59 protein-coding genes, 2 tRNA genes, 1 other RNA gene, 2 pseudogenes and 2 riboswitches are annotated in these 57671 nt (G+C 39.1%); of the genes and pseudogenes, 61 read left to right on the forward strand and 3 right to left on the reverse strand.

Translation table 11 applies throughout. From position 1 onward, the window contains the following. The coding region (locus tag BMY14_RS11965; RefSeq protein WP_483878440.1) for a transposase at positions 1-219 on the reverse strand (219 nt) is incomplete at its 3' end. A 232-nt stretch (positions 220-451) separates the two neighbouring features. Further along, positions 452-931: an LptA/OstA family protein gene (locus BMY14_RS11970; protein ID WP_019553227.1), complete on the reverse strand. Its 480-nt coding sequence runs from the start codon at positions 929-931 to the stop codon at positions 452-454. Between the two features lie 133 nt (positions 932-1064). Here BMY14_RS11970 and BMY14_RS11975 point away from each other — a divergent pair, with 133 nt between their 5' ends. The 14 genes from BMY14_RS11975 (at position 1065) to BMY14_RS12040 (ending at position 12620) form a co-directional block, all read left to right on the forward strand. Next, positions 1065-2060: a deoxyguanosinetriphosphate triphosphohydrolase gene (locus BMY14_RS11975; protein WP_019553226.1), complete on the forward strand. Its 996-nt coding sequence runs from the start codon at positions 1065-1067 to the stop codon at positions 2058-2060. A gap of 337 nt (positions 2061-2397) precedes the next feature. Beyond that, on the forward strand, positions 2398-4188 hold the full coding sequence (gene dnaG / locus BMY14_RS11980) for a DNA primase (protein ID WP_091832076.1): 1791 nt from the start codon (positions 2398-2400) through the stop codon (positions 4186-4188). 55 nt (positions 4189-4243) lie between these two features. Next, positions 4244-5368 (forward strand): RNA polymerase sigma factor RpoD, encoded by a 1125-nt coding sequence (rpoD, locus tag BMY14_RS11985; protein WP_019553224.1) that lies wholly within the window; start codon positions 4244-4246, stop codon positions 5366-5368. A gap of 61 nt (positions 5369-5429) precedes the next feature. Continuing rightward, positions 5430-5505, forward strand: a tRNA-Asn gene (locus BMY14_RS11990). 9 nt (positions 5506-5514) lie between these two features. Continuing rightward, a tRNA-Ile gene (locus tag BMY14_RS11995) sits at positions 5515-5589 on the forward strand. Positions 5590-5749: 160 nt separating this feature from the next. After that, positions 5750-6439 carry a tRNA (adenine(22)-N(1))-methyltransferase gene (locus BMY14_RS12000; RefSeq protein ID WP_091832079.1) on the forward strand — a complete coding sequence of 230 codons (690 nt, stop codon included), beginning with the start codon at positions 5750-5752 and terminating at the stop codon, positions 6437-6439. Then, positions 6430-7548: a Nif3-like dinuclear metal center hexameric protein gene (locus BMY14_RS12005; protein ID WP_091832082.1), complete on the forward strand. Its 1119-nt coding sequence runs from the start codon at positions 6430-6432 to the stop codon at positions 7546-7548. The genes BMY14_RS12000 and BMY14_RS12005 overlap by 10 nt, the downstream gene beginning before the upstream one ends. 61 nt (positions 7549-7609) lie before the next feature. Then, a riboswitch (TPP riboswitch) is annotated at positions 7610-7719 on the forward strand. Positions 7720-7801: 82 nt separating this feature from the next. Then, entirely contained in the window at positions 7802-8002 is a 201-nt protein-coding gene (gene thiS / locus BMY14_RS12010) for a sulfur carrier protein ThiS (protein ID WP_177177581.1), read from the forward strand. 1 nt (position 8003) lies between these two features. Further along, positions 8004-8789: a thiazole synthase gene (locus BMY14_RS12015; protein ID WP_091832089.1), complete on the forward strand. Its 786-nt coding sequence runs from the start codon at positions 8004-8006 to the stop codon at positions 8787-8789. A 1-nt stretch (position 8790) separates the two neighbouring features. Further along, positions 8791-9894 (forward strand): 2-iminoacetate synthase ThiH, encoded by a 1104-nt coding sequence (thiH, locus tag BMY14_RS12020; RefSeq protein ID WP_091832092.1) that lies wholly within the window; start codon positions 8791-8793, stop codon positions 9892-9894. Next, positions 9891-10493 (forward strand): sulfur carrier protein ThiS adenylyltransferase ThiF, encoded by a 603-nt coding sequence (thiF, locus tag BMY14_RS12025; protein ID WP_091832095.1) that lies wholly within the window; start codon positions 9891-9893, stop codon positions 10491-10493. The genes thiH and thiF overlap by 4 nt, the downstream gene beginning before the upstream one ends. Before the next feature lie 26 nt (positions 10494-10519). Further along, positions 10520-11173, forward strand: a complete 654-nt coding sequence (gene thiE / locus BMY14_RS12030; RefSeq protein ID WP_091832363.1) for a thiamine phosphate synthase — start codon at positions 10520-10522, stop codon at positions 11171-11173. Between the two features lie 66 nt (positions 11174-11239). Further along, positions 11240-11593, forward strand: an RNA gene (rnpB, locus tag BMY14_RS12035) — RNase P RNA component class A. A gap of 197 nt (positions 11594-11790) precedes the next feature. Next, positions 11791-11952: riboswitch (cyclic di-AMP (ydaO/yuaA leader) on the forward strand. Between the two features lie 5 nt (positions 11953-11957). After that, on the forward strand, positions 11958-12620 hold the full coding sequence (locus tag BMY14_RS12040; RefSeq protein ID WP_091832098.1) for a C40 family peptidase: 663 nt from the start codon (positions 11958-11960) through the stop codon (positions 12618-12620). 204 nt (positions 12621-12824) lie between these two features. Here BMY14_RS12040 and BMY14_RS12045 read toward each other — a convergent pair whose 3' ends face one another. Continuing rightward, positions 12825-13877, reverse strand: coding sequence for a nicotinate phosphoribosyltransferase (locus tag BMY14_RS12045; RefSeq protein ID WP_091832100.1), 1053 nt, complete (start codon positions 13875-13877; stop codon positions 12825-12827). A gap of 119 nt (positions 13878-13996) precedes the next feature. Here BMY14_RS12045 and folP point away from each other — a divergent pair, with 119 nt between their 5' ends. The 47 genes and pseudogenes from folP to BMY14_RS12280 all read left to right on the forward strand — a co-directional run bounded on the left by folP (position 13997) and on the right by BMY14_RS12280 (position 57398). Continuing rightward, the gene (folP, locus tag BMY14_RS12050; protein WP_342741767.1) at positions 13997-15202 is read left to right on the forward strand and encodes a dihydropteroate synthase; all 1206 of its coding nucleotides are present in this window, start codon (positions 13997-13999) and stop codon (positions 15200-15202) included. After that, positions 15202-15564 (forward strand): dihydroneopterin aldolase, encoded by a 363-nt coding sequence (folB, locus tag BMY14_RS12055; protein WP_091832106.1) that lies wholly within the window; start codon positions 15202-15204, stop codon positions 15562-15564. The genes folP and folB overlap by 1 nt, the downstream gene beginning before the upstream one ends. Beyond that, positions 15565-16050, forward strand: a complete 486-nt coding sequence (folK, locus tag BMY14_RS12060) for a 2-amino-4-hydroxy-6-hydroxymethyldihydropteridine diphosphokinase (protein ID WP_091832109.1) — start codon at positions 15565-15567, stop codon at positions 16048-16050. 295 nt (positions 16051-16345) lie between these two features. Next, complete coding sequence (gene dprA / locus BMY14_RS12065) at positions 16346-17440, forward strand: DNA-processing protein DprA (protein ID WP_091832112.1); 1095 nt, start codon at positions 16346-16348, stop codon at positions 17438-17440. Next, complete coding sequence (gene topA, locus BMY14_RS12070) at positions 17437-19716, forward strand: type I DNA topoisomerase (protein WP_091832115.1); 2280 nt, start codon at positions 17437-17439, stop codon at positions 19714-19716. The genes dprA and topA overlap by 4 nt, the downstream gene beginning before the upstream one ends. 25 nt (positions 19717-19741) lie before the next feature. Continuing rightward, positions 19742-21052 carry a methylenetetrahydrofolate--tRNA-(uracil(54)-C(5))-methyltransferase (FADH(2)-oxidizing) TrmFO gene (gene trmFO / locus BMY14_RS12075; protein ID WP_091832118.1) on the forward strand — a complete coding sequence of 437 codons (1311 nt, stop codon included), beginning with the start codon at positions 19742-19744 and terminating at the stop codon, positions 21050-21052. A gap of 46 nt (positions 21053-21098) precedes the next feature. Further along, positions 21099-21632 carry an ATP-dependent protease subunit HslV gene (gene hslV, locus BMY14_RS12080; RefSeq protein ID WP_091832121.1) on the forward strand — a complete coding sequence of 178 codons (534 nt, stop codon included), beginning with the start codon at positions 21099-21101 and terminating at the stop codon, positions 21630-21632. 13 nt (positions 21633-21645) lie between these two features. Continuing rightward, positions 21646-23031, forward strand: coding sequence for an ATP-dependent protease ATPase subunit HslU (hslU, locus tag BMY14_RS12085; RefSeq protein WP_091832124.1), 1386 nt, complete (start codon positions 21646-21648; stop codon positions 23029-23031). Between the two features lie 158 nt (positions 23032-23189). Continuing rightward, entirely contained in the window at positions 23190-23969 is a 780-nt protein-coding gene (gene codY, locus BMY14_RS12090; RefSeq protein WP_091832127.1) for a GTP-sensing pleiotropic transcriptional regulator CodY, read from the forward strand. Positions 23970-24262: 293 nt separating this feature from the next. Next, a complete protein-coding gene (flgB, locus tag BMY14_RS12095) occupies positions 24263-24679 on the forward strand; it encodes a flagellar basal body rod protein FlgB (RefSeq protein ID WP_091832130.1) in 417 nt (138 codons plus the stop codon). Positions 24680-24699: 20 nt separating this feature from the next. Next, positions 24700-25143: a flagellar basal body rod protein FlgC gene (gene flgC / locus BMY14_RS12100; RefSeq protein WP_091832133.1), complete on the forward strand. Its 444-nt coding sequence runs from the start codon at positions 24700-24702 to the stop codon at positions 25141-25143. Between the two features lie 15 nt (positions 25144-25158). Continuing rightward, complete coding sequence (gene fliE, locus BMY14_RS12105) at positions 25159-25458, forward strand: flagellar hook-basal body complex protein FliE (RefSeq protein ID WP_019553202.1); 300 nt, start codon at positions 25159-25161, stop codon at positions 25456-25458. 34 nt (positions 25459-25492) lie between these two features. Continuing rightward, positions 25493-27076 carry a flagellar basal-body MS-ring/collar protein FliF gene (gene fliF, locus BMY14_RS12110; protein WP_091832135.1) on the forward strand — a complete coding sequence of 528 codons (1584 nt, stop codon included), beginning with the start codon at positions 25493-25495 and terminating at the stop codon, positions 27074-27076. Between the two features lie 25 nt (positions 27077-27101). Next, positions 27102-28118: a flagellar motor switch protein FliG gene (fliG, locus tag BMY14_RS12115; RefSeq protein WP_091832138.1), complete on the forward strand. Its 1017-nt coding sequence runs from the start codon at positions 27102-27104 to the stop codon at positions 28116-28118. Beyond that, complete coding sequence (locus tag BMY14_RS12120) at positions 28111-28887, forward strand: FliH/SctL family protein (protein ID WP_091832141.1); 777 nt, start codon at positions 28111-28113, stop codon at positions 28885-28887. The genes fliG and BMY14_RS12120 overlap by 8 nt, the downstream gene beginning before the upstream one ends. Continuing rightward, positions 28884-30194, forward strand: coding sequence for a flagellar protein export ATPase FliI (gene fliI, locus BMY14_RS12125; protein WP_091832144.1), 1311 nt, complete (start codon positions 28884-28886; stop codon positions 30192-30194). Before BMY14_RS12120 ends, fliI begins: the two co-directional genes overlap by 4 nt. A 25-nt stretch (positions 30195-30219) precedes the next feature. Next, positions 30220-30669 (forward strand): flagellar export protein FliJ, encoded by a 450-nt coding sequence (locus tag BMY14_RS12130; protein ID WP_091832147.1) that lies wholly within the window; start codon positions 30220-30222, stop codon positions 30667-30669. Positions 30670-30686: 17 nt separating this feature from the next. Next, positions 30687-31259, forward strand: coding sequence for a lytic transglycosylase domain-containing protein (locus BMY14_RS12135; RefSeq protein WP_091832366.1), 573 nt, complete (start codon positions 30687-30689; stop codon positions 31257-31259). A 28-nt stretch (positions 31260-31287) separates the two neighbouring features. Continuing rightward, complete coding sequence (locus BMY14_RS12140; RefSeq protein ID WP_091832149.1) at positions 31288-31944, forward strand: MotE family protein; 657 nt, start codon at positions 31288-31290, stop codon at positions 31942-31944. 37 nt (positions 31945-31981) lie between these two features. Beyond that, entirely contained in the window at positions 31982-33772 is a 1791-nt protein-coding gene (locus BMY14_RS12145; RefSeq protein WP_143063171.1) for a flagellar hook-length control protein FliK, read from the forward strand. Positions 33773-33787: 15 nt separating this feature from the next. Further along, complete coding sequence (locus tag BMY14_RS12150; protein ID WP_091832152.1) at positions 33788-34261, forward strand: flagellar hook capping FlgD N-terminal domain-containing protein; 474 nt, start codon at positions 33788-33790, stop codon at positions 34259-34261. A 52-nt stretch (positions 34262-34313) separates the two neighbouring features. Continuing rightward, positions 34314-34712, forward strand: coding sequence for a TIGR02530 family flagellar biosynthesis protein (locus BMY14_RS12155; RefSeq protein ID WP_091832155.1), 399 nt, complete (start codon positions 34314-34316; stop codon positions 34710-34712). Positions 34713-34792: 80 nt separating this feature from the next. Beyond that, on the forward strand, positions 34793-36583 hold the full coding sequence (locus tag BMY14_RS12160) for a flagellar hook-basal body complex protein (protein ID WP_091832158.1): 1791 nt from the start codon (positions 34793-34795) through the stop codon (positions 36581-36583). Positions 36584-36651: 68 nt separating this feature from the next. Next, positions 36652-36849 carry a flagellar FlbD family protein gene (locus BMY14_RS12165; RefSeq protein WP_091832161.1) on the forward strand — a complete coding sequence of 66 codons (198 nt, stop codon included), beginning with the start codon at positions 36652-36654 and terminating at the stop codon, positions 36847-36849. Between the two features lie 90 nt (positions 36850-36939). After that, positions 36940-37419, forward strand: a complete 480-nt coding sequence (locus BMY14_RS12170; protein WP_091832164.1) for a flagellar basal body-associated FliL family protein — start codon at positions 36940-36942, stop codon at positions 37417-37419. Between the two features lie 42 nt (positions 37420-37461). Then, positions 37462-38487: pseudogene (fliM, locus tag BMY14_RS12175) on the forward strand (flagellar motor switch protein FliM). Further along, on the forward strand, positions 38480-39661 hold the full coding sequence (gene fliY / locus BMY14_RS12180; RefSeq protein ID WP_091832167.1) for a flagellar motor switch phosphatase FliY: 1182 nt from the start codon (positions 38480-38482) through the stop codon (positions 39659-39661). Before fliM ends, fliY begins: the two are co-directional and overlap by 8 nt. Before the next feature lie 106 nt (positions 39662-39767). Then, complete coding sequence (locus BMY14_RS12185) at positions 39768-40130, forward strand: response regulator (protein WP_019553185.1); 363 nt, start codon at positions 39768-39770, stop codon at positions 40128-40130. Further along, on the forward strand, positions 40130-40690 hold the full coding sequence (gene fliO / locus BMY14_RS12190; protein ID WP_091832170.1) for a flagellar biosynthetic protein FliO: 561 nt from the start codon (positions 40130-40132) through the stop codon (positions 40688-40690). Before BMY14_RS12185 ends, fliO begins: the two co-directional genes overlap by 1 nt. A gap of 44 nt (positions 40691-40734) precedes the next feature. Further along, on the forward strand, positions 40735-41466 hold the full coding sequence (gene fliP / locus BMY14_RS12195) for a flagellar type III secretion system pore protein FliP (RefSeq protein ID WP_245741401.1): 732 nt from the start codon (positions 40735-40737) through the stop codon (positions 41464-41466). Positions 41467-41477: 11 nt separating this feature from the next. Next, entirely contained in the window at positions 41478-41747 is a 270-nt protein-coding gene (fliQ, locus tag BMY14_RS12200; protein ID WP_019553182.1) for a flagellar biosynthesis protein FliQ, read from the forward strand. Between the two features lie 15 nt (positions 41748-41762). Continuing rightward, on the forward strand, positions 41763-42545 hold the full coding sequence (gene fliR, locus BMY14_RS12205) for a flagellar biosynthetic protein FliR (RefSeq protein ID WP_091832174.1): 783 nt from the start codon (positions 41763-41765) through the stop codon (positions 42543-42545). Next, entirely contained in the window at positions 42499-43650 is a 1152-nt protein-coding gene (gene flhB / locus BMY14_RS12210; protein ID WP_177177582.1) for a flagellar biosynthesis protein FlhB, read from the forward strand. The genes fliR and flhB overlap by 47 nt, the downstream gene beginning before the upstream one ends. A 37-nt stretch (positions 43651-43687) precedes the next feature. Then, positions 43688-45754 (forward strand): flagellar biosynthesis protein FlhA, encoded by a 2067-nt coding sequence (gene flhA, locus BMY14_RS12215; RefSeq protein WP_091832177.1) that lies wholly within the window; start codon positions 43688-43690, stop codon positions 45752-45754. Beyond that, positions 45755-47014 carry a flagellar biosynthesis GTPase FlhF gene (gene flhF, locus BMY14_RS12220; protein WP_091832180.1) on the forward strand — a complete coding sequence of 420 codons (1260 nt, stop codon included), beginning with the start codon at positions 45755-45757 and terminating at the stop codon, positions 47012-47014. A 4-nt stretch (positions 47015-47018) separates the two neighbouring features. Continuing rightward, positions 47019-47924, forward strand: a complete 906-nt coding sequence (locus BMY14_RS12225) for a MinD/ParA family protein (RefSeq protein WP_091832183.1) — start codon at positions 47019-47021, stop codon at positions 47922-47924. 40 nt (positions 47925-47964) lie between these two features. Beyond that, positions 47965-48642, forward strand: coding sequence for a flagellar brake protein (locus tag BMY14_RS12230; RefSeq protein WP_091832186.1), 678 nt, complete (start codon positions 47965-47967; stop codon positions 48640-48642). Positions 48643-48655: 13 nt separating this feature from the next. Next, complete coding sequence (locus BMY14_RS12235; RefSeq protein WP_091832189.1) at positions 48656-49750, forward strand: protein-glutamate methylesterase/protein-glutamine glutaminase; 1095 nt, start codon at positions 48656-48658, stop codon at positions 49748-49750. 26 nt (positions 49751-49776) lie between these two features. After that, positions 49777-51860 (forward strand): annotated as a pseudogene (locus tag BMY14_RS12240) (chemotaxis protein CheW). 19 nt (positions 51861-51879) lie between these two features. Then, positions 51880-52359, forward strand: coding sequence for a chemotaxis protein CheW (locus tag BMY14_RS12245; protein WP_019553173.1), 480 nt, complete (start codon positions 51880-51882; stop codon positions 52357-52359). Positions 52360-52383: 24 nt separating this feature from the next. Beyond that, a complete protein-coding gene (locus BMY14_RS12250; RefSeq protein ID WP_019553172.1) occupies positions 52384-53001 on the forward strand; it encodes a chemotaxis protein CheC in 618 nt (205 codons plus the stop codon). 2 nt (positions 53002-53003) lie between these two features. Then, positions 53004-53489 carry a chemotaxis protein CheD gene (locus BMY14_RS12255; protein WP_019553171.1) on the forward strand — a complete coding sequence of 162 codons (486 nt, stop codon included), beginning with the start codon at positions 53004-53006 and terminating at the stop codon, positions 53487-53489. A gap of 10 nt (positions 53490-53499) precedes the next feature. Then, on the forward strand, positions 53500-53871 hold the full coding sequence (locus BMY14_RS12260; protein ID WP_091832192.1) for a hypothetical protein: 372 nt from the start codon (positions 53500-53502) through the stop codon (positions 53869-53871). Positions 53872-53893: 22 nt separating this feature from the next. Then, positions 53894-54655 carry a FliA/WhiG family RNA polymerase sigma factor gene (locus tag BMY14_RS12265; RefSeq protein ID WP_019553169.1) on the forward strand — a complete coding sequence of 254 codons (762 nt, stop codon included), beginning with the start codon at positions 53894-53896 and terminating at the stop codon, positions 54653-54655. Between the two features lie 108 nt (positions 54656-54763). Next, on the forward strand, positions 54764-56470 hold the full coding sequence (locus BMY14_RS12270; RefSeq protein ID WP_091832195.1) for a flagellar assembly protein A: 1707 nt from the start codon (positions 54764-54766) through the stop codon (positions 56468-56470). 22 nt (positions 56471-56492) lie between these two features. Then, positions 56493-56834 (forward strand): hypothetical protein, encoded by a 342-nt coding sequence (locus BMY14_RS12275; RefSeq protein WP_177177583.1) that lies wholly within the window; start codon positions 56493-56495, stop codon positions 56832-56834. Positions 56835-56861: 27 nt separating this feature from the next. Next, entirely contained in the window at positions 56862-57398 is a 537-nt protein-coding gene (locus BMY14_RS12280) for a DUF6115 domain-containing protein (protein ID WP_091832202.1), read from the forward strand. Positions 57399-57671 lie beyond the last annotated feature (273 nt).

Here is a 57671-nt window from a genome sequence, read left to right on the forward strand (position 1 = left end):
CATAAATCCGAATAAGATTGTTTTCAACATGCTGGTCGGGTTATACCTGATACGTCCAGCAAAGTGAGCTGGAACATTTTTCAGGTATTTCTCCAAGTCGATTTCCTCCATAAATCGGTCAAAAACCAGCACGGGATCACAGATATTCAGATAATCTGAAATAAACAGTGGCAAAACTGCCTGTTTTGTTTTAAAATAATGTATGTTTGAATTTTTCATGTGCTATGTAAAATTTTAACACAAAAAGAGGATCAGCGGCTCTTTCGAGCTAGTGATCCTCTTTTGTTTTTATAGGGGCATTATTTCACAGCCCCTTTTTTGCTGTTATATTAAGTTGCATTAAATATCGTCATGAATGGGGTATTATAGGGCTCCGTGGCGTTATGTAGGAATCAAACGATGCCCTATACCCCATTCATGGCAGTCTAATAGGCTAGAGGCAACTTATATATTATAAAATAGCATTGTCTTTTACGTTATAGCTTATATACGTAGCTGAAGATTGTTGACCATTGTTATTTACGTTGACGTTATTATAAAACTCAGCAATTTTTGTATCCCAGTTATATGTTACAGAATCGGCTGTGATCGATAAACCACTTCGTTCGAGATCAACATTTCCTTTAATGGAAGCTTCTTTTTTACTGCCGTTGACGTAAACGCTATCGCCGGTAAAGGTAATATCATCTTGCAAAACGGTAATGTTTCCCTGCCCCCATACTTCAAAAGAAGAAATATTCACTTGTGCTTTGTCGGCTGTAATGATACGAGAATCTGTGGCGATGCGGACATTGCCTTCAAGAATATATCTGCCTGTATTAATATCAAGATAATTTGAATCAGACGTGATGGTCGGTTTGCTGGCAAAAGCTGCCGCCGTCATCAATGTTAGGATTGTAAAGGTAAGAAAAAACAGTTTAATTGATTTCATGTATTGACTCCTTTCTATCTCAGATTATATTATAACAGATCTAGGTTTCAAAAATATAGGTACAGTGAACTAAAAATTTTCTTTCTTAGAATAGATGTTATATAATGAAAGAAAGACATTGGAGGTGTAAAGGTTGAATATACGTGAACGAACGGAGCAGCTTGAATATGATATTTTATCGCCCTATGCCAGTAAGAGTAAAGAAGCAAAGCGAGTGACTCTGGAGATTGACTGTCAGTTTCGAACGAAATATCAACGAGATCGTGATCGTATTTTACATGCGAAGTCTTTTCGACGTTTGAAACATAAAACCCAAGTTTACATAGCTTCAGGTGACCATTATCGTACACGAATGACTCACAGCTTAGAGGTATCACAAATTTCTCGAACCATTGCCAGAGGTTTACAGCTTAACGAAGATTTAGTGGAAGCGATTGCTTTAGCTCATGATGTAGGGCATACACCATTTGGTCATGCCGGCGAAGAAACGATGCAGCGTTTAGTGGGCCATTTTTCGCATAATGAACAAAGTTTGCGTGTGATTGAATATTTAGAGAGAGATGGTAAAGGTCTTAATCTTACCGTCCAGGTTAAAGATGGGGTTGTGAATCACACAGGGAAAATAACACCGAAAACATTGGAAGGCCGTATTGTTAAAACAGCGGATCGTATTGCCTATCTATGCCATGATTATGATGATGGGATGCGGGCTGGAATGTTGAAAAGTGGAGATTTGCCGGCCGTTGTGAAAAAAACGTTAGGGATCGATCCGTCTAAGATGATAACAGCAATGGTATCGGATATGATTGTTTCATCGATTGACCAAGCTGATATTTTTATGTCACCGGAATTCGTTGAGGTCATGAATACCTTTCGAGCTTTTATGTTTGAAAATATTTATCATTCGAATATTCTGGCCAAAGAGCGTGCTCAGGCTGGTTTTGTCATTGAACAGCTTTATCTTTATTTTATGAAGCATTTTGATCGTTTGCCCAAAGAATTTTTACATCGCGAAGAGAATTGGGGTAAACAAATTGTAGTTGTTGATTATATAGCAGGCCTTACAGATAGTTATTCGGTGCAGTTATTTAATGAAATTTTTATGCCGCCAATCTCGATTCGTTTATAAAAAACAACAGATTGTTTTGAAAGATCGTGGGGAATGATTTTGCTAAAAAATCGTTCTTTTTTTTTGCTGAGAACAAAATTATAAAAGAATGTCAATAGGGAAAAAGGATATTGATGATTTATATTGAATATATTTAACAAAGAGTAAGATGAAATCGCAAGATATTGGGTTAAAAAATATAGACTCACAGATATGCAGTTGTGAAAGTTGTTTGAAAAAAGCAGGAAAATATAAAATCTTAGCGAATTTAGGTTTAAGTATTTATATTTTGTTTGAAATAGAAGAATGTTTTCACAGCATATAAGTAAATCGAAGAGCGCAATGAAAGGTGAATTTAATGGAAGGCAATATGATTTATGATGACTTTGTTGAACGTGTGCGCTCAGAATCTGATATCGTAGCAGCAATTTCTGAATATGTGGCTTTGAAGAAAAAGGGAAATCGATATTGGGGCTGTTGTCCTTTTCATAGTGAAAAGACACCATCTTTTTCTGTACTGCCGGAGAAAGGCTTTTTTTATTGCTTTGGCTGCCATGCAGGCGGAAATGTTTTTAAATTTATTTCGATGATTGAGAATTTATCTTATTTTGATGCAATCAAATTCCAAGCAAATAAGCTGAATATACCATTGCCGCAACGGGAAAAAACCGAGCAGGAAGTAATCAGAGAACGTGAAATAGCAAAACTATATAAAGTTCATGAAATGGCTCGAGATTTTTTCCATGCCTGCCTGACAAAAACGAAATATGGTATACAGGCCAAGACATATTTTTTACAGCGTGGAATCAATGAGAAAATTATTGCAGATTTCAAATTGGGGTTTGCCCCGCAGTCTTGGAGCAAATTGTCTGAGGCATTTCAAAAAAGAGGTATCAGCGATGAACTGCTAATTGAATCCGGCTTGGCAGCAGAACGATCATCAGGCGGTGTCTATGATCGCTTCCGCAACAGGGTTATCATTCCTATCTGCGATGAACGCAGTCGGGTTGTGGGGTTTGGCGGCAGAGTATTAGATGATAGTCAGCCTAAATATTTAAATTCGTCGGAAACGCTTATTTTTAATAAAAGGCGTCTTTTATTTGGTCTTGACCAAGCAGCAAAATCAATTAAAGAAAGCGGTTTTGTTATTGTAGTTGAAGGGTATATGGATGCTATAACAGCACATAATAGTGGGATTAAAAATGTAGTTGCTTCCTTGGGTACAGCATTTACATTGGAGCAATGTAAAAAAATACTTCGTTATGCACCAGAAATTCGTTTTGCTTATGATAGTGATAGTGCTGGACAAAATGCAACGATTCGGGCTCTTTCTATTATTCGTGGCAGTGGTGCAAATGTAAGGATTATTTCAATTCCTGATGGAAAAGATCCAGATGAATATATCCGTAAACATGGATCAGCACAGTTTCGTAAGTTGATTCAAGATGCATTGCCGTTGGTTGAATATCAAATGAAACGAGCTTTTAGTGAACATGACTATTCTACACTGGAAGGAAAAGTAGCGGTGGTTGAAAAACTCACACCGATATTGGCGGAGATGAATAATGCAGTTGAATTGAATGCATATATTACCCGTATATCACAAGTTATAGGTGTTGATGAAGGAGCCATTCGCAGTGAAATACACAAATCTTCAGGATTGGCTCGTACGCGAATGGTAAAGCCATTAAATTCGAGTATGCGTACGATTGCTAAAAAAGTAGATAATGCCGTAATTCAAGCTGGTCGTCATGTTATCAATACGGTATGGATGGATACTAGCATTCTGCCTTATTTGGATGCACAGCTAAGGGTGAATGAGTTTCAAACAGATATGCATCGCGAAATTATACAATTTTTATCAGACAGCTACAAAAATAAGAAGACAATCAATGATCTTACAGCATCTTCGCATTTGAGTGAAAAAGCCAATGCGGAACTATCACATTGTCTGCTGGATGAATTGGAGTCTGAGGACAGACTGCAGTTACTGGATGATTGCATAAAAACAATTCATTTAGCATATTTAAGGAAATTATATGAAGAACATCGCTTGAAGGCAGATGAATTAGAACGTATGGGGGATGAGGGCTTTGTGCAGGAGCTTGCAGAAAGTCAGCGAATAAAAAATGAAATTGACAAAATATGATTTAAAGCAGTGGGAAAATTTAATAAGTGTAAGTATACGGAAAGGAGGTATGTAAATGGCTGAAAAGAAACAACATTTGTCGGCGCACAGTGCAGAAATAATTGAAAAGCTATTGAATAAAGCTAAAAAACGCGGTGCCGTTCTTACGTATACGGAAATTGTTGACGCTTTTCAAAGTGAAGAGCTGTCGCCAGAAGAAATCGATGATATGTATGAGATCTTTACGGGAAAAGGTATCGATATTGTCGATGAAATTGCTGATTCAGATCACACGGATGATACGGATGTTCAGGGACTTGACAAAACTGACGGCGATGAAAATGAAATTGATTTAAGCATTCCGGAAGGTATCAGTATTGATGATCCGGTTCGTATGTATTTAAAGGAAATTGGTCGTGTACCTTTATTGACCGCAGAAGAAGAAGTCTTTTTAGCGAAACGCATGGAAGAGGGCGACGAAGAAGCAAAACGCAGGCTGGCCGAAGCAAATCTTCGTTTGGTTGTCAGCATTGCAAAACGGTATGTTGGTCGTGGAATGTTGTTTCTTGATTTAATTCAAGAAGGAAATCTTGGACTGATTAAGGCTGTAGAAAAATTCGACTATAATAAAGGCTATAAATTCAGTACGTATGCAACTTGGTGGATTCGTCAGGCCATTACCAGGGCTATTGCCGATCAAGCGCGAACGATTCGAATCCCTGTGCATATGGTTGAAACAATCAATAAATTGATTCGGGTATCCCGCCAGCTTTTACAAGAACTTGGCCGAGAACCCGCTCCAGAAGAAATTGCCAAAGAAATGGAAATTACAGTAGAACGGGTTCGCGAAATTATGAAAATTGCGCAAGAACCAGTATCGCTGGAAACGCCAATTGGTGAAGAAGAAGATTCCCATCTTGGTGATTTTATTGAAGATCAGGATGCACCGGCTCCAGCTGAAGCTGCCTCCTTTATGTTACTGAAGGAACAATTGGAAGAGGTTTTAGAAACCTTGACGCCGCGCGAGGAAAAAGTGCTTCGCCTGCGCTTTGGTCTTGATGATGGTCGGGCAAGAACGCTTGAAGAGGTTGGACAAAATTTTGGTGTGACGAGAGAACGTATTCGCCAGATCGAAGCGAAAGCCTTGCGAAAGCTTCGCCACCCAAGTCGTAGTAAGAAATTAAAGGATTTTCTTGAATAAATTTACAAATTTTTCTTGACATGATAAATGTCATTTTGTATAATAGCTGATGTTGGCATATTCCTTGATAGCTCAGTTGGTAGAGCAATCGGCTGTTAACCGATCGGTCGTAGGTTCGAGTCCTACTCAAGGAGCCATTTTTTTAAGGGCCTATAGCTCAGCGGTAGAGCAACCGGCTCATAACCGGTCGGTCCCTGGTTCAATCCCAGGTGGGCCCACCATTTTATAAAGAATTTGGGTAATAGATTCGCTACGTGTATTTCTGCTTATTAAGCGGTTTCATAGCAGTTTTATTTTGGTATTACCCATCAATGTAATACATTTGATGCAAAGCAGAGTCTGCTTTGCATTTTTTTATATTTGAAAAATGGAGGAAGTATAATGAATTTAGGACCGCGTTTATTATCGGTGGCAAAGTTTGTTCCCAAAGGTTCAGTGGTGGCAGATATTGGCACAGATCACGCTTATTTGCCTATTTCGTTGGTAGAAAATAAAATTGTGGATAAAGCCTTTGCTTGTGATATACATGCGGGACCTTATCAGGTGGCTCAAAAAACAATTTTAGCGGCGGGAGTATCGTCACAGATTGATGTTCGTTTTGGTGATGGTATTACTGTTTTGTCGCCAGGTGAAGTTGATGTGTTGACGATTGCGGGCATGGGGGGAGCTTTGATGGTTGATATTTTAAGCAAATGTCCCCGTGTTACAGCTGATTTAAAAGGAGTGGTTTTGCAGCCGATGAATGGAGCAGCACTTCTGCGTTCCTGGCTCTACCAAAATGGCTGGAAAATCGATGAGGAAGATCTTGTTTTTGATGAAGGCCGCTTGTATGAAGTGATGCATGCTGTTCATGGGCATACCGCAATGCCAGAAGATATTTTAATGGAAATTGGTCCAATGCTATGGCAAAGCCATCATACTTTATTGCGTCAGCATATTGAAAATTTGCTTTTTCAAAGCAAACGTGTTTTAACGGGAATGGCAAGCAGTGAACAGGCAAAACAAAGTGAAAAATATTCCTTTGTTTTAGAAAAAATAAAAGAATTGGAGGCTCGAATGCAATGTCTGTAAAATGTCAGGTTGTAATGGATATCATGGATAAGGTTGCACCACGTATTCTTGCTGAAAGCTGGGATAATGTTGGGCTATTAATTGGCAGTCCGGCACAAAATATTGAGAGAATATTGGTTTGTCTCGATGTAAGTGAAGCGGTTATTGAGCGGGCTGTGCAGGAAAACTATGATTTAATTATCGCGCATCATCCACTAATCTTTAAACCAATAAAAAATCTGCGAACGGATCTTCCCTTGGGCCGCATGATTGGCAGACTTTTGAAACATGACATTGCTGTATATGCGGCACATACGAATCTTGATACTGTCCGTGGTGGTGTGAATGATGTTTTGGCTGAACTTTTGCTTTTGAAGAATGTGAAGCCATTAGACATTAGCTATGAAGAAGAACTTGTCAAGCTAGCGGTATTTGTTCCTATGGAGTATAAGGATGTTGTACAGACGGCAATTGGCAATGCTGGGGCAGGTCAGATTGGCAATTATTCACATTGTAGTTTTTCGGTGATTGGTGTGGGGCAATTTTTGCCGCTTTCGGAGGCAAAGCCGTTTAAGGGGAACTGTGGTATTTTGGAAACCGTAAATGAAATTCGTCTGGAGACGATTTTGCCAGCTAAAATTTTAAATAAAGTTGTTAAGGCTATGCTGAAGGTACATCCTTATGAATCGGTGGGGTATGATGTATATTCACTTAAAAATAAAGGCAACTTGGAAGGTATGGGACGAATTGGTGAACTAAACGAACCCACTACCATTGATGAGTTTGCTAAAATTGTAAAAAATGCTTTGTCGACAAATCAATTACGCGTTGTAAAAAGTGGCAATAAAGTCGTTCGGAAAGTAGCTCTGTGCAGCGGCAGCGGGGCTGAATTTATCGGGAAAGCAGCCTATGCTGGTGCGGATGTATTTGTTACCGGTGATGTTAAATATCATGAAGCACAAAAAGCGGTTGAACAGGGAATTCACCTTATTGATGCTGGACATTTTGGCACAGAGATGCCCGTGGTACAAGTTTTGGCGGAACGATTGCGTTCTTGTATGGAAAAGCAAGGCCGTCAGGTCGAAATTATTGCCGATGATACGAGTCGGGATTTTTTTACTGTAATTTGATGATTGACGTAGCTGAAAAAAAGAGTTAAACTAAATTTGTTACAGAGAATTTGTGTAACACAATAGATTGCTAGGGAGCTCATGTTATGGGCTGAGAAAGGGCTATTAAGCACCTGACCTGTTACCTGATCGGGATAATGCCCGCGTAGGAAGTGCAAATGTGTATTATATACGCCTATCCTATATGGATAGGCGTTATTTTTTGCTCACTATGTTCAGGCGGCATGAAAATACGAAGAGAGCTGGTGTTGACATGGAGATTGTAGTAAATGGGAAAGAAAATATCATTCAGGAAAATATGAGTTTAGGTGATTTTTTGCTGGGAAAAGGTTTTTTGCCTAAAAAAGTCGTGGTTGAACATAATGGTACAATTATTGCAAACAAACATTGGTATGAAATTATCTTAAGCCCACAAGATCGCTTGGAAATTGTTACCTTTGTAGGGGGTGGCTGAAATGGAAGATCTATTTACGATTGGCAATACACAACTACAGAGTCGGTTATTAATTGGTACAGGAAAATTTTCTTCCAATAAAGATATGCCAGGGGCAATAGAAGCAGCGGCTGCCAAGATTGTTACCGTGGCGCTGCGTCGGGCGGATAGTGCTTATGAAGCAGAAAATATTTTAAATTACATTCCGAAAACTTGTATTTTGATGCCAAATACTTCAGGTGCCAGAACGGCAGAGGAAGCGGTTCGGATTGCTCATATGGCACGAGCTATGGGGTGTGGAGATTGGATTAAAATCGAAGTTATTTCCGATAATCGCTATCTTTTACCGGATAATCAAGAAACAATTAAAGCAACAGAGATCTTGGCAAACGAGGGTTTTATTGTTTTGCCATATATGAGCCCAGATCTAATGAGTGCGAAACGTTTGGTAGATGCTGGGGCGGCAGCGGTAATGCCGCTGGGCGCACCGATTGGCAGTAACCGTGGCTTGCAAACAATTGAACTGCTTCGAATCTTGATTGATGAAATTGATCTGCCGATTATTGTAGATGCCGGAATTGGCAGACCGTCAGAGGCTGCTGCTGCTATGGAAATGGGAGCTGCAGGCGTTTTAGTCAATACGGCAATTGCTACAGCTACAGATCCGGCAACGATGGCTCATGCCTTTAATCTGGCTGTACAGGCGGGACGTAGCGCTTATTTGGCTGGCTTGGGGAGAGTTATGCCAAGTGGAGCGGCCGCATCTTCACCGCTTACTGGTTTTTTGCGTGATGGGGAGGTTCTTTGAAATGAGCTTTTTGCAAGAAATGGAAAAGTATAAGGATCTGGATTTGCCGGAGTTTTTTTCGAAAATCAAAGATCAGGATGTTTTGTCTGCTTTAAGGAAAGAAAAATTGAATTGTTATGATTATTTAACGCTATTGTCACCAGCAGCAGAAAGTCATTTAGAGGCGATGGCGCAGCGTGCTCGGAGAATGACAATCCAAAATTTTGGTAAAGTAATGCAGCTTTTTACACCGATGTATATTGCGAATTATTGTGACAATCTTTGCGTTTATTGTGGCTTTAACCATGATAATGTGCTGGAACGAAAACAACTTACCATGGCGGAAGTCGAAGCAGAAGCTCAAAAAATTTCGGAAACGGGACTCAAGCATATCCTGATTCTTACGGGAGAGTCACAAAAATACAGTTCCATAGAGTATATTTTAGCAGCAGTACAGATCCTTAAAAAATTTTTTACAAGCATTAGTGTAGAAATCTATTCCTTGACGGAAGAAGAATATGTAAGAGCCGTTCAATCTGGTGTGGATGGCATGACAATGTTCCAAGAAGTTTACGACAGCTCGATATACAAAGAACTTCATTTGGCTGGTCCGAAAAGTATTTACGAATTTCGCCTGGATGCACCGGAACGGGCTTGCCGGGCCGGAATGCGCAATGTCAATATCGGAGCACTTTTGGGGCTGAATGACTGGCGTAAAGAGGCTTTTTTTACAGGTGTTCACGCCGATTATTTGCAACATGCTTATAAAGATGTGGAAGTTGCAGTGTCGACACCGCGCATGCGTCCTTGTGCAGCCGGATTTTCACCGCGTGTTATTGTTAATGATGTAAATCTTGTTCAGTATATTACGGCTTATCGTATATTTATGCCACGTAGCGGTATTACTTTGTCATCCAGAGAAAGTCGCATGATGCGGGATCATTTGGTGAAGCTTGGTGTGACAAAAATTTCCGGTGGTGTGACCACTGCTGTTGGCGGACATACAAAAGGTGAAGATTCAAGCCAGTTTGATATTTCCGATACGCGGTCGATTGAGGATATGGCGCAGATGCTCTACAGCGAAGGCTATCAACCAGTTTATAAAGATTGGCAGGGATTGTATTGAATGCATTTGAAGCAGGCCTAAAAAAATATTTATCGACTGAACAAATTGTTAAAATTCAAAGGACTACGGTTGGTGTTGCCGGAGCTGGCGGACTTGGTTCAAATTGCGCTAATATGCTTGTTCGATCGGGTTTTAAAAAAATAACGATCGTTGATATGGATGAAATTGAAGCTAGTAATTTAAACAGGCAGAATTATTTTTTTAAACAAGTCGGAACAGCAAAGGTGGAAGCTTTGGCAGAACTTTTGTATAAGATTAATCCAGATCTTGAACTTAATATTATCAATAAAAAAGTGGGTGAAGCAAATATTAACGAGCTATTTCATGGTTGTAGTATTTTAATAGAAGCATTTGATAAACCGGCATATAAAACTCTATTTGTCGAAACGTTTGTGGGTAAAAAAGACTTTGTCGTAGCGGTATCAGGATTAGCAGGTTTTGGCAATAGTGATCGAATTAAAACTCATAAAATCCGCAATGATTTTTATATAGTGGGAGACCTTACCAGCGGCATTGATCATTTTCCGCCGCTGGCACCCGGCGTAACGATTGCAGCTGCGAAACAGGTGGATTTGGTGTTGGAACATGTTATTGGATAATGTTATTGGATAATGGGGGAATACGTATGCGCTCTTTAGGAATGGAAAATTTCAAAAAAACAAAGATTTATGCTTTAACGGATGAAGCTTTGTCAAAAGGTCGCAGTAATTTAGAGGTTGTAGATCAACTAATTCAAGCAGGTATTACGTTTTTGCAATATCGTGAAAAAGAAAAAACAGCTAGAGAAATGTATGAACAGTGCACTGCCATACGTAAAATGACACGTGCCGCCAACGTTACCTTTGTTATTGATGATTTTGTTGATTTGGCATTGGCCGTCGATGCGGATGGTGTTCATATTGGACAAGATGATCTACCCGTACAGAGCGTGCGCAAACTGATTGGACCAGATAAAATATTGGGGCTGTCGACGCATTGCCTCGCACAGCTTCATCTGGCTGAAAAATCAGGTTTTGTTGATTATATAGGTGTAGGTCCTGTTTTTGCCACACAAACAAAAAAGAATGTCAGTGCACCAGTGGGCTTGGATTTTGTTAAATATGCAGCGACTCAGGGGAAACTTCCTTTTGTTGCAATTGGGGGCATAAAAGAGCATAATATTGCAGAGGTATGTGGTGCGGGTGCTCAAACTATGGCAGTTGTTTCAGCGATTGTTGGTGCAGAAGATATTGGAGCAAAAGTCAAGAGTTTGCAAAGCCTTATGAATATTTCATGTTAGCAGTATGAAACTTAGTTTGACATCTATTTAGCCGAGTGATATAATCACATAGTTATCAAACGACTGTGAGTATGAAAAATAATCGCGAGTGCCTCGAGGCATTTGAGGAAAGTCCGGGCTCCATAGGGCAATGTGCTGGATAACGTCCAGCGAGGGTGACCTTAGGGAAAGTGCTATAGAAATTTAAACCGCCTGATTTTATCAGGTAAGGATGGAAAGGTGCGGTAAGAGCGCACCAGCAGTTAGGTGACTAACTGGCTAGGTAAACCCCACACGGAGCAAGACCGAATAGGGAAGGGATGATGCTGCCCGCGGAACCTTCCGGGTTGTGTCGCTTGAATCAGTTGGCAACGGCTGATCTAGATAAATGATTATTGCCGCGTAAGCGGAACAAAACTCGGCTTAATGATTGCTCATAGTTTGCTTAACAAAAATTAAACTGTCGGATTTTCCGGCAGTTTTTTTATGCAGTTTTGCTAAGATAAAGCCGGAAACGTAAGCAAAAGTGCTTTTATAAAAAACAGAATATTTTTAATACGTAAGAAAAAAGTTGAAGAAATACAAAAAATATCCTTAAAAGAAGGATAAATGTATTTATTGTCGAATTGAGTAGGCTGAGGATAAATAAGCCGAATCTAACTCAGGAACGGGGAAACCAATTTGTGTTTTGGGGTGAATTTTGTTGCTTTCATAAGGAGTTATGAATATAACAGCAAGGGTGGTCTTCTTCTCTACCCTAACCCGTCAGCTAACCTCGTAGGCTAATTAAGAGAGGAGTGACCTTTTGAGTAAAGTGTTACGTATTTTAATGCTGTCTTTAGTGATGGTGTGCTGGTTTTCGATTGCAAATGCATCCGCATTTCGCATTGGTGACCAGGGCGATGAGGTAGCAGGAATCCAAGGGGAATTAGCAAATTTAGGTTATGATGTAGTAGCGGATGGTGCTTTTGGACCAGCTACAGCAGCCGCGATCAAAGAATTTCAGCGATCTAGAGGTTTGTCTGTGGATGGACTTGTCGGAGATTCAACATATCGTGCGTTGATGGGGCGTTCCATTCCAGAAGTCAGCCGTGGATCAAACTACATTTCACGTCGCGTGATTCAATCATCACTGCAATATGTGGGGGTTCCTTATGTTTTTGGAGGAACTTCACCAAATGGTTTTGATTGTTCGGGCTATGTGAGTTATGTTTTTGCTAATGCCGGTATTTCTTTACCACGCACAGCAGACGCACAATATGAAGTTGGCAGTCCAGTTTCGTATGGTGATCTGATACCAGGAGATTTGGTGTTTTTTTCTACATATGACTACGGGGTTTCCCATGTTGGCATATATCTTGGGAATGGAAATTTCATCAATGCATCTTCCAGTCGTGGTGTTGCGGTTGATTCTTTGTCGAGTTCCTATTGGAGTTCATGTTATGTTGGGGCACGTCGAGTGCTTTGATTGTTGTGAGGAGACAGATGTCTCCTCTTTTTTTATGCAAAAAAACACCGTAGCCATAAATGGTGCGGTGCTTTTTGAGGCACATTGTTCTTAATTTGTAAAAATTGTATCCCAAAAAGAATAGGTAAATACAAGTACAATTAAAAAAAACAGAAATATATCACCAAGAGAAATTTCCATCTATAAGAGCCTCCTTTAGAAAATTTACTCCACAAATTCCAATCGTGGATTTAAAATAAAATGACGACCAGCTTTAGCACATGGCTTGCCATCGACTAAAACAATATCAGCGGTAAAGTCAACGCTGGTAGCAAAGATACTGCTGCCGACAGCATAGACATCAACTGGTACATTTTTTTCTTCAAACATACGAATCCGTTCGGGGTTAAACCCACCGGAAACCATGATTTTCACGTGTTGAAATCCTTCTTTATCAAGTGCTTCACGAACATTACGTACAAGTTGTTCGTTCACGCCAGTTGGTTTAAAGTGTCCCATTTGTCCGATCAAGGAAACATCGACCATTTTATCGGATGTATCTAAACGCACGCCATAAAGTTTATTGCCTAGTTCTCTGGCGACAGCAAGGCTTGTATTGACACAGTCATTATTAAAGTCAACAAGTGCAACGCGGCTGATATTTGGATCCATATATTTATCAAAAGCACGTGTTGCTTTTAAGGTATCGCCGCCACAGGCAGCAATGAGAGAATGTGGAATCGTTCCGGCTGCTTCGATACCCCAGGAAACGGCGTTGGCAGGTGTGGAAATGCCGCTCATGCCACCAATTTTAGCAGCATAGCCATCTGATTCTTGGACTGCATAATGATCGAATCTTGATGGAAAAAATAAAACTGGTTTTCCGTTAGCTGCCTCGACGGTACGTCTGGTATTGGTTGCTACCTTTGTTTGCCTGGCTAGTGTGCCCAGGTAAACTGTTTCGAGATGGGAGAAATCAGCAAGATCACCTTCAATGGTCATAACTGTTTCCCAGGGAACGATTTGATCGCCGTCATGCAGGGCTTTGATTGTGAGCTTTTCAGGGTGATACGCACAACGTTTAATGATAGCGATTGCCTCATCTATACCGCACAAGGTGGCATAATCACGCTGGAAAATCTGCACCGTAACACGAGGGTGATGATCGGCTTGATTTAAGATTTCCTGTGTTCGTAAAAAATAAATATCGCTGTAGAATCCACTGCGGATTTTTTCGACAGGAAAATCGAATGAGTTTGGATCTAATCTTTTTTTCATTTTAAAATTCCTCCTGGAAATGATATGCGTAAATATATTTGATTTGCAAAGATTTAATTATGTATCCTAGTTATGATACAATAAAAGTGTATTGAGTAGCAATAGGGGGAGCGAAATTGGTGGAAAATATACAAATTAATATTTTAGAAATATGTAGTTTGAAACAGGCCGTTACTGAGCTGAAAAAGATTGACTGTGACCCTGCGGGAGTAAAACTTATGCAGGATAAAGCCGTTTTTAAAATAATTAAGATTGAAAAAATGAAATGCAAGGCGGCTAATATATTAAAGCAGACTTTTTTGGGAAAAGGCGGCGATGTGGCAGTGTCTGGTCATTCTGCGGATTTAAGCAAGGAGTATACATCCGTGCTGATTATGGCAACTTTAAAGCAGTATAAGCAGGCACTTATTCAATTGAAAATGCAGCCATGGGGTCTTAAACAGATTGGTGAAAAAATAGAAAACATTTTAAAAAATGTCAATACCTTACCAAAACGTATTTATTCATGGAAAGATCGGCAGCTGGTTTTAGACGGTGAGATAAGTCTCGTCATGGGTATTTTGAATCTTACGCCAGATTCTTTTTCGGATGGTGGTTCATATAATGAACTAGATACAGCGATTCGTCATGTCGAAAAAATGCAAGCAGATGGAGCTGATATAATTGATATTGGTGCTGAATCAACGCGTCCTTACGATGGTGGACAAAAAATTTCAGCAGCAGAAGAAATGGACCGTCTTTTGCCTTTTTTGCAAAAAATTTTGCCGCATTGTAGTGTACCTGTGTCGATTGATACCTACAAAGCAGAAGTAGCAGAAGCAGCTCTTGCCATGGGGGCGCATATAATCAATGATATTTGGGGACTGCAACAAGATGTTTTAATGTCTTCTGTTGTGGCAAAATATGATGTTCCGGTTATTGTTATGCATAATAAAACGGAAATTTCTTATCCAATGGGTGTAATGGCTGATATCCAGCAATTTTTAAGCAGGAGTATTGCAATTGGTATAGAAAAAGGAATTAAGGGCGAAAATATAATCATTGATCCTGGTATTGGTTTTGCTAAAACAGTTGAAGACAATATTGAAATCATGGGTCATCTGGATCAATTCCAAAATTTAGGCTGTCCAATATTACTGGGAGCTTCGCGAAAAAAATTTATTGGACATGTTTTGGAGTTACCTGTCAATGAACGCCTTGAGGGAACGATTGCTGCTTCGGCGCTTGGTAAAATCAAGGGTGTGCAAATCCATAGAGTTCACGATGTCAAAGCTGTGAAACGTACTTTGATGATGATGGATGCAATGATAAGGAGTGAAATATAATGACAAAAATATTAATGAGTAATCTTATGTTTTATGGGTTCCATGGGGTATATGAATATGAAAGAGAACAAGGACAAAAATTTTATTTTGATGTGGAAATGACGACAGAAAACGATAAAGCTTCGTTAACTGATGATTTAAAAGATGCCGTAGATTATGCGTCGGTATATCAGTTTGTCAAAGAAATAGTTGAAAATAAACGATTTCAATTATTGGAAGCATTAACAGGGCATATTGATGATGAAATATTAAAAGTCTATTCGGTGGTTCGTTCGGTGACAACACGTGTGCGAAAACCATCTGTTCCAATATCAGGCCCAATTGATTTTGTTCAAGTAGAAACGACGCGGAGCCGTAAATAAATGATTTTTTTAGGATTGGGTTCTAACATTGGAAATCGAGAAGAAAATATTAAGCTGGCAATTCGCAGTTTGTCTCAAAATCCCAATGTTACAGTTGTACACAGTTCATCCTTGTACGAGACGGAACCGGTTGGTTATGTTGAACAGGCATCTTTTTTGAATGCGGTTGTTCAAATTGACAGTTGTTTATCACCGCGGAAAATTTTGACCATTTGCCAGAAAATAGAAGCACAAATGGGGCGTGAGCGAATAATCCATTGGGGTCCCAGAAACATTGATATAGATTTACTGAGTTACGACGGTATTATACTAAATACAGCAGATTTGATTTTACCGCATCCTTTTTTAGCCGAGCGCCGCTTTGTCTTGGTCCCCTTGGCTGAAATTAGTGAAAGTGTAATTTTAGATACTTTTACAGCGAAAGATTTACTTCTGAGGTGCAAAGATCCTGGAGAAGTGAGAATCTATAAGACGGAAAATTTCTAAATTTTTCTATGAATTTACAAAAGCACTCTTTTTCTTCTGAGTAATTAAGTATCACTAGAGAAAAAAGAGTGCTTTTGTTTTATCTGTGATTTTATTTTCGGCAGGCTAATTTTAGTAAAAAAATATTAACAAAAGATTCAGAATAGACAATAATGCAATTATAATATGAAAATTAATGAAAAAATATCCATTCGTGTGTTGCAAATTATGCAAGTTCTTTGTATTATAAGATAATGCCATAAATTTTAGTGGGTAAATAAATGTAGTGGAAAAATATTGCTGGGCGGCGATGAGCTTGGAAAAAATGTTTTTGGCGATGTTACAGATGATACCCGGGATAGGTAATGCGCGTTTACGCAAACTGGTTTCTTATTTTGGCAATGGAGAAAAGATTTGGAAAAGTTCGGTGCAAGATGTATGGCAGAGCAAATGTTTGGATCGTGGCAGTTATGAAAATTTTTGCGAGTTTAAGAAAAATCCAATCGATATAGATCTGCTGGCGGAAAAATGGTACAAGAAAAAAATAAAATTGTGTACATACCTAGATGCAGAATATCCAGAACTATTAAAAAATATATTTAATCCACCTTCTGTTTTATTTTATCGAGGCATATTGTCTGGAGAAAAACAAAGAGTCGCAATTGTTGGCTCACGAAAAACTTCTGCATATGGCAAAGCTGCCGCAGAAAATCTAGCTGGTGATCTGGCTGAGACGGGTATAGAAATAATAAGTGGTGCAGCGCGCGGTATTGATACGGCAGCGCATACAGGTGCATTGAAAAAAGGGCGGACAATTGCCGTATTAGGTTGTGGTGTTGATGTCGCTTATCCAATAGAAAATAAACATTTATTAGAAGAAATTGTGGAAGCGGGTCTGGTTGTATCTGAATATCCACCAGGAACGACCCCGAATGCTAAGTTTTTTCCGGCTAGAAATCGTATTATCAGCGGCTTGTCCAGGGGTGTTATCGTCGTTGAAGCGGCAATTAAAAGTGGGTCACTGATTACAGCTGAAATGGCGCTTAGTGAAGGCCGGGATGTATTTGCCGTGCCAGGGAGTATTTATTCTGAGCAAAGCAAAGGCTGTCACAAGCTGATTCAACAAGGGGCGAAACTTGTTTCTTGTGCGAAAGATGTTTTGGAAGAATATTCATGGAATGAATCGAAATGTAATATAGATAAGAATGTGATAAATTTATCAAATGAAGAAAAAGCTGTTTATGAAAATTTATCATATGATCAGCCATTGTCAATTGATGAAATTATTTTAAAATCAAGAAGTGATGCATCTAATATCACTTGTATATTATTACAAATGGAATTGCGTGGTTTAGTGGTAGAGCACGCCCCGCATTGTTATGTTCGTGCTGTTAAGGAGGGCGTTTTGTGAGTAAATCACAGGAAAAAACACTGGTTGTTGTTGAATCACCAGCAAAGGCCAAAACTATAGAAAAATATTTAGGAAAAAATTATATTGTAAGGGCATCCATGGGACATTTGCGTGATTTGCCGAAAAGTCAGTTCGGCATTGATGTCGAAAATGATTTTATGCCTAAATATATTAATATTCGTGGCAAAGGTGATTTAATTAAGTCATTAAAGAAAGAAGCCAAACATGCCGATAAAGTATATCTGGCATCCGATCCGGATCGTGAAGGTGAAGCGATTGCCTGGCATTTGGCACATATATTGAATATAGAAGAACATGAAGCCTGCCGAATTGTGTTTAATGAAATTACAAAACCAGCGATTCAAGAAGCTATAAAAAGCCCGCATCCGATTAATTTAGATCGTGTTGATGCGCAGCAGGCAAGAAGAATGCTGGACCGAATTGTTGGCTATAAGCTTAGCCCATTGCTTTGGCGTAAGATAAGAAAAGGTCTTAGCGCGGGGCGTGTACAATCTGTAACGGTTAAGTTAATCTGCGACCGCGAAAAAGAAGTACAAAACTTTATATCAGAAGAATATTGGACAATTGGTGTTCAGCTTCGCGAAAAACCTAAATCTATTCTATTTGATGCGGAATTGATTACGGCTCAGGGTGAAAAACTGGCAATTGGCAATGAAGAACAAGCAGCAATTGTTACAGATGCTTTGGAAAAAGAAATATTTTGTGTTCAGGAAATAAAAAAACGGCAGCGACAGCGTAAAGCGGCACCACCGTTTATTACGAGCAGTCTGCAGCAGGATGCATCGCGTAAACTTGGTTTTACATCTAGAAAAACGATGATGCTGGCGCAGCAGCTTTATGAAGGCATTGATCTTGGTCGTAAAGGTCCGGTTGGTTTAATTACTTATATGCGTACAGATTCAACACGGGTTTCTGAAATTGCGCAAAAAGAAGCTAGAGACTATATTGAACAGGAATTTGGTATAGACTATGTGCCTGAAAAGCCACCAGTTTATGCGGTGGGGAAAAAGTCGCAGGATGCACATGAGGCTATCAGGCCAACAAGTATCGAATTTATACCGGCTGAAATCAGCAAATATTTAGCTAAAGATCAACTGAAAATTTATACATTAATTTGGGAACGTTTCATTGCCAGTCAAATGAATCCGGCTATTTATGATACATTGACAATTGCAATCAAGGCAGGAGAATATGGACTAAGGGCAGCGGGGTCGCAGCTTATATTCCCAGGTTTTACGGCAGTTTATACAGAAGGTAAAGAAAAGAAAGATAAGGATGTATTTTTACCAGAACTGAAAATTGATCAGAAGCTTATGCTGCAAGAAGTTTTGCCAAAACAGCATTTTACTGAACCACCACCACGTTATAATGAAGCTTCTCTGGTTAAAATTCTGGAAGAAAAAGAGATTGGCCGCCCAAGTACGTATTCGCCGATTATCGAAACGATTTTGGCACGTGGTTATGTTGTACGTGTGGAAAAGAAATTTGAACCGACAGAACTAGGTTTTGTTGTGATTGATATGTTGGAAGAATATTTCAAGTCTATTGTTGATGCAAAATTTACGGCAACGCTAGAGAATGAATTGGATGAAATTGCTGAAGGAAAAGTGGAAAAAAACCATTTATTAAGGGAATTTTATGGCCCATTTGCCAAAACATTAGAACATGCTGAAGAAGCCATTGGTCATGTTGAGCTTCCTGTTGAAGTATCGGATATACCTTGTGAATTATGTGGTCGTATGTTGGTTGTAAAACAAGGCCGTTATGGCAAGTTTTTAGCGTGTCCGGGTTTTCCAGAGTGCCGTAATACAAAACCACTATTAAAGGAAATGGGCGTATCTTGCCCGAAATGTGGTGGGAATATTGTGGAACGTCGTACAAAACGAGGTCGTGTATTCTTTGGCTGCAAAAATTATCCTGATTGTGATTATGTTACCTGGGATACGCCGCTGAAAGAGAATTGTCCCACTTGTACGTCATTTATGTTGAAACATCATTACAAAAATGGCAGGGCATTGCTGTATTGCAGTAATGAAGCTTGTGAAACCCGCGTGGATCATCCAATTAATAAAGAACTTGAAAAACTTCGTGAAAAAGCAACGGCAAAAGAGGCAGCTAAGAGAGAGCCTGAGTCCGCTACTGTGCCTGTAAAGGCAGCCCCCAAAAAAACGAGAAGTAAAGCAAAAAAAACAACTGCGAAAAAACCAGTTAGTAAGAAGCCGATACTAAAGAAAAAAATTGAAATAAAAGAATAACATTTATGCAGATGGAGGAAACTGAGTGAAGAAAGTAATTGTGATTGGTGCTGGCCTCGCCGGCAGCGAGGCTTCCTGGCAGATTGCCAATAGCGGTACACAAGTTGATTTATATGAAATGCGTCCTGAAAAATCTACACCGGCCCATAAAACAGCTGGTTTTGCTGAGCTTGTTTGCAGTAATTCTCTTCGTGGGGCCGGGCTTGAAAATGCAGTGGGTTTGCTAAAAGAAGAAATGCGCCAAATGGACTCATTGATTATAGAAGCAGCGGATGCTACGAAAGTTCCGGCTGGCGGCGCTTTAGCGGTCGACCGTGAAGGGTTTAGTACGTATGTTACCGACAAATTGATGAATCATCCATTGGTTAATGTCATTCACCAAGAAATAAATGATATTCCACAGACCGATGAGGCAATTGTTTTGATTGCCTCAGGTCCGCTTACAGCACCAACGCTTTCGGAAAAAATTGCTGCGTTTTTAGGGCAGGAATATCTTTATTTTTATGATGCAGCAGCACCAATTGTTATGAAGGATTCTTTGAATATGGATAAAGCTTATAAAGCGTCGCGCTATGGCAAAGGTGATGATGATTATATAAATTGTCCAATGAATAAAGAAGAATATGAATATTTTTGGCAGGAATTGGTGAATTCAGAAAAAACACAGACGAAAAACTTTGAAAAAGAAATTTTCTTTGAGGGCTGTATGCCGGTAGAAGAAATGGCTAGTCGTGGCATTGATACTCTTTTATATGGCCCCTTAAAGCCGGTTGGCCTTGAACATCCGGTAACGGGTGTTCGTCCTCATGCTGTCGTGCAGCTTCGACAGGATAACTCTGCAGCCAGTCTTTACAATATTGTTGGTTTTCAGACACATTTGAAATGGCCTGAACAAAAAAGAGTTTTTGGTTTGATCCCGGGACTCGATACAGCAGAGTTTGTTCGTTATGGTGTCATGCATCGTAATACGTTTATAAATTCACCACAAGTCTTGTTGCCAACGATGCAAAGTAAGACCAATCCAATGCTTTTTTTTGCCGGGCAGATGACAGGTGTTGAAGGATATGTTGAATCAGCAGCCTCTGGACTTGTAGCTGGGCTAAATGCCTGCCGCTTGATACAAGGGAAGCCAACGGTTGTTTTTCCTCAGGAAACAGCACATGGAGCTCTTTGTCATTACATTACAAGTGCAGATATGAAGCATTTTCAACCGATGAACGTCAATTTTGGCTTGCTGCCGGAATTGGGCGAGCGGATGAAAGATAAAAAACTTAAAAAACAGGCGATATCTGAACGAGCTTTGCAATCTATCGCTGCCTTTAAAACACGGTTATAAAGCGGAGCTCATTTTACTTGTGTCTTGAAATAGGAGGAATGATTTTATGTTTCATGCTACAACGATTGTTGCTGTAAAACATAAGGGGAAGACAGCAATAGCTGGTGACGGGCAAGTTACCTTTGGTCAAAATACTATTATGAAAGCCAATGCAAGAAAGGTTCGCCGACTTTATCACGGCACTGTTCTGGCAGGTTTTGCCGGATCGGTGGCCGATGCATTTACCTTGTTTGAAAAGTTTGAAACAAAATTGGAAGAATTTAATGGAAATCTGATGCGAGCTGCGGTTGAACTGGCGAAAGACTGGCGTACGGATCGTGTGCTGCGTAAATTGGAAGCTCTTTTGATTGTTGTTAATAATGAAACGATGCTTATTTTATCAGGTAATGGGGAAGTAATTGAACCTGATGGAGGTGTGACTGCAATTGGTTCCGGCGGATTTTATGCATTGGCGGCAGCAAGAGCAATGGTAAAACATTCACAGCTTTCAGCAGCTGAAATTGCACAAGAAGCATTAGAAATTGCTGCTGATATATGTGTGTATACAAATCATAATATCAAAGTTGAAGAATTGGATTAGGGGGTTATTCAGCTTGAATGAACAGACACCAAGAGAAATTGTGAAAGAACTCGATAAATATATTGTCGGGCAGATACAGGCAAAACGGGCAGTTGCTGTTGCACTGCGTAATCGCTGGCGTAGTAAACGGCTGCCAGAATCAATGAAGGAAGATATAATTCCTAAAAATATTCTGATGATTGGCTCGACTGGTGTGGGGAAAACAGAAATTGCCAGGCGATTGGCTAAGCTGGTTAAAGCACCTTTTGTAAAAGTTGAAGCGACCAAGTTTACCGAAGTTGGCTATGTTGGACGTGACGTGGAATCCATGGTACGCGATTTAGCTGAAGTGGCAGTCCGAATGCTCAAAAAAGAAAGAATGGCCGCTGTTGATGATAAAGCGCAAGAATTAGCTGAAGTACGAATCTTAGATTACTTTGTTCCAGATCAGACAACAAAAAACAAAAATCCATTAGCCCAGTTATTCAACAAAGAAACCGCAGATGCTCAGCCGGATCCGCAGCAGGAAGAGAAACCAAAATATCAGGCTGGTCGTGACTGGTGCAAAAAACGTCTGGCTGCCGGCGACATGGAGAAAGAAATCATCGAAATTGATGTAGAAGATACTGCTCCGATGGTGGGGATGTTTGCCGGATCCGGTATTGAAGACATGGGCAGCAATATTCAAGATATGCTGGGCAGTATATTACCAAAAAAGAAAAAAACGCGTAAGGTGACCGTCGAAAACGCACGCAAGGTTTTCATTCAGGAAGAAGCGCAAAAGTTGATTGATATGGATGAGATTACAACAGATGCGATTCAAATGGCAGAAAACAGCGGGATTATTTTTCTCGATGAAATTGATAAGGTAGCAGGCCGAGGCAACTCTTCTGGCCCGGATGTATCTAGAGAAGGTGTCCAGCGCGATATTTTGCCAATTGTCGAGGGGTCGACCGTTGTTACGAAATATGGTCCGCTTAAAACAGATCATGTACTGTTTATTGCAGCTGGTGCATTCCATACAACTAAGCCGTCGGATTTGATTCCTGAATTACAGGGGCGTTTTCCAATTCGAGTTGAACTTACGGCATTGTCGAAAGACGATTTTAAGCGGATTTTGACGGAACCGGCTAATGCGTTACTTAAGCAATATGCTGCTTTACTTGAAACAGAAGGTCTGACGATTGAGTTTACGGCTGAGGCCATTGACGAATTGGCTGATATAGCCTGTAAGGTCAATGAACAGACAGAAAACATCGGCGCGAGACGTCTGCATACGATTTTAGAAAAGCTGCTGGAAGATTTAGCGTTTGATGCACCAGAACTTGAAGAAAAACATATCGAAATTGATGTGGATTATGTGCAGAGTAAATTGGGTCATATTGTGGTGGATCAAGACTTGAGTCATTTCATTTTATAAAACGGGGTAAATTGTATAGTTTGCACGAATTTTCAAAAAATTTATAAATAATAACACTACTTATCTATAATTGTATAGAAAAGTATGATAAAATAGAAAATAATAAGTATGAATTGAGCGTATCTATTGACGTTGAAGTTTGAAAGGAAGATTTATTTATGTCAAGTGCATTATTAGAAAGAACAAGAAAAATTAATAAATTATTACAAAAATCCGAGAGCGTGGAATATGATGGGATTTCTCGTGTGCTCAGCAATGTTATAGGGGCGAATGTCTATATTGCCAGCAAAAAAGGTAAAATTTTTGGCTATGCATTTATTGATGATTTTGAATGTGATCTTATGATCGATAAAGTCATTACACCGGGAGAATTTCCGAAGCATTATGTAAATTGGTTGTTAAAGGTGGATGAAACATCACCGAATCTTCGAACTAAAAGTGGTATGTGTGCTTTTAGCGAAGAAACACAATGCATATGTAATGGAAAAAATACAACGATTGTACCGATTTATGGTGTTGGGGAACGTATTGGAACGTTGATTGTAGCGAAGTACAATGAGGTGTTTACCGATGAAGATTTGATTTTGGCTGAATATGGCGCAACTGTCGTCGGCATGGAGATGCTTAGGGACCATACACAAAAAATTGAAGTGGAAGCTCGCAAAAAAGCTACAGTACAAATTGCTTTGGCGACATTGTCATATTCCGAAGTCGAAGCGGCTATTAACATCCTTGGTGAGCTTGATGGGACTGAAGGCCTACTTGTGGCATCGAAAATTGCCGATCGTGTAGGGATTACGAGATCGGTTATTGTAAATGCGCTTAGAAAGTTTGAATCGGCGGGAGTTATTGAATCCAAATCTCTTGGCATGAAAGGCACCTATATCAAAGTTTTGAATGAACATCTTTTGGAAGAAGTTCAAAAATTAAAACGATAAATTTTAAAATACCAGAAAGAGAGTACCATGAAATTGATGGTGCTCTCTTTCTGTTTTTCTTGAAAAAGTAGTCTTTTTGATTTGAATCTGGAAAAACTTAGGACGAATTAACTATGGAGTTTTACTCTGAATTTAGCGACAATATAAATAGGAAAAAATTTGCGAATTTTAAAGGTATTTTAGCTAAAAATAGGGAAAGGTAGAAACTTATATAGATAAATTTGTTTTTTGGACTATTATCGCTATGCACTTATATGTTATGTAAATCAATATGTTGGAGATGGAGGAAAAACATGATAAATGAAGTCGTTGGTTCATCAACCATCAATATATTAGCACAAGGGCTGCATGCCGCCAATATGAGACACCAGGTTATCAGTAATAATATTGCCAATGTCAATACGCCTGGTTTTAAAAAGAGCGAAGTCACATTTGAAAGTTTATTGGCAAAACAGCTTGATCCGGGTAGTGGAGATTTAGATGTAGTGCGGACAAATGATAAGCATTTACCGATGGGTTCATTAAATGGTGAGATTGCTCCGCAAATTAAAGAAATAGGAACAACTACGATGCGTACGGATGGCAATAATGTCGATGTTGATATAGAAATGGCAGATCTTGCTAAAAATAATATTTATTATAATGCGATGGTCAGGCAGATTGGCGATTACATGTCTAGTTTGAAGTCAGTCATTGCTGGACAAAAATAAATCAAGGAGGAGGGTATTATATGAGTATGTTTGGAGCAATTGACGCTTCTGCGTCTGGTATGACTGCTGAACGTTTACGAATGGATGTTATATCGAATAATATTGCAAATGCGAATACAACACGAACAACCGAGGGTGGTGCATACCGTCGGAAATTTGTCGTGTTCGAACCGCGAACTGGTAATGAAGACTCATTTGCTAATATTCTGTCAAGTACGGCCGATAGCCAAAAAGGTGATGGCGTAAGAGCAGTTGGGATTGAAGCGGATACAACGCCTGGACGTCTCGTTTACGATCCTTCAAATCCGGATGCAAAAGCAAATGGATATGTTGAAATGCCAAATTTGAACATTGTTTCAGAAATGGTCGATATGATTACGGCTTCCCGAGCTTATGAGGCCAATGTTACGGCTGTTAATGCAGCGAAAAGTATGGCAATGAAAGCGCTTGATATTGGAAAATGATGAGGTGTGAAAAACATGCAGATTGAGGCGTTAAAGTTAACACCGGTAGCGATGAGCGCAGTAAGTCATCTCGGTGAAAATCAGCAGGTTGTACAGAAAAGTTTTGGACAGTTTTTAGGCGATGCGCTACAAAAGACAAATGATCTGCAGCATCAGGCTATTGCTGCAGATAAAGCTTTAGCGGCTGGACAGGTTCAGGATATTTCACAAGTTGTTATAGCTACGGAAAAAGCTAATATTGCTTTACAACTTACAATGCAGGTACGTAACAAAGCAGTAGAGGCTTATCAAGAAATTATGCGTATGCAGGTTTAATTGATACTTTTTATTGGGCGAAAGGATTGAGACGATGGCAGACTGGAAGGAACAGTATCTGCAACTTTGGAATAAACTAAGTAAACGACAACGTTATACGATTATCGGCGTGGCAGCACTTTTAATGATATCACTCTTGGGATGGAGTTATTGGTATGGCAGCAAGCCAGATATGGTTCCGCTGTTTACTGGTATGGAAACCAAAGACGCAGGTGAAGTAGCAGCTAAACTTAAAGAGTCAAAGGTTGCTTATGAAGTACAGGAAAGTCCAAATGGTACAGCAATTTTAGTTTCGTCGAAAGACGTTCATAATGCTAGGTTGAACTTAGCAACGCAGGGTCTTCCTCGAGGTCAAAAAGGTTTTGAGATTTTTGAGGATACGAAGCTTGGGGTTACAGAATTTCAAAATAAAGTAAATTATTTACAGGCCTTACAGGGTGAATTGACCAGGACGATTGAGCAGCTTGAAGAAGTTGATAAAGTAAGAGTCCATATTGTTTTGCAGGAAGACAGTTTATATAAAAAAAATGAAAAACCAGCAACGGCTTCCATTATGTTAAAATTGAAACCAAATGCACAGTTATCCAAAAGTCAGGTAAAGGGGATTGTTAATTTAGTCGCTCATAGTGTTCAAGGGTTACAGGCAGAAAATATTACGATTGTTGATAATATGGGGAAAATCTTGAATGACCCGGATGAAAGTGATGAGAAAAATGTAGGCAATACTACATTGACGCAAATTGATATGGCTAAAAAAGTGCAGGATCAATTGCAAAAAAATGTGCAAACCTTACTTGATCAGGCATTAGGTGAAGGAAAAGCAGTTGTTCGTTTGAATGTAGAACTGGATTTTGATCAAAAAACAACAGATAAGCAGACGTTTACACCAGTCGTAGATGATTCGGGTATTATTCGCAGCTCGCAAGAAACAGCAGAAACATATAATGGCACTTCCGGGGCCCCTGGTGGACCTGCGGGTACTACTTCTAATATACCAGGTTATGTTGCAGCTAATAATGCGCAGTCTCAGTATGAAAAAAAAGAAGCGACAAAAAATTATGAAATAAATGAAGAAAAACAAAAAATCATTGCATCGCCCGGGACTGTAAAGCGTCTGACGATTGCTGTTCTTGTTGACGATCAGGTTACTGGAGCGCAGCAAGATAGTATTTCACGGGTTGTATCTTCGGCTGTAGGTTTAAATACAGTGCGCGGTGATACAATTTCGGTCGAAACATTGCCATTTAGCACTGAAATGATGGATAAAAGAGCCAAAGAAGAACAAGATCAGCGTGATAAAGAACAGCGGATATTCTACTTACAGATTGCGGCTGTTGTCTTAGTTTTAGCACTTATCGCTACAGCAATATATCTGTATCGTCGTAAAAAACGTCTTGAATTGGAAGCTGTTGAAGAAGCAGCTCGACAAGAAGCGGAGGCGATCAGAATCTCTGAAGAAAAACGTGCTGCAGCAATTGCCGCTGGCAAGGTTACTGATAGTGATTTGACTGAAGAAGAACAGACACAAATGACAGAACGTCAGGCGCTCGAAGAATTGATCAGGAACAAACCGGATGAAATGGCTCAATTGGTCAAGACCTGGTTGTCGGAAGACTAATTTGATAATATGGGTGTGAGCAAATATGTATGAAGCTAGTTCCAAAGAAATGACAAATCAACAAAAGGCGGCAATACTTTTTATTGCATTAGGATCTGAAAATTCAGCCGTTTTGTTTCAACATCTCAGTGAAGATGAAATAGAAAAACTTACGTTGGAAATAGCCAACCAAAGAAAAGTGACGCAAGAGCAAAAAACACAAGTTATAAGCGAATTTTATCAATTAGCAATGGCTAGAAGTTATATTTCAGCTGGTGGTCTGGATTACGCTCGAAGTGTACTCGAAAAAGCTTTGGGGGCAGAAAAAGCGTTAAATATTATCAATCGTTTGACAAGTAGTTTGCAAATCAGACCTTTCGATTTTGTACGTAAGACAGATCCAAGTCAATTGCTGAATTTTATTCAAAATGAACATCCACAAACGATTGCTTTAATCATGGCTTATCTCGATCCAGACCAAGCGGCCACTATTATAGCCTCTTTATCCCCGGAACGCCAAGTTGAAGTGGCACGACGGATTGCTACCATGGATCGAACATCACCGGATGTTTTGCGTGATGTGGAACGCGTTTTGGAAAAGAAACTTTCTTCACTGGTTAATCAAGACTTTACAACAGCTGGTGGTATTGGCTCGATCGTTGAAGTATTGAATCGTGTGGATAGAACAACCGAACGCACAATTATTGAAAGTCTCGAAGTTGATAATCCGGAACTTGCTGAAGAAATCAAACGTCTTATGTTTGTATTTGAAGATATTGTAATGATTGATGATCGTTCACTGCAAATGGTTTTGCGAGAAGTCGATACCAAAGACTTATCACTGGCACTCAAAGCAACTGCTCCGGAAGTTGGCGAAAAAGTTTATAAAAATATGTCAAAACGTGGAGCCGATATGCTGAGAGAAGAAATTGAATTTATGGGACCTGTCAAGATTCGCGATGTAGAAGAAGCACAGCAAAAAGTGGTAAATGTCATCCGGAGTCTTGAAGAAAAAGGTGAAATTGTTGTAGCACGCGGCAAGGGAGACGAAATGATTGTCTAGGGTAATTAAAGGTGCTGTATGGCATGAAGAACCACGACTTGTAAAAAACCCGGCTGTAACTCATATGGCAGCTGGGTTAGAGAAAGCCACGGATCTATCAACCGCTGCTCAGCTTTTTGTGTTGGAAGAAGAACGAAAGGCACAAAAAGTACTTGAAAATGCAGAACTGGAACGTAATGCAATGATTGCAGAGGCACAGCGCCACGTTGAATCCCTCCTTGCACAAGCTGCACTTGAAGCTGAAGAGATGAAACAAGCAGCACAGGCAGCTGGACAAGCAGATGGTTATAACAAGGGACACAACGAAGGCTACGAAGCTGCTGTAAAAGAACAACAGGGTATTATTGAGACGGCTAATAAAAAAGCAGAAGCGACCATTGCTTTAGCAGAAACCGAAAAAGAAAATTGTGTACAACAAGCAGAAAAACAAATTATCGAGCTGGTTATGGCAATTGCTGATAAAGTACTGCCACAGCATTTTATTGATGCACCACAGCTTATCCTGCCGATGGTTCGGTCTGCACTTAATAAAGTGAAAGACCAAAACAATATTGTTATTCGCGTGTCGCCACCCAATTATGAGTTTGTTCTAATGGGAAAAAATGAATTTCAGTCTATGCTTGAAGGACAAGGAACTTTGAAAATTTCCTCGGACCCGGCACTTGGCGATAGTGACTGCATTATTGAATCAGCCAATGGCAATGTGGATGCAAGACTAGCTACACAGCTTGAAATCGTAAAAAAATCAATTCAGGAAGTTTTACAATGATGGAAATGAATACGAAAAAATTTATGGATGCTATTCAGTCGTGTGAATCAATTAAAATGAATGGTAAGATTACACAAGTTATTGGGCTGGTCATTGAGTCGCAGGGACCAAATGTAAGTCTTGGTGAGTTATGTTACGTTTGTTCACGTCTCGATAATGTAGAGCCGATTCCCGCTGAAGTGGTAGGCTTTCGTGGTGGTTTTGTTTTATTGATGCCAATTGGTGAAATGCAGGGGATTGGACCAGGCTGTGAAGTTATCTCTGCTCAGAAAGTTCTTAAAGTTAAGGTTGGCAAGCAGCTATTAGGTCGTATCGTAGATGGTTTAGGCAATCCTATGGATGGCAAAGGTCCTCTAAGTGCAGCTCAGGAATATCCGCTGCATGCGATACCGCCGCATCCATTGTCCAGACCACGCATCACAGAGTCCCTTTATGTTGGGGTTCGAGCTATTGATGGTGCAATGACTATCGGTTCTGGACAGCGTATTGGTATTATGGCAGGCAGTGGTGTTGGAAAATCAACGCTTTTAAGTATGGTTGCAAGAAATACGGAAGCCGATGTCAGCGTCATTGCTTTGATTGGTGAACGTGGTCGTGAAGTGAAGGAATTTATTGAGCGTGATTTAGGTGAAGAAGGGCTTAAACGATCTGTAGTGGTAGTTGCTACATCAGATCAACCAGCGTTGGTTCGTATTAAAGGTGCGATGACAGCAACAGCAATTGCTGAATATTTCCGCGATCAAGGCATGAAAGTTATTTTGATGATGGATTCTGTCACTCGTTTTGCAATGGCCCAGCGTGAGGTTGGGCTTACGATAGGTGAACCACCAGCGACACGTGGTTATACACCATCTGTTTTTGCTTTACTCCCAAGACTTTTAGAGCGGGCAGGGACGAATGATAAGGGGTCAATTACGGGGATTTATACGGTACTCGTTGATGGGGATGATATGAATGAACCGATTGCCGATGCTGTACGAAGTATTCTGGATGGACATATTGTTCTTTCACGAGCGATTGCCGCACAAAATCATTATCCGGCAATTGATGTTTTATCGAGTGTCAGCAGGGTTATGATGGAAGTTGTCTCCAAAGAACATTATCAGGCAGCCCAGCAATTGCGTTCTACAATGGCAGTTTATCGCGAAGCAGCTGATTTGATTAATATTGGAGCCTATGTAGCTGGTTCTAATCCGCAAATTGATCGTGCTATTCAAAAAATAGAGGGAATCAATCAATTTTTATGCCAGGATGTTTTTGAAATTAATACATTTGAGGAAACAAAACAGGCATTGCTTACTTTGTAATTTGGAAGTAAGCTGAGGTTATATCATGAAAAAATTTAAATTCCAATTAGCAGCATTACTCAAAGTCACAAAAATGAACAAAGATAAATCAGAGGTTAAGCTGGCGCAAGCTACGCAGCATTTAATAAATCAAAAAAACGCATTAACAAATCTTGAAAAAGAAATGCAGGCTGGATTGCAAGAGTATGAAGTAATGACAGCTCGTACGAAAATAAACATTACGGTGCTTACGACATATAGCAGCTTTTTTGCTTGGAAACGGTCGCAAATAGAACAGCAAAAGCAAGCAATAATCAAAGCAGAGCAAGAAAGAATGCAAAGACTTGAAGAACTTAAGATTGTTATGAATAAACTTAAAAGTATTGAACAACTTCGGGAAAAACGGTTTGATGAATTTAAACAACAAGCTTTAGCCGAAGAACAAAAACAGCTTGATGAAATAGGTTTGCAAATTTATACAAGAGCAGCAAAGTAGGGTGAAGAAGAGTGGATATGGGTAGTAGTGGTGTTACACAAATTATTCAGCGGATCCAGAATATACAAGCACGTTTTGGTTCCGCAGCAGTGGGAACTGCTAATTTTTCAAAATTACTTGAATCTGAACTACAAACAAAAACAGGGGAATTTGGTGGCGTGGTAAATTCTACGACTGGCAAAAAAAATGGATCATCGGGTCAACTTACGAGTCCGGGAGCCAATATCAGCGGCTTGATTTCAGCTTCTGCCAACAAATATGGACTTGATCCAAAACTTGTTTCGGCGGTGGCGCAGGCTGAATCTGGGTATCGCGCGGATGCAGTTTCAGGTTCTGGAGCAGTGGGCGTCATGCAGTTGATGCCAGAAACTGCCGCAGAACTTGGCGTCAATAATGTCTATGATCCTGCGCAAAATATTGATGGTGGAGCTAAATATTTAAAACAAATGCTGACGACATTTCATGGTGATGTTTCCAAAGCGGTAGCGGCATATAATGCAGGACCTCAAGCCGTGAAAAATTATAATGGTGTTCCGCCTTATGCAGAAACTCAAAATTATGTAAGTAAAGTATTGGATCTTTACCAATAAGCTATAATCCCCGAAAGTAGGTAGTGAAATGGCAGTGAAAAAAGTTAGTCAACCTGCAGCGTCAGCAATCTCAGCTGGTCCGTCAGGCAACGCAGGAAAAAAACCAAGTAAATTCAAAAAAATCTTAAAAATTAGTTCCATAGCGCTACTGCTTTTGATTTTAATTGTAGGAGGATTTTTTTTAGGAATCTACCTTAGAATTTTTGATGCCAATGCGATCAATGAAAAAATGGAACTCTATAAATATCCGATTATTGGTGATTATTTTGTTAAACCAGCTGGAACATCTAAGGATAGCAGTACAGAGAAACAAACGGATATGAAAGTTGATACAACAGCAAAAACAGATGGTAAAGTTACGGATGCTAAACTGAATACGGATTCTAAATTAGAACCATCGAAACCGGTCGTTTTGAGTAAGGATGAAGTTGAAAAACAAATGAAACTTCGTCAGGCTGAAGAAAAAAAACGTATTTCAAAATTAGCTCGTTTATATGAACAGATGAAACCTAAAGATGCGGTGGCTATTCTTGATGATTTAAATGATGATATGATCATTGAAATCCTGCAAAAGATGGATGAGTCGCAATCAGCTAAAATTTTAGCTGGATTTGATCCATCAAAAAGTGCAAGACTTACGCAAAGTATGTATAATGGCAAGCCACCAGTTACACAGATTCAATAAGTGCAGTTTGTATAGTAAAGAAAGGAGGTGAATACGAATGAATGCAGCAACGAATTTGAGTAGTTCTGTCTCGGCTGCAAATGATACGCCTGTGACAGTAACTAGTCCAAAAGCAAAAAACAATGTATCAAGTACAAATGACAAAAAAAATGGCAAAAATTTTAGTGATATACTAGGTAAGGCACAGCAACAAAAATCAGATTCTGATCAAACTCAAGATACGGATAAAACGGATGTAAAGACGCTACCCAATGACACAAAAGATCAGCCCAAAGGACAGAGTGCTGACAATCTGCTTGCGCAACAAGCTGTTTTAATGGTTAATGTAGCATCATTGCCGAATGTGCAGATTCTTGCCGAGTCAAATCCAGCAGATTTAGCACAACCGAATGAACAGGGCCGTAGTAAGGTAAAGGCTATGTCTACGGTGGATTTTTCTAAATTTCTACAGACAAGTACGACGGCAGCATCTGGGATAAATTTATCATCCATTGAGCAGCTTTTGCCAAAGAATGGTGAAGTACAGATTCCCAATCAAGACCTGATGAATATGCTGAATGGGAAAAATGTACGCAGCACATTGACAGCAGATATAGCACAGCAAAGTCAAGCCGGAGCTACTTCAGATGGTACTAAAACGGCAGTAGGCGTTGTAGTACAAAATGATCAACAATCTCTGTTCAATATGCTAAATGGCAAACTAAGTGCGACTTCGGCACTGGATCAAAAACAAGCATTGTCTGCCCTTTCTGCTACGAATCTTGCGTCTAATCCAGTTGTGTCAACAAAGATGGAAACAATAGATCAGCAGCAAGTCTTGCCAGGTGTTTCTGCTACAGCGAATCTTGCAGCTAATCCAGTCGTGTCGACAAAGATGGAAACAATAGCTCAACAGCAAATTTTGCCAACCACTGCCCAAGATACACAAAAAACAGCCGGACAGGCTATGCTGAATGCGGTGACTGGAAAAACAGAGGATAGTACGATTCCTATAATCAATACAGCGCTCATGGAAAAAATCAGCAAGTTAACCAGTAATGCTGCCAGTGGAAAACCGGACAAAAAGACAGATGTGCCGTCAACAGCAAGTAATGCTGATAAAACAACTATATTGACGAAGTCAAGCCTGGATTCAGCGAATCCGATGCAGGTAGTTGCAACGGATGCTGGACAATCTAAGCCGAATATACCAATGGAAGTAAGTACGCTGGAGAAACCAGTTGAAAAAATTTCTTTAATGGTAAATGAAGCACCGCATGATAAGCAGCAAGTCCCAGCTAATCCAGAGACAAAAACATCGCCAGCATTTGAACAATTGTTTTTAAACTCATTAAATACCACAGCAGCGGCTGGACCTGCAGTAAATGCAGCAACAACGGAGACCCAACAACTGGTAAAATACGATATTCCTGGACAAATCGTGGATCAAGCTCGTTTAATTAAGACAACAGAAGATACACAGATGGTTATAAAACTAAGTCCGGAACATCTTGGTGATTTAACACTTAAAGTATCCGTGGCAAATGGTGGTGCAGTGACAGCCAGCTTCCATAGCGATAATGCCCAAGTCAGAACCATACTGGAGAATTCCATGATACAGCTAAAACAGGAGCTTGAGGCCAAAGGCATGAAAGTGGACAATGTTGAGGTTTATGCAGGGCTTGGTGATTTTATGTCGAATGGACAAAATAATCAGACCAATAGCCAGCAGCAAAATACACATTTTAAAAATCAAAAAATTAATTTAGCTGATTTTGAAGAAGAAGCAGGTAAAATCAATCTGACCAATGGAAATATTACAGAAGACAGTGTAGATTATCGAATTTAAAAGGAGGGATTTTCTATGGCAACTACAATTGATAATACCGCATTAAATACCGTTAATGGCGTAGCTGCATCGAGTGCAACGAAATCAACAAAATCAACTACTGCGGGGGGGACCTTGGATAAAGATACTTTTTTGCAATTGCTCGTAACGCAGATGGGAAATCAAGATCCGCTCAATCCACAAGATAATTCAGAGCAAATTGCGCAGCTGGCACAGTTTTCATCTTTGGAACAGATGACAAATATGGTTACGGCTATAACAAAGGTGGGGGCGCTGGTGCAAAATATGGATACCTCTGTATTAGTTGGACAGGTAAGTTCCATGATTGGGAAAACCGTAACGTGGACAGATGACGCGGGCAAAACATCTTCAACTGGCATCGTGCAGAGTGTGAGTCTTGCTGGTAGTGTACCAACGATTTTAACGAAAGTTACTGGCGATGATACAGAACATGAAGTCGCGATTGGTAATATTACAAAAATCAGTTAAATGGTAAGAGGAAAAACACAGATTATGCAGTTTTGAAAAGGGGATAAAGGGTATGGCTGATCATATGATATATCTTCAAACACAGCCGCTGATGCCCATTGGCAATTCAACTGTAAACCAACATACCAATGTACATGGGTCAAATATTAAAAGTTCTGAGAAAAATCAATTTGCGTTGCTTTTAGCAAAAGAAACGGATAAATTGACGTTTTCACAGCATGCAATCGAACGACTTCGCAGCCGTAATTTACAATTAAGTGATCAGGATTTAACAAAAATCAATGATGCAGTCAAGCGGGCTGCCCAAAAAGGTGCGAAAGAATCGCTCGTTTATTGCAATGATATTGCATTGGTTGTAAGTGTGCAAAATAAAACAGTGATTACCGCCATGGATGGCAACAGTGCAAGAAATACAATATTTACAAATATAGATAGTGCAGTAATCATCTAAACTGGACCTTCGGGAAGTTTAAGACTGTGGATTGACAGAAGCAGTCTTGCTGCACATATTAAGAGGAGAGTGGATTCATTATGATGCGTTCTTTATATTCCGGTGTATCTGGACTAAAGGCTTATACGACGGGAATGGATGTAACTGGTAATAATATATCCAATATCAACACAACAGGTTTTAAGGCAGGCCGGGTAACTTATCAAGATACATTCAATCAGATGCTGGCTTCTGCATCGGGAAGCAGTGGAGCACTGGGCGGTACAAATCCTAAACAGGTCGGTTTGGGAGTCGGTGTTGCCAGTATTGATACAATCTTTACCGATGGGAATGTGCAGGCGACTAGTGCCAATACAGATTTGTGCATATCTAAAGCCGGATTCTTTATTGTATCTGATGGGTCAAATCAATCGTATACCCGTAATGGTGCTTTTCAGTTTGATACGAATGGCAATTATGGTGTAACGGGAACTGGTTTGAAAGTGCAAGGCTGGATGGCTGATTCAACGGGGAAAATTGATCCAACGGGTGCTACACAAGATCTTGTTGTTAAAATGGGACAATCGATGCCTGCAACGGCCACAACCTATGTAAACTATGGCAAAAATTTATCAGCAGCATCGGCAAATCCTACGATTACGTTATCTGATGGAAAAAAAGTGACTTATAATTCATTGACAACGACGTATGCAAAAGGTGACACTTATACGGGTGCTACCATCAAGTCACTTGATAGTGCTTCATACACCTTGTCCAATGGAACGACGGTAACAGATGCATCAGGTGGATTGTCTGCTAATGCTTTCCCAACAACTGCAGTTCCACTTACAATTGCAAGTGGATCCGCAGGGAATTACACATTATCAGATGGTTCAACCGTTACAGGCGCGACATCTGGGCTGGCTGTTGGTTCTACGTACCCGGATACTACTGGTGTTACATTTACTTCGGCAACCGCATTATCAAATGGTGCTACGGTTACCCCGGTAACGGGGATAACGTATACTAATGGCGATTCCTTTACAGCCAAGATAAAAACAGTAAATTCTCGAACCTACACGTTAAGTGATGGCGCAAGTGTCACAGATACAACAACACCAGCTACGGTTCTAGCTGTTGGGGCTACGTATCCGTTGACAATTACGGGCGTGGCGCAAACGGATGTCTCTTCTACGATTAGTGCCTATGAGACAGTCAAGGGGGTGGAACATAAGATTCCTGTAACGATGACTAAGGTCGCAGATAATACCTGGACGGTGAAAAGCAGTGGAAAAACAGATACGGGCTACGATGTATCTGGTTTGAATTATAAACTTGTTTTTGATACTGCCGGTAAATACAGTACAGGTTCGACTTGGGATGCAACGAGCAGTTCTTATAAAACAGGTATCAGCGCGGCTTCGTTCACAACGACGCAGGCTGGGACTGTTAATATGACAATGGACTTCTCAGCTGTAACCCAAAACTCAGGATCGACTGAAGCGCAAGTTACCGACCAGGATGGTAATGCAGCGGGATCGCTTACGTCGGTATCGATTGATGTCAATGGTTATCTTATTGGGTCTTATGATAATTCTAAAACAAAAAAAGAAGGGCAGATTGCCCTTGCCGTATTTAATAATCCGGCTGGTCTTACCAAATCAGGCTCAAGTCTTTATGCAGAGTCACAAAATTCAGGCAAATCTCAAGTGACAACAGTTGGTCATGGTGGTGCAGGTACATTGACTCCATACGCTTTGGAAATGTCAAATGTTGACTTGTCCACCGAGTTTAGTAATATGATTGTGACGCAGCGTGCCTTCCAATCCAATTCTAAAATGATCACGGTAGCCGATGAAATGATTGAAACGCTGGTAAATATGAAACGATAAAATAGATTGAAATAGAGGGGGAATTATAACTTCTCCCCCTCTTATTTTAAAATAAGGAGTGAAATTTCATGATAAAATTAACAAAGTTTAACTCTGAGGATAAAAAAGGTGAATTTATTTTAAATGCTGAGATTATCGAAACAATCGAACAGACACCTGATACTGTGGTAACTTTAATTAATGGGAAAAAGCTTATTGTTGAAGAAAGTATGGAAGAGGTTGTACGACAGGTGATGACATATCGTCGGGCTCTACATAAATTTTAAAATTGAAGAATCAATGCTTTTGAATAAAATTTTTAATGGCATTTTTATAAAATAAAGTTGCAAAGGGACATCATGGAGGTGTAGAGAGACGTGGCTGACGAAGAGGTTGAAAAAAAGAAAAAATCACCCATTCTACTGATTATCGTTTTAGTTGTTATTGGTCTCATTTTTGCAGGAGGCATATCTTATTTTGTGACAACAAAAGTTATGACGGATTCTGTGGGGAAAGTACAAAGAAAAGATCCAGGTATTTTTGTTAAGCTTGGTGATGCAAAGGATGGTATTATTGTCAATGTCGGTGGAGTGAAGTCCGGGCGCTTTTTAAAAGTTGGTATTGTACTGGAAATGAACCCTGGTAATGAGAAAAATCTCAAAGACGGTAAAATTATACCAGCGGTGGAAACAAAAGTACTGGATACAGTGTTACAGATTTTACGCTCTCAAAAAGTAGAGGAATTTGATCCAGCGAAACAAGATTCTTTGAAGTCTTTAATTAAGGATCAGGTGAACCAGACGATTGGTGATGGATCAGTATATGATGTATATATAACAAACTTTGTTTTACAATGATAGTTTCAGTAATACAATATAATAACAAATATGATAAAGGGTATGAAAGGAGGAAAACGATTGTCAGGGGCTGATGTATTATCGCAATCTGAAATAGACCAACTATTATCAGCATTGTCTACAGGTGTTGTTTCAGCACAAGAAATGAAAGATGAAGAATTACAAAAAAAAGTTAAGATGTATGATTTTAAACGCCCTGATAAGTTTTCGAAGGATCAGATCCGCACATTATATATGCTGCATGAAAACTTTGCCCGCCTTTTGAATACTTATTTATCAACGTATTTACGAGCAATGATCAATGTTGACGTGGCTTCGGTAGAACAACTGACATATGAAGAATTTGTCCGTTCTTTATCGAACCCGAGTGTTATTGGCGTTTTAACGGTTCCACCATTGAAGGGAAATGTCATAATGGAAATCAATCCAAGTATTGCATTTGCCATTATTGATCGCCTGTTCGGTGGCACTGGCGAAACGATTATGAAGATTAGAGCGTTGACGGAAATTGAAGAAGCGGTGATACGTAAAATTCTAAATAAAGCGATTGAAAATTTCCGTGATGCCTGGGCGAATGTTATCAAATTAAAACCTCAATTGGAAACTATCGAGACAAACCCTCAATTCACACAAATTGTTCCGCCAAGCGATATGGTTGTCATTGTTACTTTACAGGTTAAAATTGGTAAAGTTGAAGGTCTTATAAATGTCTGTATTCCATAATTGGTTCTAGAACCAATTATGTCGAAACTTACTACGACATTTTGGGTGGCTTCTTCCGTTGCAAAACAAGATCATCCTGAACAAATTGAACTTTTGCAGGCAAAGATTCGCAAGACAGTGGTTCCCGTGAGTATTGAACTTGGTTCTATTAATATTACGATTCAAGAATTTTTGACTTTGGGTTTTGGTGATGTTTTGCAATTGGATACAAAAGTAAGTGATGAGTTGAAGCTTTTTGTTGGTAAAAGACCAAAGTTTTTTTGTAGGCCTGGAACCTCAGGGAAAAAGGCGGCAGTACAGATTACCAGAGTGATGACGGAAGGAGATGAGGGCGACGATGAATGATGATTTTATTTCTCAAGAAGAGATAGATGCATTACTTAAAGGTGGAATTGATAACAACGATTCAGCGTCTGCAGATACGAGTTCCAATTCGGATGTAGCAGAACGGCTCTCTGATATAGAGCGAGATGCCTTAGGGGAAATAGGAAACATATCAATGGGAAGTGCGGCAACAACTTTGTCCGTTTTATTAGGTCATCGTGTTTCCATTACGACACCGCAAGTTTCAATTGATACGTTAGCTTCGATTAAGGATCATTATCCAATGCCATATTTAATTGTCGAAGTTGGCTATACACATGGAATTGAAGGTAATAATATTCTGGCAATTCAGGCTCAGGATGCTTTGATTATTGCCGATTTGATGATGGGGGGAGAGGGAACAGCACCTCCTGAGGAATTAAATGAACTGCACATGAGTGCAGTTGGTGAAGCAATGAACCAAATGATGGGGGCTGTTTCGACGTCCTTATCAACGATGTTTAATAAAAAAATTGATATTTCACCACCGAAAGTTAATTTAATCGATCTTGCTAAAGAAGATAAAGTAACGGACCTTGTTGGTAGTGAAGAAAAAGTCGTCAGAGTTTCTTTCCGCATGGAAGTAGAGGGCTTAATTGACAGTGAAATTATGCAGATTTTACCGATTGATATATCTAAGGATATGGTAAGTAATTTAATGTCCGGATCAATGGAAGAGTCTGCACCTGAGCCAGCAGTGACTGCACCACCAGTAATGCAGCAGCCTGTGCAGGCTCCACAGGAAGCTTACGCAGCACCACCTCAACAGCAGCCAGCAGCGCAGCAGCAAACTTATGCAACTGTGCCTATGCAGCAGCAGGCACGAGTGGCTTCGAATATACCGGTTCAACCAGCACAATTTTCACCACTTTCCACAGAGCCGGTAACGGTTAATGATGCTAATATTGGACTTATTTTAGATGTACCACTTCAAGTCACGGTTGAATTAGGTCGAACTAAAAAACGAATTCGTGATATTTTAGAGTTGGCAAATGGTTCTATTATTGAACTTGATAAATTAGCTGGTGAACCGGTTGATATTTTGGTCAATGGTAAGTTATTAGCCAAAGGTGAAGTGGTCGTTATTGACGAAAACTTTGGTGTTCGCATTACTGATATCGTAAGCCCAATGGAAAGAGCACAAAATCTACAGTGAGCCAGTGTGAATTGTGTTGAGTAAATTGTATTGTTACTATATAATTGGTATAGATAGCCAATAGTTTCATTATGAAAACAAAATTAATTATGAGGAGAGATGCACGATGGCAATAAAAGTTTTAGTTGTAGATGATGCAGCATTCATGAGAATGATGGTAAAGGATATTTTAAGTAAGAACGGATATGAGGTAGTTGGTGAAGCAGAAAATGGCTTGAAAGCCTTGGAAAAGTATCAAGAGCTTAAACCAGATTTAACTACGATGGATATTACTATGCCTGAAATGGACGGTATTAGTGCAGTAAAAGAAATTAAAAAGATTGACCCGAATGCAAAAGTTATTATGTGCAGTGCTATGGGGCAGCAAGCCATGGTTATTGAAGCAATACAGGCTGGAGCACGTGACTTTATTGTAAAACCATTCCAACCAGATCGCGTTTTAGAAGCAGTGCGTAAAGCTGTAGGGTAATGAATAAACAGAAATATAGGTGTTGCTTTTGTCTCTTGATTGCACTTCTTGTCTTTTGTGTAGAACCAACTTTTGCACAATCAATACAGGAAGCCTCTTCGGGTAGTGGTGGTTATCTGTCGGCATATCAAGTCAATGATGCTAAGCCGACACCATCGTCTTGGTGGTCTACCATGGCATATCTGTTAAGTTTGATAGTGGTGTTTGCCTTTGTTTTAGGACTTGCTTATTTTGTTTCTCGATTTTTGGGTGGTAAATACGCAAAAATCGGGATAGAGAGTGAAGGGAAAATTCTTGATAATTTGCCCTTAGGACCCAATCGAGCGGTTTGCGTAATTGAAATTGCGGGAAAAGTAATGGTGATGGGGGTAACAGATCATTCTATTACTTTATTGCAAGAAATTACGGATGAATTTGAAATTCAGCAACTGCACAGCAAAGCGGTTGATAAAAGAGTAAATAAAGAGCTGCAAACTATTTTCTCACAGCAATTATCTTCACTTGAGCAAATATCGCGACGAATTCCTGCAATTTTTAAAGATAAAAGAGATCCTAGATAAGGGAAGAGGTTGTTTTGGTGTTCAAACAACAACATGTTGTTTTTATAGCAGGGGTTCTGCTTTTGATTTTATGTATACCGGAGGGCGCTTTTGCAGCGCCTTTAGTTCCAAGTGTTAATATTGGTTTAGGCACATCTGATAATCCAAAAGATTTTGCCCTTACGCTGCAAATTATGGCAGGACTTACAATTTTAACAATTGCACCATCAATTTTGATTATGACGACGTCGTTTATTCGGATTGTTGTAGTTTTATCTTTTTTACGAAATGCCTTATCAACACAAAATGTTCCGTCAAATCAGATTATTATTGCACTATCGATGTTTATAACGTTTTATATTATGTCGCCGTATTGGAGCCAGGCGAATGATAATGGGCTTCAGCCTTATTTAGCTGGAACTATTACCCAGGAAGAGGCTCTGACGCAAGTGGTAAATCCCTTGCGGGATTTTATGTTTAAGCAGACTCGTGAATCCGATTTAGCGTTGTTTGTTAATCTATCTCAGGCAGAGCGCCCTGAAACACAAGAACAGGTTTCGACGTTCACATTGATTCCAGCTTATATTATCAGTGAGCTTAAAACAGCATTTCAGATTGGCTTTATGATTTATATTCCCTTTATTGTTATTGATATGATTGTAGCAAGTACACTGATGTCAATGGGGATGATGATGCTGCCGCCAGTTATGATTTCGTTGCCATTTAAGATTTTATTATTTGTCATGGTAGATGGCTGGCATCTTTTAATACATTCATTAATTGTAAGTTTTAAATAGGAGATGAGAAAATGTCTGGTGATCTTGTAATACAGATTGGGCAGGAAGCCTTGATGATGGTAATGCTGATTTCCGCACCGATGCTGGGCTTGGGCTTATTAGTTGGGTTACTAGTAAGTGTTTTTCAGGCGACAACTTCTATTCAGGAACAGACATTAGCCTTTATTCCAAAAATCGTAGCTGTATTTGTTGCTATTTTGGTATTTGGACCATGGATGCTTCGTTTAATGGTTGATTATGTGATAAATATCTTTTCAAATTTGCCCGCATATATTGGCTGATAAGGGGAAAATAAGTTGGATTTGTATGATATAATGCAAAATCATGTAGGTTTATTCTTCTTGATTTTGACAAGAATCAGCGGCGTATTTATGATCGCACCTTTCTTCGGCAGTATAAATATTCCTATTTATCTCCGAGTTGGTGCGAGTTTTGCTATTTCGTTAGTTTTATTTCCGATTGTTGATGCACAAAGTTCCCTGCAGATTCCAGAAACTTTATTGGGCTATGCCCTTGCTGTGATTACAGAATTGATTGTTGGGTGGCTCATTGGTTTCTCAGCGATGATTATTTTTTCTGCAATTAATATGGCTGGAAAATTATTGGATATGCAGGTTGGTTTTGCGATTGTAAATGTGGTGGATCCTACATCCGGTCAGCAAATACCGTTGATTGCAAGTTTTAAGTATAATTTAGGACTTATTATTTTTTTGGTAACGAATAGTCATCATTTAGTTTTGTCAGGGTTGTTTGAGAGCTTTAACTTAGTTCCTGTTTTAGGTGCTACTTTTAATCTTAGTTTGACAGCTATCATTGTCGATTTAACATGGGGGATTTTCATAACCGGTATGAAGATTGCCTTACCAGTTTTGTTTGCGATTTTATTGACGGATGTTGGCTTGGGAGTGCTCGCACGGACTATGCCGCAAATGAATATTTATGTTGTAGGGATACCAGCCAAAATTATCATTGGTTTATTTGTATTGTCGATGGCCTTGCCATTTTATATTTTGTTTTTGGGCGTGATGTTTAATGAAATGTATGCGAATATCTTCCTTGTTTTACGAGCTTTGCAATAAGCATTTCCCTGTAGCAAATAAATCCATAGATAAAAAATTTGATTTACAGCTTTTCGCTGGTGAGAAAACAGAAGATCCGACAGCTAAAAAACAATCCGATGCTAAAAGCAAAGGGCAGGTCGGAAAAAGTCAGGAAATTAATTCAACATTTGTTATTTTGAGTGGATTTTTGGCCCTTAAAGTATTTGGCGGTTCGATTTATAATGAAATTGTTGGGTATATGATTTATATTTTTAGTCATCTTGATCAACCCGTAGATGTTGAATCTGTGATGCATTTATTTTTAGGAATGTTATTGGTTTTGGCAAAAACAGCTCTGCCGATTATGGCAGTTATTACAATCACAGGGCTTACTATAAATTATTTTCAAGTTGGTATTATATTTTCTACAGAGGCTATAGGATTCAAATTGGAAAAATTGAATCCTATTACTGGATTTGGCCGAATGTTTTCGAAACGATCACTGGTTGAATTAGCAAAGTCTATTCTAAAAATTCTTGTTGTTGGTTTTTTTATTTATCGATATTTAGCAAAAGAAATCACACAGCTGCCAAAATTAATTTATGCGGATCTTAACTCTGTTTTGCATTTAACCTCTGATCTCGTGTTTACGCTGGCTTTTCAAATTTGTGGTGTTATGTTTGTGCTAGCTGTTATTGATTATATGTATCAAAAATGGGAGCATCTGCAGGGACTGAAAATGAGTAAGCAAGATGTAAAAGATGAAAACAAACAGTCAGAAGGAGATCCTCAAATCAAAGGGAAAATCAAGCAGAAACAGCGCGAAATGGCGATGCAGCGCATGATGCAGGAAGTGCCTAAAGCAGATGTTATTATCACAAACCCTACACATTTTGCCGTAGCGCTTAAATATGAGCAAGGAATGACCGCACCAGTTATTGTGGCAAAAGGAAAAGATTTGATTGCTCAGAGAATCAAGGAAATTGCCAAAGAAGCCAGGGTTGTTATTGTAGAAAACAGACCACTGGCAAGAGCATTATATGCAACTGCTGATATAGGCGATGTTGTACCGCAAGATTTATATAAATCAGTGGCGGAAGTCTTAGCTTATGTGTATCGTTTGAAAAATAAAAAATTGGCTTAAACATTTTTTGTAATCAGTAAAATAAGGAGCGTACAGGATGACAGTACAAACGTCTTCAATTGGAGGAGCTATAAAAAAGTACAGTGATATAGTAATTGCTTTAGCAATTATTATGATTGTAATCATGATGATTATTCCGTTGCCAACGATATTACTGGATTTATTATTATGTCTTAATATTACGTTAGCTTTGGTTGTTCTCATGGTTTCTGTTTATAATGTGGAGCCGTTGGATTTTTCCGTGTTTCCATCTTTATTGTTGGTTACAACATTATTTCGTTTAGCATTAAATGTATCATCGACTCGTTTGATTTTGTTAGAAGGCTATGCTGGCGAAGTCATCATGTCATTTGGTAATTTCGTTGTTGGTGGTAATGCTGTAATAGGGTTTATCATTTTTGTTATTTTAATTATTATTCAGTTTATCGTTATCACAAAAGGGGCCGAACGTGTGGCCGAAGTTTCGGCACGTTTTACTTTGGATGCAATGCCTGGTAAGCAGATGTCAATTGATGCAGATTTGAATCAAGGTGCCATCACAGATCTTGAAGCAAAAGATCGTCGTATTAAAATTCAGCGTGAAGCTGATTTTTATGGTGCCATGGATGGTGCCAGTAAATTCGTCAAGGGGGATGCGGTCGCCGCTATCATCATTATTATTATCAATATTCTTGGCGGATTTATTATTGGTATGGTTCAACGTAATTTAGATGTGACTCAAGCGTTGCAGACTTATACGTTATTGACGGTAGGCGAAGGACTGGTCAATCAAATCCCAGCCCTCTTGGTATCAACAGCTACTGGTATTATTGTTACGCGTGCTGCGTCAGATGAAAACTTAGGGCATGACTTAGTTACACAGCTTTTTAAAAATTCTCGTATTTTCTTTATTATAGCTGGCGTTCTTACACTTATGGCAATTGTGCCAGGACTACCTGGAATACCATTTTTTTCTTTAGCAGTTATTGCTGCTGTGATTGCTTATAATTTACGACAATCAGAGCAAGAATCAGTGGAAACGGAATCTGTGCAAAAAGAAGAACAGGAAAAAGAAGATATTAAAAAACCAGAAAACATTATTTCCCTTTTACAGGTTGATCCGATGGAGCTTGAAATCGGCTATAGTTTGATTCCTTTAGTAGACACAGGTCAAGGCGGAGATTTATTAGAACGTATTGTTATGATTCGTCGTCAATGTGCACTGGAATTAGGACTTGTCGTTCCTACAATTCGCATCAGGGATAATATTCAAATAAAACCGAATGCATATATTATAAAATTAAAAGGAATTGAAATAGCTAAGGGAGAATTATTACTTGATCACTATTTAGCAATGAATTCAGGTACAGTCTTTGAAGAAGTTGCCGGAATTGATACCGTTGAGCCAGCATTTGGTCTGCCGGCACTTTGGATACCAGAGGCCGAGCGTGAACAAGCAGAGCTTAATGGCTATACGGTTGTCGATGCGGTTTCGGTGTTGGCAACGCATTTGACAGAAGTGATCAAATCGCATGCGGATGAAATTTTAGGACGTCAGGAAACACAGAATCTGGTTGACAATGTTAAGAAAACAAGTGCTTCTGTCGTAGAAGAACTTGTTCCAACTTTGATGTCGGTTGGGGAGATACAAAAAGTCTTGGCAAATTTACTCAGCGAAAGGGTTTCAATTCGTGACATGGCAACCATTTTAGAAGTTTTAGCTGATTATGCCAGAGCAACGAAAGACACTGACATTTTAACAGAATATGTGAGACATGCTTTGGCTCGTCAGATTACTCAACAGAACCTCCAAAATAATGTTTTACCTTGTATTACGGTGGATCCTCAGGTGGAAAATATGATTGCCGCAGCTGTGCAACGGACAGAGCATGGTTCTTATGTGAACTTAGAACCGGACAGTATGAAGCGACTGCTGAATGCCCTTAATGAAGAATTGCAAAAATTAACAAGTATGGGCTATCAGGCGATTGTTTTAACAAGTCCAGCGGTACGCTTGTATTTTCGAAAACTAGTTGAAAGATCTGTCCCAGGTATTATCATATTGTCGCATGCAGAAATAGAACAAAGTGTAGAGATACAGGTTCTAGGGGTGGTGAAAATATAATTGCGAATTAAAGTGTTTAAGGCTGCTACAATACAGGCAGCAATGCTTCAAGTTAAATCAGAATTGGGAATAGATGCAGTAATTCTGCATACAAAAAAATATCACAAAGGTGGATTTTTGGGGTACAAAGGAAAAGAGATTGTTGAGTTAACAGCAGCTGTTGATGATGTACCAAGGAAAGCATTACCGAAAAGAGAAAATAAAAATTTTACAGGTAATGAAACGAATCAAGCTGATAGAGTTTTTAGCCAAGATCCAATTGTACCGCGCAATATCGTTACGCAATATAAATCAGCGGGTAATCTTGATCGAATGTCGGACAGCGAAACTGTACCGAGTACGAAGCTGCAAAAAAATACAGGGCAAAATGGTTTTTTGCCTACAGTGAACGATGATTTGCAAGAGCAAAAAATCAAACAGTTAGAAGCAGAGTTAAGTCAGATTAAAATGATGCTGCAACAGACCCTGCCAGATCCGATAAATTCGTCTCAATTTGTTTCCGTACCTGAAATTTTGGCTGAGCATGAAGTGGCCGATACGATTATTCATGATATATTAAAAGGCATTTCAGAAAAACAAATGTTACAAAACAAAGACGCACCCGAAGTTTTAGAACACCTAACGACATACTTTGATCGTATAATGCATTCTGGCAACGATATTATCATAAAACCTCAAAAAACAAAAATTATTGCTTTGATTGGTGCAACTGGTGTTGGAAAAACGACGACTTTAGCAAAGCTTGCTGCTCGTTTTGTCTTAGAAAAAGAAATGAATGTTGCATTGATTACAGCAGATACATACCGCATTTCAGCGGTAGAACAATTAAAAACATATTCCGATATTATAGGTTTAACACTGGAGACAGTATATTCTCCTACTGATCTTAAAGCTGCTATAGACAAACATCGCGATAAACAGCTGATTTTAATTGATACAGCAGGTCGCAGTCAGCATAATGATTTCCAGCTCAATGAATTGCGTGAATTATTGGCTGTTGATCCAAATATTGAAAAACATCTTGTGCTTAGTGCCACTACAAAATATAAAGATGCAGTAGATATTATCCGAAAATTTTCTTTGTGTGCACCAGATCGAGTTTTGTTTACAAAAGTAGATGAAACGAGTAGTATTGGCACAGTAGTTAATTTAATTCATGAATATCCGATTACACTATCCTATTTTACGAATGGGCAGAGTGTACCAGATGATATAATTCCTGCTAGTTCTCGTGGCCTGGCAGAGTTATTGTTGAGGTAACTGCATGCATGATCAGGCAGCAATGCTCAGAAAATTAGTGGAGAGTAAACAGTCTTTTAATCAGCAGGCTATTTTTGAAAATATTCCAGAGCTGAATTTAAATGATCAAAAAACAAGGATTATCGCTGTTACAAGTGGCAAAGGCGGTGTTGGTAAAACCAATTTAACGGTCAATCTAGCGATTTCATTATCGATGATAGGAAAAAAAGTTTTAATTATTGACGCTGATCTTGGTATGGCAAATGTGGATGTTGTACTGGGGGCAGTCGCCAAATATAATTTAATGCATCTGCTTCGTGATGATATCACAATACGGGATGTTTTATCGGCGGGTCCATATGGTGTTAATTTTATTTCAGGTGGGTCCGGTATTGAGCAACTGACTAATTTGTCCGAAACAGATCGAAAAAAAATAATGGGAAAATTATATGACTGTGATAAATTTGCTGATATCATTTTAGTGGATACCGGTGCTGGACTGGGTCACAATGTTCTTGATTTTCTGGTGGCAGCGGATGAGGTTGTTTTGGTAACAACACCAGAGCCTACAGCTATGACGGATGCATATGCAGTCATGAAAGCCTATAGTATTTATGCTGCTCAGCGGAATATAAAATTGGTTGTAAACCGTGTGTATGATGAATACGAAGGGAAAGATGTAATACTAAAACTTGTGAAAACAGCAAGACGATTTCTTAATTTAGATGTTGAAGTTTTAGGGGAAATTTACGAAGATCGAAACATGATGAATGCAGTCAAGAGGCAAAATCCGCTGATGATTTCTTATCCTAATACCCTTGCAGCGAAATGTATTAGGGCGATTGCCATTAGTTTACTTCATGGCGGGACCATAACAATTACTAGAGGTTGGAAAAATTTTTTACAAAAATTTATTGTTTTTCCCCGCTAGAAGTACTAGCAAATAAGATGTATTTTGGAGGTCTTTACTTGTGGGTGAAAATGATAAAATGAAATTAAATCAGGTATTGCTCATTGGCAAAAAAGTGGATTTGTTTGTGGGTGATGCGGAAATGTCCTATGCAAGCAGAATTGAAGATTTGGATGAAAAACATTTAATTTTAGCAATGCCAATGGACGAAAAGCGGCGACCCATTATTCCTCTTGCTGGAACTTCCATCTCAGGACGTGTTGCAGCAAAGTACAGCATGTATAAATTTAATACTGTATATCAGGATAAAGCATCTGAGCCGATTCCGGTATGGATTGTTTCTATGCCGCAAAAAATTGAAAAACATCAAACGAGAGAATTTGTCAGGATTCCGATAACCTTTCCCCTGCAAGTTCAGGTGGAAGATGTTGAAAGTGGTGACTGGATGCCCCCATATCGTACAAAGAGTATCGATGTTAGTGGCAATGGAATTCGATTTTTTATGAATCGCCATATTTCGCAGGGAACAAAAGTCTTGATTAAAACGGAAGATTTGCCTATTGTAGGCTCTGTCCAAGCTTGCTGCGAAGTGGTACGTTCGGAAAAACCACGTTTTGATGAACCTGTTTTTTGGATAGCCAGTAAGTTCATATCATTGCCAAAAAAAACGCAGTTGAGTTTGATTCGCTTTATTTTTCAAAAACAACGAGAAATGATTGCAAAAGGTATAAGCGAGTAAATGGGGTGAGCAAATGATTAAAATGATAATTGCGGATGATTCGGCTTTTATGAGGAAGTTATTGTCGGATTTATTCACACAGCAAAAGGATTTTATGGTTATAGATACAGCTCGCAATGGTAAAGAAGCAATTGAAAAGATTCGTGAACTTAAACCTGATTTAGTTACGATGGATGTTAATATGCCGATAATGGATGGATTGGAAGCCCTTGAAATATTGATGAAAGAGTGCCGAATTCCAGTTGTTATGATTAGCAGCTTAACGAAGACAGGGACTGATGCAACAATTAAAGCTCTGTCACTTGGAGCCGTTGATTTTATAGAGAAAGTTTCCGGACCAATTTCGAGTATAACAAAGATTCAAACTGAGATTTTAGAAAAATGCAGAGCTGCAGTGACGGCAAATGTAAGAAATTATTTGCAAGCAAGCAGCTTACGTTTGTATCCTCCAGCTACTGTACTAAAACCACCAAATCCAACTTATACTAAATTTCCGGTTGATGTAAATATATTTAAAAAGGGTGTTAATGGATTGGATGGTGAAAAAATAATTGCCATTGGTACTTCTACAGGAGGACCAAGAGCTTTGCAGCAGGTTATTACAAAATTACCTCGTGATTTACCTTGCGGGGTAGTGATTGTCCAGCATATGCCGGCTGGTTTTACAAAATCTTTAGCAGAGCGGCTTAATTCACTTTCAGATGTCGAAGTGAAAGAAGCAGAACATAATGATGTCGTTGCTCCGGGAAAAGTTTATATAGCGCCGGGCAATTATCACATGACTGTTGAACTGCAAGGCAGGTCAAGGGTTATTGCTTTAAATCAAAACCCACCACTATCTAGTCATAGACCGGCTGTAGACATTTTATTTGATTCTGTTGCGAAACTTGGCAATCGGGTTGTATCGGTTATTTTGACAGGGATGGGATCAGATGGTGCCAAAGGTATGACTAAGATAAAATCGACTGGTGGTTATATAATCGCTGAAGATGAAACAACGTCTGTAGTCTATGGGATGCCAAAAGCTGTTGTTGAACTTGGTATAGCGGATCAGGTATTACCAGTGGATCAAATTGCTGATGTGTTAGTCAATGTAGTGAAAAAATAATGAAGTAGAAAATAGGGGGAATAGAAATGGACACAAATCAGTACATGGAAATGTTTTTGGAAGAGTCTCGTGAACATTTACAATCACTGAATGACTGTCTGCTTGAGCTCGAGCATAACCCTGAGGATGCAGCGGTTTTAAATGAAATCTTTCGTAGTGCTCATACAATTAAAGGTATGTCGGCTACTATGGGGTTTACTGAAATTGCAGAGCTGACTCATGAGATGGAAAATGTTTTGGATTTGCTTCGTAAAGAGCAGTTGAAAGCCGATGAAGATATTGTAGATACTATTTTTAAATGTGTGGATACGCTGGAACAAATGATTGAAAATGTTGCTGGTGGAGAAAATGGTAAAGTTGATGTGTCTACTTTGGTTAACAAATTAAATGCAATAGCCAATGGAGAAGCAGCTCCTAAAGCAGCAACTGTATCACCGGCTGATTCAGCTGCATTTGCAGCTTCGGTCTTAGCACAAACTACAAGCAATCAAAATACGATCAGTTTAAATACAACGGATCTTGCTGTGATTAACAGTGCACATATATCTGGTCTACAGGCAGTCCATATTACAGTTACTTTAGCAGAAAGCTGTCTTTTGAAATCTGCCAGAGCTTATATGGTCATGAATGCGCTGGATGAAGTGGGCGAAGTCGTTAAATCGGTTCCCCCAGCTGATGATCTTGAACAAGAAAAATTTGAGCATAGCTTTGATATTGTCTTTTTAACTGGCATGGAGACAAAAAAATTGAAGATATCTTATTATCTATTTCCGAAATTGAAACTGTTGCTACGGAAATTATCGAAGTTAATTCATCCACAGCGATAGATTCCGCCGATAAAGCCGTTACTGCTGTTCCGGCACCCGAAAAGTCAGCTGTGAAAACAATCGAGAAATCAACTGAAAAAAAGGTGACAGCAAATTCTTCTAATAATGGAGCTCATGATAAAAAATTAAAAAGTGGACAATCCGTACGTGTAGATATTGATAAACTTGACTCTTTAATGAATTTAGTTGGAGAACTGGTAATCAATAAAACCAGACTGGAACAAATTGGTAACACACATCGTATAACGGAATTGGTAGAAACAATTGAACAAATGGATCGTGTTACGACAGATTTGCAGTCCGTTGTTATGAAAGTTCGGATGGTTCCAGTAGGTCAGGTCTTTAATCGTTTTCCTCGGATGGTTCGTGATTTGGCGAAGGAATTAAATAAAGAAATTAATTTGACAATTGAGGGAGAAGAAACTGAGCTGGATCGGACTGTTATCGATGAAATTGGCGATCCGCTGGTTCATTTGATTCGTAATTCGCTCGATCATGGTGTTGAACATCCGGAAGATCGTCAAGCGAAAGGTAAACCAAAAGTTGGTGAAGTTGGGTTAGTTGCACGTCATGAAGGCAATAATGTTATTATAATGGTAACGGATGATGGTAAAGGGATTAATCCAACAGTCATTAAAAATAAAGCTGCTGAAAAAGGGTTGATTACACAAGAAGATGCGGATGCTATGGATGATGCAGAAGCTGTACGGCTTGTATTTTTAGCAGGTTTTTCAACGGCGGATGTTGTTACGGATGTATCAGGTCGTGGTGTCGGTATGGATGTTGTTAGAAGCAAAATTGAAGCTTTGGGTGGTTTAATTGATGTTGAAACAAAAATTGACGAAGGCAGTATTTTCAAAATAAAATTACCATTGACACTAGCAATCATCCAAGCACTGCTGGTCAAAGTACAAGAAGAAATTTATGCGATTCCACTTGGTTCGATTGATAGTACGATTAACATTACGCCAGATGATATTAAGACAGTACAAAATAAGGAAGTTATTTTGCTGCGTGGTCAAATCATCCCGATTGTTCGGCTGGATAATGTATTAAATGTTCCACAGACACAAGAAAAATCCGGAGAAGATTTATTTGTTGTTGTTGTTCATATGGGTGAACGTAAATCAGGGATTATTGTCGACAATCTGATTGGGCAGCAAGAAATTGTTATTAAGACTTTAGGTAAGCTTTTATCAGGTCTCAAAGTGATTTCGGGTGCAACTGTTTTAGGCAACGGACAAGTTGCATTGATTCTGGATGTTGGAACTTTAATGCAATAAGTTGAGGAGGGATGCTATTATGGAAAAAATGGAAAAAACAGATTCTGTGAATCAGGAAATCCAGATGGTTGCGTTTAAGTTAAAACGTGAAGAATATGGTGTAAGTATTTTAAATGTACAGGAAATTAAACGATTGACTGATATAACCCGTGTTCCATTCACGCCTGACTTTTTTAAAGGCGTCATGAATTTACGCGGCAGTGTTTTGCCAGTTATTGATCTGAAAAAACGCTTGGGTCTGCCCGAAGGGGACTATTCTGAAGATACGAGAATTATTATTGTTAAAGTTGAAGAAATTTCCATTGGGATGATTGTTGATGCGGTTACAGAAGTGTTGACGATTGGCATCGATCATATTGATGCACCAAAAACAGTTAGTGATAGCTCAGATAGTAAAGAAAATGGTAAATTTATTAGTGGTGTCGGTAATCTTGACAATCGGTTGGTAATCATGTTGAACTTGAATGAGATTGTTGGGTTGACTGGAGAATCAAAATAGGATGAAATAAATGAGGTGTCAATAGTGTCAGAGGATGTATTGAAATTATCAGCGATGCAATTGGATGCACTCAGGGAAATTGGCAATGTAGGGGCCGGTAATTCGGCCACTGCGCTGTCCCAAATTATCAATCGTAAGATTGATATGAATGTGCCTAAAGTGGCTATATTACCACTTGGGGATGTGCCGGATGTTGTCGGTGGCGCTGATGCTATGGTCGTAGGTGTTTTTTTAAGAGTATATGGGAAAGCACCAGGAAGCGTTCTTTTTTTGCTTCCCAAAGATAGTGCATTTTATTTAGTCGATACGCTGATGGGAAAAGAACGCGGCGTTACCAAAACTTTGGATTTTATGGATGAATCTGCTTTGATGGAGATCGGGAATATTTTGGCGGGAGCGTATTTAAACGCGTTATCACATTTTACGAAGTTGACGCTTTTACCATCAATTCCTGCATTGGCAATGGATATGGCTGGGGCTATTTTGAGTGTTGTATTAGTACAGCTTGGACAAATGGGAGATCATGCACTGGTTATTGAAACTGAATTCTTATCAGAAGATGATGGCATAAAAGGGCATTTTTTCTTGGTCCCTGACCCTGGATCATTAGATACGATTTTGGGCGCGGTAGGAGTGAAATAAATATGTCAGAATTGATACGGGTAGGGATGGCTGATTATAAAGTTGGACGCGCGCCAGCATCGCTCATTAGTTATGGACTGGGGTCATGTGTAGGTGTTACGCTATATGATCCAGCCATGAAAGTCGGAGGACTTTTGCATATCATGCTTCCAGATAGTACACAGGCACGATCCAATGAAAACCCAGCTAAATTTGCTGATACTGGAATACCATTAATGCTTAAGGAAATCATAGCATTAGGTGCTGTGCGCTCTCGGGTGATAGCTAAAATTGCCGGTGGCTCGCAAATGTTTAAATTTGCGAATGCGACGGATATTATGCGTGTGGGAGAACGAAATTCACAAGCAGTGAAAGTTGTATTGAAAGACTTAAATATTCGAATCATAGCCGATGATACTGGTGGTAACTATGGACGAACTGTTGAGCTCCAATTAGACACGGGTGTGTATCGAATTAAAACAATTGATAAAGGTGAAAAAGAAATTTAAGCAGGTGATCATGGTGTTTAAAATATGGCTTGCTGTGGGTCTTGCTTCCGTTACGGCCTTGATCGTAATCTTTATGGGGATTTTGCATCAGGCTAGAATCGAAGTTATATTGTATCGTACTGCGATCACATTTTTTCTTATTGGGGTTTTATGGTATCTTGTGGAATCGTTTATTATACTGTATGTTGTCCCTTATTTTTTCAAAAAAAACCAGGGGCAGCAGCAAGATGCTCAAGTAGAAAATAGTGATGCGTCCATTCAGCAAAAATTGGCCAATTCAGAAGAAGAAGTAAGTGAAGCTGTTTTGGATACAGATACGGTCAATGAATTTGCCCCCTTGACCAAAGAGGATTTAGATCAAGTTTCAACACCGCGAGGATAATTGGTAAGTGGAGGTATAGTTTATGTTGGGATCAAATGCAAAAAAAATTGCTGTAGATATAGATCTCTTATGGAATGCTTACCAAAAAAATAGAAGCCCTGAAATTCGGGAAAAGTTAGTAGAAAATTATTTGTCTTTGGTAAATACAATTGCCGGTCGTATTGCTATTAACTTACCGTCGCATGTAGATCGCGACGACTTGATTAGTAGTGGATTTTTTGGCTTACTGGATGCAATTGAACGTTATGATCCAGTACGGGGCAATAAATTCGAAACGTATGCAGGCGTAAGGATTCGAGGATCTATATTGGATTATCTTCGGTCAAAAGACTGGATGCCGGTATCGCTTCGTCAAAAAATACGAAAATACGAACAAACAGTCAGTAGTTTGGAAGCAAAATTAGGCCGGGCAGCAAACGATCAAGAAATTGCAAGTTCATTGGAAATAACTGTCGCTGATTTGAGTAATTTATTAAGTAACTTGAATATTGCAACAGTCATTCCTTTAGAAGAATACGCTCAGTTTGAATCAATTTCTAATGGAATTCCCAGCCCTTCTGAAAACATTGAATATAAAGAAATGCAGCAATGTTTAGCAACGGCTATTGAAAAACTGCCAGAAAAAGAAAAATTAGTAATTTCTTTATATTATTATGAGGAATTAACATTGAAAGAAATTAGTTTAATTTTAAAATTGTCTGAAGCACGTATATCGCAGCTTCATACGAAGGCAGTTTTTCGTTTACGTGGATATTTATCTAGGATAAAATCTAGTTTATTATAATAAGAGCAGATGGCTCGCTACTCTTAGTATGTATATTTGTAAGAACAACAAATTATACAAAAAAATGATTTTACTAATGCGTAAAAGGTTAAAAAGGAGGTTATCCTCATGGACGAGAAAAATATGAGTTTGCCGATGGCTTCCGTTGGTGGCAAAGAGAAGGGTTATTTATTTGAATTTTTTCCAATGGGTGTATTTTTCACAGTGTATCCATATTCGGATACACAGATTTTGTTTGAGCTTACAGATATTCAAAAATTATTAAAAGCATATGGTGTTAAAGTTTATGAAATAGAATTGTTGACAAAGACGATTCGTGAGGCTTCGAGTTTGCCAGTTAAAATAGCCGATCATTTTGATGAGCAGATGCTCATCAAAATGATCCGTGAAACAACTGGCCAAGAGTTGAATCTTCCTGAAGCTATTGTTGCAGCAGAAAAAGAAGATTTTGCAGACTCACAAGTCAAGCTTGATATCAGCAAGAATAAAATGGAAGCTTCTATGCGTATTGAAATGAAAGAAAATTCAAAGAAACCAGATAAAAATATGCTACTGGAACTCATCCAAAAGGCTGGTATTGTTTTTGGTATAAAGATGGAGGCACTTAATCAGCTTGTGCAGGGAACTCTAACCGATGCAATTGTAGCGGTAGGAAATCCACCAGTTAATGGCATCGATGCTGTGATCAAAAAGAAAAATAATATGGCAGATCGCGGTAAACCGTCTGATCTGGAATACAGCCGGGTTGATTATAAAAATTTGCACTGGTTTATTGTTGTTAAAAAGGGAGATATTTTGGCTGAACGAATTCCTCATACACACGGTATTCCGGGAATGGATATTCTGGGAGGGGTGGTTCCGGCAAAATCCGGTAAACCAAAACCGTTGCCAAATGGGAAAAACACAAAAATTGTAGATGAAAATATCATTGTGGCTGATTTAGATGGGCAGCTTGTGGAAACTGGTAATAAAATCATGGTAGATCCGACAATTGAAATTAAAGGCGACGTAGATTTATCAACAGGCAATATCGATTTTAATGGTAGTGTGCTTATTAAAGGTAGTGTACAAGCCGGTTTTTCAGTTCGTGCTGATGGCGATGTTGAAATTCGCGGCACGATTAGTGGTGGAAATGTAGAAGCTAAAAATATTACTGTATTTGGTGGAGTTCAAGGAATGAATCGCGGGGTTATAACGGCGCAGGAAGATATTCGGGCTACATTTGCCGAAAATGCGAAAATGATTGCTGGAAGAGATATTCATATTGGCGATGTAATATTACACTCAAACCTAAGTGCTGGTGGGAAAATTTTTGTAGAAGAGCATCGGGGCCTGATTAATGGCGGTTCTATTGCGGCTGGTGAAGAAATTAGGGCAAAATGTGTAGGGAATCCTATGAATACTGCCACCAAATTAGAAGTTGGTGTGAACCCTATGCTAAGGGAAAAATACCAAAAAGTTAAAATAGATATAAGCAATACAAAAAAACAGCTGGATAAAGTGCAAAAAGCTCTGGCTGTTATGCAGCAAGTCGACAAGAGTAAATTGTCACAAGATAAAAAAGAAAAATTGGCACAATTGATTCAGTCACAGTTTCCTTTGGCAGGAAAATTGCAACGGTACGAAGATGAACTTGTTACGATGCAAAATGCTTTTGAAGTTATGAAAAGCGGAAAAATCAGGATTTTGGATAAAATTTATCCTGGGGCAAAACTGGTTATGGGATCTTTGGTTAAAAATATTCAAAACGAAGCTCAGCACTGCGTGTTTTACGTAGATGAAGAAGATGCGACGATTAAGACCGGTGCTTATTGATTTTAAAATTTAAATTTTTTGGATGGTGAAAAAAATGAATATCACGCCGATGAATTTACAAATTGTTGTTCCAAAAACAACAGATGCTGCTCACATTCAGCATAATAGGGATCGTCAGGAAGTTGTGCAGCAGGACATGGGAATGCTGCAAACAAAGCAGGAAGCAAATTTAAAACAAATGCAGGTTCAATCACGCGACAAAGCTGAAGATGGCAAAATTAAAGAAGACGAAGAACATCAAAAAAGACAAGGACAAAATAGCCAAAAACAAGCAAAAACTTCCAGTGACTCAGCGGAAGACGAGGAAAATATTCCCTTAGCAATCGACACATTTCGTGGTCGCAAGATTGATATAAAATTGTAATAGTCTTAGATTTAACAGAGGTGTACTATGTTTACAGAATGGATAGGTTTTTTGATTATCATCGGTGTGATGATTGTCGTTATTATTCGTCGTCAGTTTTTTAATAAACAATTAGAAAAAGATGATTTTGGGACGGCCGCAACTCAGATGCAGCAACAGTTTGAAGAGACTGCTGATCAAATTATTGAACGAATTGGCAGTCAAATTGATCGTTTAGAATTTTTGATTCAGGCAGCGGATGATAAAATAATTCAATTGGATCAAAAACTCAAGGCCTCGGACGCTCAGCAAAACATGACAGTTACACAACCGATAGAAAATCAAACGAAGAGTTTTGAAGAAGTTTTGCAAGAAAGCACACGCGATGGTGAAATGATTGCAGAAGATTCGGTACAAGAAGTCTTTCCTAAACAAGTTAAACTGAAAGTTTCTAAAACAAATAAAATGGTATTTGAAATGTTGGAACAGGGTGAGTCGATTGAATTGATTGCAAAAAAAACTGGAATTGGTAAAGGTGCAATTAATTTGATTAGAGAAATGTATAAATTGCAAAAAAAAGTCTAACTATAGAAAAATATTACATAGTATTGCTTAGCCGTTTCAAATTGTGGATGCATTTGTGCGGCTTATTTTGTTGGATGAATTTAGATTCTATTTTAATCTTTATTTTTTATCGATCAGGAGCAATAGCATATCTAATCGAATGGCCACTTAAAAAATCATTGTAATCATAAAACAAGTATGATATAATTTAAAACGGTGTAAAAAACGCACGCGTTTGGATGTTTGTACTGTGCCTACTATGGTGAAAACAAACGATGAGAAATGCGGAGGAAT

The organism is Propionispira arboris (genome assembly GCF_900109225.1).
Classification (GTDB): domain Bacteria; phylum Bacillota; class Negativicutes; order Selenomonadales; family Selenomonadaceae; genus Propionispira; species Propionispira arboris.

Coding starts and splice junctions, on each gene's coding strand:
- BMY14_RS11970 (WP_019553227.1), bottom strand. CDS start 931: ATGAAATCAATTAAACTGTTTTTTCTTACCTTTACAATCCTAACATTG.
- dnaG (WP_091832076.1), top strand. CDS start 2,398: ATGGAAGGCAATATGATTTATGATGACTTTGTTGAACGTGTGCGCTCA.
- rpoD (WP_019553224.1), top strand. CDS start 4,244: ATGGCTGAAAAGAAACAACATTTGTCGGCGCACAGTGCAGAAATAATT.
- BMY14_RS12000 (WP_091832079.1), top strand. CDS start 5,750: ATGAATTTAGGACCGCGTTTATTATCGGTGGCAAAGTTTGTTCCCAAA.
- BMY14_RS12005 (WP_091832082.1), top strand. CDS start 6,430: ATGTCTGTAAAATGTCAGGTTGTAATGGATATCATGGATAAGGTTGCA.
- thiS (WP_177177581.1), top strand. CDS start 7,802: ATGGAGATTGTAGTAAATGGGAAAGAAAATATCATTCAGGAAAATATG.
- BMY14_RS12015 (WP_091832089.1), top strand. CDS start 8,004: ATGGAAGATCTATTTACGATTGGCAATACACAACTACAGAGTCGGTTA.
- thiH (WP_091832092.1), top strand. CDS start 8,791: ATGAGCTTTTTGCAAGAAATGGAAAAGTATAAGGATCTGGATTTGCCG.
- thiE (WP_091832363.1), top strand. CDS start 10,520: ATGCGCTCTTTAGGAATGGAAAATTTCAAAAAAACAAAGATTTATGCT.
- BMY14_RS12045 (WP_091832100.1), bottom strand. CDS start 13,877: ATGAAAAAAAGATTAGATCCAAACTCATTCGATTTTCCTGTCGAAAAA.
- folB (WP_091832106.1), top strand. CDS start 15,202: ATGACAAAAATATTAATGAGTAATCTTATGTTTTATGGGTTCCATGGG.
- folK (WP_091832109.1), top strand. CDS start 15,565: ATGATTTTTTTAGGATTGGGTTCTAACATTGGAAATCGAGAAGAAAAT.
- hslV (WP_091832121.1), top strand. CDS start 21,099: ATGTTTCATGCTACAACGATTGTTGCTGTAAAACATAAGGGGAAGACA.
- codY (WP_091832127.1), top strand. CDS start 23,190: ATGTCAAGTGCATTATTAGAAAGAACAAGAAAAATTAATAAATTATTA.
- flgB (WP_091832130.1), top strand. CDS start 24,263: ATGATAAATGAAGTCGTTGGTTCATCAACCATCAATATATTAGCACAA.
- flgC (WP_091832133.1), top strand. CDS start 24,700: ATGAGTATGTTTGGAGCAATTGACGCTTCTGCGTCTGGTATGACTGCT.
- fliE (WP_019553202.1), top strand. CDS start 25,159: ATGCAGATTGAGGCGTTAAAGTTAACACCGGTAGCGATGAGCGCAGTA.
- fliF (WP_091832135.1), top strand. CDS start 25,493: ATGGCAGACTGGAAGGAACAGTATCTGCAACTTTGGAATAAACTAAGT.
- fliG (WP_091832138.1), top strand. CDS start 27,102: ATGTATGAAGCTAGTTCCAAAGAAATGACAAATCAACAAAAGGCGGCA.
- fliI (WP_091832144.1), top strand. CDS start 28,884: ATGATGGAAATGAATACGAAAAAATTTATGGATGCTATTCAGTCGTGT.
- BMY14_RS12130 (WP_091832147.1), top strand. CDS start 30,220: ATGAAAAAATTTAAATTCCAATTAGCAGCATTACTCAAAGTCACAAAA.
- BMY14_RS12135 (WP_091832366.1), top strand. CDS start 30,687: ATGGGTAGTAGTGGTGTTACACAAATTATTCAGCGGATCCAGAATATA.
- BMY14_RS12140 (WP_091832149.1), top strand. CDS start 31,288: ATGGCAGTGAAAAAAGTTAGTCAACCTGCAGCGTCAGCAATCTCAGCT.
- BMY14_RS12145 (WP_143063171.1), top strand. CDS start 31,982: ATGAATGCAGCAACGAATTTGAGTAGTTCTGTCTCGGCTGCAAATGAT.
- BMY14_RS12150 (WP_091832152.1), top strand. CDS start 33,788: ATGGCAACTACAATTGATAATACCGCATTAAATACCGTTAATGGCGTA.
- BMY14_RS12155 (WP_091832155.1), top strand. CDS start 34,314: ATGGCTGATCATATGATATATCTTCAAACACAGCCGCTGATGCCCATT.
- BMY14_RS12160 (WP_091832158.1), top strand. CDS start 34,793: ATGATGCGTTCTTTATATTCCGGTGTATCTGGACTAAAGGCTTATACG.
- BMY14_RS12165 (WP_091832161.1), top strand. CDS start 36,652: ATGATAAAATTAACAAAGTTTAACTCTGAGGATAAAAAAGGTGAATTT.
- fliY (WP_091832167.1), top strand. CDS start 38,480: ATGAATGATGATTTTATTTCTCAAGAAGAGATAGATGCATTACTTAAA.
- BMY14_RS12185 (WP_019553185.1), top strand. CDS start 39,768: ATGGCAATAAAAGTTTTAGTTGTAGATGATGCAGCATTCATGAGAATG.
- fliO (WP_091832170.1), top strand. CDS start 40,130: ATGAATAAACAGAAATATAGGTGTTGCTTTTGTCTCTTGATTGCACTT.
- fliQ (WP_019553182.1), top strand. CDS start 41,478: ATGTCTGGTGATCTTGTAATACAGATTGGGCAGGAAGCCTTGATGATG.
- flhB (WP_177177582.1), top strand. CDS start 42,499: ATGAAATGTATGCGAATATCTTCCTTGTTTTACGAGCTTTGCAATAAG.
- flhA (WP_091832177.1), top strand. CDS start 43,688: ATGACAGTACAAACGTCTTCAATTGGAGGAGCTATAAAAAAGTACAGT.
- BMY14_RS12225 (WP_091832183.1), top strand. CDS start 47,019: ATGCATGATCAGGCAGCAATGCTCAGAAAATTAGTGGAGAGTAAACAG.
- BMY14_RS12235 (WP_091832189.1), top strand. CDS start 48,656: ATGATTAAAATGATAATTGCGGATGATTCGGCTTTTATGAGGAAGTTA.
- BMY14_RS12245 (WP_019553173.1), top strand. CDS start 51,880: ATGGAAAAAATGGAAAAAACAGATTCTGTGAATCAGGAAATCCAGATG.
- BMY14_RS12255 (WP_019553171.1), top strand. CDS start 53,004: ATGTCAGAATTGATACGGGTAGGGATGGCTGATTATAAAGTTGGACGC.
- BMY14_RS12260 (WP_091832192.1), top strand. CDS start 53,500: ATGGTGTTTAAAATATGGCTTGCTGTGGGTCTTGCTTCCGTTACGGCC.
- BMY14_RS12265 (WP_019553169.1), top strand. CDS start 53,894: ATGTTGGGATCAAATGCAAAAAAAATTGCTGTAGATATAGATCTCTTA.
- BMY14_RS12270 (WP_091832195.1), top strand. CDS start 54,764: ATGGACGAGAAAAATATGAGTTTGCCGATGGCTTCCGTTGGTGGCAAA.
- BMY14_RS12275 (WP_177177583.1), top strand. CDS start 56,493: ATGGTGAAAAAAATGAATATCACGCCGATGAATTTACAAATTGTTGTT.
- BMY14_RS12280 (WP_091832202.1), top strand. CDS start 56,862: ATGTTTACAGAATGGATAGGTTTTTTGATTATCATCGGTGTGATGATT.